The organism is Amycolatopsis xylanica, assembly GCF_900107045.1.
Taxonomy (GTDB): Bacteria; Actinomycetota; Actinomycetes; order Mycobacteriales; family Pseudonocardiaceae; genus Amycolatopsis; species Amycolatopsis xylanica.
The window spans coordinates 860,671-917,159 of record NZ_FNON01000001.1 but is presented as its reverse complement, the minus strand read 5'-3'; the positions used below and the strand labels follow the sequence as shown (position 1 = coordinate 917,159).

Below are 56,489 nucleotides of genomic sequence, written 5' to 3'. Positions count from 1 at the left end.
GCGTTTCGTCGGTGCGCCTGAGCTTGTCGTCGTGGTAGCGCGGACCGGGCGGCTGCGGCTGGTGCTTCATGCAGCTCAGCTCGGTCACGACCCCGTTGGCGGTCTCGTCGTCGAAGCGCGGGCCGGGGTCGGGGGCTGTCGCCGTGCACGCGACGGCGCCGAAGAGCAAGGTGACCAGTACGGCGCGGGCAGGTACGGACATGGTCTTCACGGCCTTTCCAGTCGGGCTCATCCGGCATCTCGCAATCTCGCCAGCGTGGTCCGCGCGGCGTGCGCCTCGACGGCGGAGAAGTTCGGGTTGATCCGCAGCGCCTCGGCGAGCGCGGTGACGGCTTCGGGCTTGCGGCCGAGCCCGGCGAGGATCATGCCGCGGTGATAGAGGAACGTGGCGTTGCGCCAGCCGGTGCGCGCGGCCTGGTCGGTGTAGGGCAGGGCTTCGGTGTCGCGGCCGTTGAGGTGCAACGCCCAGGCCACCGCGTCCGCGACGAACACGGGGTGCCGCCGGGCCCACTCCGCTTCGGCGAGTTCGAGCGCCTGCGCGGCGTTGCCCCGGTCGACGGCGACCAGTGACGCCTCGAGGTCGATGTTCGCGCCGGAGTCCGCGTCGACCTTCTGCTGCTGCTCGATGATCGTGTACTGGCGGCCTGCCCCTTCCAGGTCACCGGTCGACGTAAGCAATAAGGCGTAGGCCTGCAGGTTCCCGAGGTTCGGCTGCCGGAAGACGAGCGCCTGGAAGCCCGTGAGCGCTTCCTGGGTGCGGCCGCGGGCCGCCGCGACCATCGCCTTGCCCTGCAGCAGCGACGCCGCGTCCGGGACCGCACGCAGGCCAGCGTCGTAGTGGCGCTCGGCTGTGTCGACGTCTCCGTTGTCGAACGCGAGCTCGCCGAGCAGGTGGCGGCAGAACACGATGTCGCCGGGGTCGATCGCGTCCGCCAACGCCCGGTCGAGCGCGTTACGGGCGTCGTCGACGCGGCCGTGCAGCTCGAACTCGTAGGCGGCGCGGGTGAACGACGAGACGCCCGGTTTGAGGTCCAGCATGCGCTGCAGCGCGGTGGTGGCCGCCTCGGTGTCACCGAGCTGGGTGTAGGCGTCGGTGAGCACGCCGTACACCTCCGCGTTGTCCGGGAGCACGGCCTTCGCCTTCTCACCCCAGTCGCGGGCGGCGGCGAAGTCGTGCCGGGCGTTGGCGAGCGCGCCCAGGCCCGCCAATGCCTTTCCGTTGCCGTCGGCCTGCTGGGCCAGGGACTTGCGCAGCGCCGCTTCGGCTTTCGGGTAGTAGGTGGGATCCGAGTGGGCTCGGGCCGCTTCGACGTAGGCGGCGCCGAGTTCGGCCCAGGTCCGCGGATCCTGGTCGCGGCGGGCCAGCTTGTCCCGCGCCGTGGTGATCGCGCGGTCGAGCGCGTTCGTCACGACGGCCGGGCCGGGTGGATCGGACGGGACGGACACGACGATCGTGACCGCGAGCAGTGCGGCGCCGAGAACGACCAGGACCGCGCGCGGTCCGAGGCGCCGGATGCCGCTTCGTGAGGCTGACATCGGACAGGCCTTCCGGGAAGGGTGGCCGCCGCGCGACGGCGGCGGCCACCGGGGACGGGCTACTTGGACGAGTTGACGGCGACGTTGTTCGGCAGCGCGACGTACGGGAACACCGCGCCGAACGGGACGTTGTTCCGGTCGACCTGGTCACCCGCGGCGAGCGCGGGCACGATGCCGCTGACCGCGGCGCCTTCCAGTACCTGCACGCTGATGTCGAGCGCGTCGTCGGCCAGCCTGCGCCCGTTGGGGAACCCCTGGCGGTCGCCGCCGAGCAACCCGAGCCGGTTGGGCTGGGCGGCGGGCGGGATCGACGTGTTCAGCCGCAGCTGCTCCGACGGCGCGAACTTCGCGGGGTCGACGTCGGCGTTGTTGAGCTGCGAGTTGAGATCCAGGTTGCCGAGCATGGTGCCGAACTTCGTGGTGATCCCGTACAGGAAGATCTCCACCAGGTCGTTGCGCGGCGTCGTGGGCGCGGGGATGCCGTAGATCCGCTGGACGAGCGTGGGCACCTCCGGGAAGTTGACCCTGTTCACCAGCGCGGGCACCGTCCGGTCCTGCTCCGGCAGCAGCGAGTTGAACTTGTCCTTCAGCCCCGCGGGCACCACGACCTCGTTCACCAGCGGGTTGCCCAGGCGTGAGACCTGGACCTCGGAGCCGGTCGACTGCTGCGTGCCTGGCGACCGCAGCGTGATCGAATAGCGCTCGGTGTCGCTCCAGATCCCGATGTTCGGGTTCCGCACCGGGTTGTTCCCGAGCGTCAGCGTGCTCTTGGGCACCTGCAACGCGATGGTGTTCACGTTGTAGCCCGCCACCGTGTCCTGCCCGACTTCGGACAGATTGCCGCCATAGAGCCGGTCGAACACCCGCAGGTCCAGGAAGAACGGGTCGTCGGCCTGCCCGGCGAAGCTCTGCCCGCCGCCGGGGATCGCGGTGATCGCCTGGTTGCGCAGCACCCCGTAGTTCGGCATCGAGGCGGGCCCGACGTTCGACGGCGCGACCTTGGCGCCGCTCGCCAGCGTCGTCACCTTCCCGTTCGGCCGGTCGAACAAGGTCAGCGTGTACGTCTGGCGGAACAGCAGATCCGGGTCGTCCAGCGAGGTCACCGGATCGTCGTTGTAGAGGAACGTGTCGTTCCCCCGCCGGTCGTCGGTGCGGAAGTCCCACCGGTAGGTGAGGTCCGCCTTCGCGTCACCGTTGTTGTCGATGTTGAGGTCGTAATGGGCGTCGGTGGCCCACGGGTAGAAGTTCGGTCCCCCTTGGGGTTCTTCGAACGGGTACCAGTTCGCGATCAGGGTCACGGTGTCGGGCTTGTCCGGGCTGACGAACGCGTACACATCGGTGTTGTCGACCGGCGGATCACCGGCGATCAACGGGGCTTCCCGGTGACTCGACGCGAGCACCGGCCCGGCCGGGCCTGCGACCAGCCCGGCCAGCACCGTGCTCCCGACCGCGAGGACGATCGCGGCGCGCCGCCGCCTGACGGCGCCGCGGCGAGCGGAATAGCGTGGTGACATTTCCTTTCCTTTCCACGAAGAACACCACCCGCGAAGCGCGGGGCCACCGAGAATGCAGACGGTCACCAGTGGCGGAGTTGTGGAAATGTTGTGGTGCGCTACGGCCTGTCGAAGACCGGGCGAGGTCCGTGGTGCACGACGAGCAAGGCGGGCGCGGCCTTGTCGACCGCGGTAAGAGCCCGGTGCTGGGTAGCCGGGTCGAGCGCGCCGAAGGTCTCGTCCAGGACGACGATGTCGGCGTCCTGCAACAGGGTCCTGGCGAGGAAGACCAGGCTGCGTTCCCCGTGGGAAAGCTGCCACCCCGTCTCGCCGACGATCTGCTGAAGGCCGGACGGCATCCGGTCCAGCAGCGGCCCGAGTCCCAGGTCCTCGCAGACGGCTCGCGCGTCCTCCAGATCTTGGGGCTTCGCGGGCCAGCCGCGCCCGAGCAGCACGTTGAACGCCAGTGTGCCGAGCAGCAGGTGGTTCTCGTGGAATTGCGGCGCGAGCACGACGCGTCGCCGCCATCGCTGTTCGCCGACCTCGTCCACCGAACGGCCTCGCACCAGCAGGGTTCCTTGCCGTGGCCTGCGCGATCCGGCCAGCACCGCGACAAGAGTCGACTTCCCACTCCCCGATGGACCGTCCAGCAGCAGCCGATCACCGGGCTCGATGCGCAGGTCCACCTCGGCCAGCACGGGATGTCCCGGATAGCCGAAAGCCACCGAGTCGGCCGACAGCAACGGCATCCCGGGCACCGGATCGGCCCCGGAGGCCACCGGGTCGCCGGTTTTGTTGCGGAGCAACGGTTTCAGTGTCGACCACGCTGCCGACGCGTCGGCGATGTTCCCCAATCCCGAGGTGAGGGTGCGCAACGCCGCGGCGGCGAGCAGGACTCCTCCCGCACCGGCGGCCAGGTCACCGGCCGACGTCCACAAGCCGAGCACGCCGACGAGGACCCAGCCCCGGGTGCAGACGGCGGACAGCACCACCATGCGCCGATCCGTCTTCTGGGCGCGGGCCTCGTACTCACCCAGCGCCGTCTCCTCGCCGGTGTGCCAGTCCGAGTGCGGCTGCTGGGCGAGCCGTGTCCGGTGGCCGAGCATCTTGGCGACGAGGTCGTCCGTCAGCTCCAGCCTGGTGGCGGTCCAGCGGTCGCGTGCCCGCACATACCGGTGCGCCACCACGAGTGTGGCCAACACCCAGATCACCAGCGCCGCCGTCGTGACCACCGAGGTCGTGCTCAACGCGACGGCGGCGATCGCCAGTTCCACGCCCGCGACGAGACCGAGCAGGCCACCGCCGATCGCCAAGGTCTCGACGGCCTCGACCTCCAGTACTCGGCCGAGCAACCGGCCCGCACCCTGGTCACAGAGTTCGTCGGGATCCAGGCCGAGTGTGCCTCGCACCAGCCGCCGGCGCAGCGAGCCGCCCAGCCGCAACGCGATCGACGACTGCAGCCGGACGGCCAGCAGGTGACCGAGCGCAGAGCCGGCGAGCAAACCGAGCCAAGCGGCGAAATCCGCTCCGTCGACGCCGCCCGCGAAGGCGGCGCGGCCAAGGACGACCCACGAAAGTACAAAAAGGACGTACGCGGCCGTGTGCGCACCCAGGAACAGCGCGAGCCGGATGCTCATCGCACGCACCCGTTTTCGACTCGGATCCGGCGCCAGCGCTCGAGAATCCCGCCCGCTTCGGCTTGCTTCTCGAGCAACCGCCGAAAGACCGGGCTCTCGGCCACCAAGTCCGGCGGGCCATCTTCGACGATCCGGCCTTGGTCCATCACCAGCACCCTGGAGAAGCGGAGCGCTTCGTGCGCGTCGTGGGTCACCATCAGCAGCGTCGCGCCCGGCCACCACGAGTCGAGACGTCCGAGCAGCCGCTCTCGCCGTGCCTGGTCGACACCGCGGAACGGCTCGTCGAGCAGCGCCAGCCGCACGTTCGACCGCAAGAGGGCCCGGCCGAGCCGCACACGCTGTCCTTCGCCGCCGGACAGCAGCCCACCGGCGTCTCCCAATCGGGTCGCCCGCAGCGTCGTCAGCTCGGCATCGACCAGTGCACGGGTGTCGTCCCGCGTGGTGTTGCCGTAGCGGAGGTTGTCGGCCAGCGAACCGTTCCAGAGCCGCACAGCCGGGTCCACCCACGCGGTGTGCTGCCGGAGTGCGACGGGATCCAGCGGCGCGCCGTCGACGAATGCCGTGCCGGACGCCGGCACATGCCAGCCGAGCAGCAGGCCGATGAGGCTTGACTTTCCCGAGCCCGACGCACCGACAACGGCGATGCGTTCGCCTGCCGCCACCTCGAGGTCGACCCCGTCGACCACGGTGTGGCCGCCCGCTCTCACGCGAACCTGGCGCAGGGCGATCGACACTCCGCCTGCAGCCGTGGCCGCCGCGGTCGGAGCCTGTTCTCGGGGCGCGGCAAGGGGTTCGAGCAGGCGAAGCGCGACGTTGCGATGCCATGGCCATTGCCGGGTCAGCCGCCCCAGCCGGGCGCCGAGCGTCGGCAAGGACACCGCCCAGAAGACCAGCAGCAGGAAGGTGGCGGGCTCGTGCCCGCGCACCTCCCACACCAGCCACGCCGCAGCGGCGACCCCGCAGATCCGCTGCGCCGCCTCGCCGAAGACGACGGCGCGGGCAAGCGCGCGCCCGCTGGCCGTCCAGTCCAGCAGCCGCCGGTCGTGTTCGGCCGTGACCACGGCCTCGGCGGTGTGGGCGCGTAGCGGGACGAGGCCGAGCATGCCATCGAGGAAGAAGCGGGCCAGCGCGCCGGAATGACTGCGCTGGCGCAGATCCCGCTCCGCGAGCACCGGATGGGCCGCGAGCGCGGCCGCGATGGCGATCATCGCCGCCAGCGCGGCGGGCAGTGCGGCGCCGGGATCGATCCACGCGACCGCCACCACGACGGCGGCGATCTCGGTGAGGGTGCGAACCACTTCGGCGCCGAGCGCGGGCAGGTCGCGCAGCTGGTGCAGTCGATGAGCCCGCTCCGCGAGATCGGAAGTCGGCCTGCTCCGCAGATATCGGTCCGGCAGCAGGGGCAGCCTGGCGAGCAGTGTCCGCCTGAGCCCGAGGTCGAGCCCCCGCCCGAGCCGCGCGGCTCCCGACGCCAGCGCCGTTTCGAGGACGAGCAATCCGGCCGCCAGGCCGAGCAGCGGCCCGAAGCCGCCGTTGATCACTTCACGGAACAGGGCCGCTTCGAAGGTCACGCCGATCGCGGCCGCCACCGCCGCCACCGCGAGAACTCCCCACGGAACGGGCCGCACCATCGAGACGAGCGGCCGAGCGGGCGGCTCGGCGAGCGCCGCCCGCAGTTCGGCGGGCAGCGTTTCGACGTCGACCGCCCCGGCTCCGTGCACGCGAACCAGCACCGCGCCCCGCACCACCGCGCCGTCCGGCAGCCGATGCGAGTGGACGTAGACATCGCCCGAGAACCGATCGGCGCGCACCCAGCGACGGCCCACGGCCGGATCCATGATCTGCAGCAGCCGTCCATGCCGCCGCCACACCACGACGAAGTGCAGCGTGCCACCCGGCTGCTGGACGACCACGAGCGCGGGCAGGCGCAGAACCACCCGCTCCGGCGCCACCATCACCTGGGTGACCTCGAGGCCCAGCAGCCGGGCGGTGTCCTCGATGGTGTTGATCGAGGTACCGTCCACATCGGTCTGACAGGCTTCCCGAAGCCGCCCATAGCTCGCCGAGATCCCGAACCCGGCGAGCAGGCACGTCAGCGCCGCGGGGCCACAGTCCATTCCGGACGTCTGCACCACCTCGGGGACCAGGAACCGCCTGGTCACAACGTGGCCACCGTCCGGCGCACGGCCAGCACACGCGGATGATCGTCCGGCAACCGCCCGGTCATGAGCCTTTCGGCCTGAAGCAGCAGCTCACGCCCCTCTCGCTCCCGCCCGCTGTCGAGCAGGAGGACGGCGAGGTTGTGCAGCGTGACCGCCACGTCGGGATGGTCCTCACCCAGCGCCGCGATCTTGCCCGCGAGCGCGGCGCGGTAGCTCGCCTCCGCCTCGGCGACCTTGCCTTGGCGTGCCCGCAGGTGCGCGAGATTGCCCCTGACGACGGCGATCTCGTACTCGGCCTCGAAGACCTCCAGCGCGGCGAGGTAGGCCCGCTCGGCGTCCTCCAGCCGACCGGCGCTCAGGTACAGCGACCCCAGCGCCCCCAGGTCGGCCGCCACCTCAGGATGGTCTTCGGGCCGGACCCGCCTCCGCAGCGCGAGTCCATTCTCGGCCCAGGGAATGCCCCGCTCGGGCCTGCCACGCTCGTGTTCGAGCCCGCCGAGGTTGTGCAGGACGGCGGCGACCCCCAGCGGATTGCCTTCGTGACATTCGAGCGCCAGCAGATAGTGGGCCTCGGCTTCCTCGAAGTCACCACTGAACTTACCGACGATTCCCAGTGCATTGTGGACACTCGCGGTCTCGCGGCCGTCGACCGCTTCAGCCTCCGCAATGGACAGTGCGAGCTTCAGCCGCGTGCGGGCGCCGGCCAGGTCACCCAAGATCCGGTCGAGATTGGCGAGCGCGGCCTGTGACCGCACCCGCAGGATTCCCACCTCACGAACCCCGCTGCGCGGAAATCCGTCCAATGTGGTCACGGCGACGGCGGCGACCTCCCTGGCCGCGGCGAAGCGTCCCGCGCGTTCGTGAACGGAGGCAAGCGTCAGCTGGGCGTTCGCGATGTCGGGGTGCTTGGGGCCGCTCTCGGCGGTCAGGAGCTCGACCGCTCGCGTGGCCTCGGTGAACGCTGCGTCCAGATCACCGGCGTTCAGCGCCGCCCGGGCCGCGGACAGGGTGGTCACGCCGTCCATCAGCGCGCGAAGATGCCTTCGGAGTGGTTGGATTTCTCCTCATCGCCGCCAGCCTTGACATCCGTGCGGACGATCAGCTCCTCGGCGTGGTTGTGCTCGTCGCTGTCCGCTCCGGCTTTGACGTCAGTCCGGACAACGAGTTCCTCGGCATGATTGTGCGTGTCGCTGTCCGATCCAACCTTGACGTCGGTCCGAACGACGAGGTCCTCAGCATGATTGTGCCCGTCCGTGTCGGCTCCGGCCTTGATCTCGCTCCGGATGACCAAGTCCTCGGCATGGTTGGCCTTCTCCTCGTCCCCGCTGCCGCCTGCCTTGACGTCGGTGCGCACGACAACCTCGTTCGCCTGCATGTCCTTCTCCTCATGATCAGCCTGATGCGGCGAAGGATATGTGCAAGCCCGTCCCGGTTGACCGGGAATTTTGTCCCGGGCCGGCTGGGACAAAATCCCAGCCGGGTCAGGCCTTCTCGCGGAGCGTAAGCGACCGCGTGGGACCTGTTACGGAGCGCGGGGTCGTCAGCAGTCGTGATACCGGACGAAGGTGGCTTTCCTTACGGCACTTGTCGGTCCGATATAGGTGTCGGTCTTCGGGTGGGTGCACACGTAGAAGTCCCGCGACTGCTTGGTGTCGACTTTCACCAGGATCTTGTAGATGGAGCAGTTACCGTAATAAACGGTCGGCAACCCTTTGGGGTAGTCCACGTGATTGCCGCAGATATGGGAACCCTGGTCGGCCATGGCCTGAGGAGCGGCGATGGCAGCAGTCGTGAGGGCCAGTACCGCGCAGGCGGCGAGCCTGCCGAGTTTGAAGTTCATCGTCGCCTCGATCGAGTCATCGGAGCGAATGCTGACACTCCGGCGGTTCCGGGTTCGCTGAAGGCGTCATGCAATCACAGCCCCCCAACTCGTCGCTATTGGCGGAAAAGCCACCGCGGCAGGGTCGTGAGTGATACGGCCGGTTCTAACCGGTCTGAACACTCACGACCCCGACGTGTCAGATCCGCGCGGCGTTGGGCCGGACGTCGTGGGGAGCGGGCACGTGCTCAGGTGACGTTGAGGTGATAGTTGATGGTGCGGCTACGGCCGTCGTTGACGTCGCGGAACTTCTTCAGCGACCGGTGGCTCGTGTCGCTCAAGGTGACGTAGGTGTTCTCCTTCCCTCGCCACCATGTGACCAGCTCCGCCCACACCCTCCTGTTGACCTGCGACACGGCGAAGCTGGTGCCCGCTCCTCCCGCGGAGGTGCCCCAGGTGCCGATGTCGTTGCACCCGGTGGCGCCGTCGGGCGTGGTGGCCCAGGCGGTGAGCTGGGCGGTGATGTTGTTCTTCTCGGTCTGCAGTGCCTGCTGATCGGCCTGGCTCAGCTGCGAGACCGGTGCGGCGACCGGGTTGTACTTGGCCTTGTACCTGGCGCGGATCTCGAGGCGGAAAGCCGCGGCCTGGACCCACTTCGCCAGCCGCGCGTCGGGAACGATCCGGGCGGAGCGGTCCGTCCAGATGTTCATGTACATCTCGTTTTTCGTCGGGTTCTCCTGGCGGAGCTGGTCCACCTGCGCCTCCACGGCCGCTTTGTACGCGGTGTCCGCGTCGTCCACGTAGCGCTGGGCCGCGTCGAGCAGGTAGTCGTACTCGGACTCCAGCTCCCGTCTCAGCTGGCGGCGCTTCTGTGCGCTGGGGTTCTTGTCGAACCGGCCCTCCAACGCGGCCACCCGGCCGAACCTGGTGTTCAGGTCCGTGGCGTGCGCGTCGGCGCTGCACGCCTTCTGGCAGTCCTCATCGGTGAAGCCGTTGCCCTTCAGCAAGGCTTCCAGCGAAACTCGCTCGTTGTCCGGGAGCCGTCCTGGCTTGACCGTGGCGTTGTGGTCGTTCAGCGGCATGGTTCCTCGATTCACAGTCGGCGAAACCACCAGTCAACTGAGCCGGGCCCCTTCTTGAACACTGCTCAATGGGGGAACTTCAGCGCGTCTTCGAGCGGTGCCGGTACAGCAGCCACACGAAGTAGGGCGCGCCGATGATCGCGGTCATCAGCCCGGCCGGGAGCTGGCCTGGTGCGAGGACCGTGCGGCCCGCGGTGTCGGCCACGCAGACCAGGAGCGCGCCCAGCAAGGCGGCCGTGGGAAGCAGGCGGGAGTGGCGGCCGCCCACGATCGCGCGGGCCGCGTGCGGGGCCACGAGGCCGACGAACGTGAGGACCCCGATGCCGGCGACCGCCGCGCCGGTCAGCAGGACCGCGCACGACAGCAGCAGCAAGCGTGAGCGGGCGACGGGCACGCCCAGCACCCGCGGTGTCTCGTCGTCCAGCGCGAGCAGGTCGAGCTCGGTCCGCATGCGGATCAGCACCGGTGCCACCAGCAGCAGGGCCAGCGCCATCGGGACCAGGTGGGTGAACGTGCGCCCGTAGGTCGAGCCGCCCAGCCAGGTCAACGCCTTGGTCTCGTTCCACGGGTCGGACAGGGTGATCAGCAGTGTGACCAGCGCCTGCGACGCCGCGTGCACGCCGAAGCCGATCAGCACCAGGCGTTCGCTGGTGAAGCCGCCTCGCGCGGCGGCGGCGAAGACGACCGCCATCGCCAGCGCGGCGCCCAGGCCGGCGGAACCGGTCAGTGCCCAGAACCCGACGCCGGACACGCCCGTGATCACCGCGACCGCGCCGAGACCGGCGCCGCCGACGACGCCGATCATCCCCGGTTCGGCCAATGGGTTGCGGGCGACCGCTTGGACGAGCGCGCCGCCCAGTGCCAGTGCCGCGCCCGCCAGCAGGGCGGCGGCCACGCGCGGGACGCGGGTGTCCAGCACGCCGCTGACGATCGGGCCCGCCTGGCCGGTGCTCCAGTTGACGATGTCGCCCAGCAGCAGCTTCATGTCGCCGAGCAGGACCGCTCCCAGCGCGACGCCGATCACCGCGAGCGTCAGCACAGTGAGGACCGCCCGGTACCGGAAAACGCTCACCCCGCTACGCACGCCGGCCGCGGGTGGTTCGGCGGTCGCGGCGGTGATCCGGGCGGTGCGGGCGAGCAGCACGAGGAAGACGGCGCCGAGGAGCGTCGTCACGACTCCTGTCGGCACCTCGAGTGCGTGTTGCGAGCCGATGATCGTGCGGAGGAGCACGTCGGCGCCCAGCAGGAGCGCCGCGCCCAGTGCCGCGGAGAACGGGATCAGCGCCGCGTGCCGGTGCAGACCGGGGACCACGGACGTGAGCAGCCTGGCCAGTGCCGGCGCGGCGAGGCCGACGAAGCCGATCGGGCCCGCCAATGTCACCGCCGCCGCGGCCAGCAGCACCGCCAGCGCGATCGCGGTGAAGCGGACCCGTCCAATGTGGACACCCAGCGTCCTGGCGTGGTCTTCGCCGAGATGGATCAGGTCGAGCCGCCGGGCGAGCACGAGCAACGCGGCCACCGCCACGCCGACGAGCGGGCCGAGTGTGCGGATGCCGCCGAGCCCGTTCTGCTCCAGCGATCCCTCTCCCCAGGCGAACAGGCCGCGGGTTTCCTGGGAGTACAGCAGCAAAAGGACCTGGGTCACCGAGATCAACGCCAGCGCGATGGCTGTGCCCGCCAGCACCAGCCGCACGATCCCGGTGCCGCTGGTGCCGGCCAGCCCGAGCACGACCGCGGCCGCGGCCAGCCCGCCCGCGAACGCGACCCCGGTCGCGCCGAGCAGCGGCAGCGAGACGCCGAACGCCGCGACGGCGGTGACCGCCAGGTGCGCGCCCGCGTTGACGGCCAGCGTGTCCGGTGACGCCAACACGTTGCGGGACACCGTTTGCAGCACGGCGCCGGCCACACCGAGCGCGGCGCCGACGATCAGCGCCGCAAGGAGCCGGGGCAGCCGGGACTCGACGACCACCGCCGCCGAGCCGCCGGTACCCCGGCCGAAAACGAGCCGCAGCACGTCCAGCGCGTCGAGGTTCGCGGTGCCCTGCGTCAGGTGCACGGCCGATCCCAGCAGGAGCAGGACGGCGAGGCCGGTCCCCAGCAGCGCCAGCCGCCCGTGCCGCCGAACGGCGAGTGGCCGGGGCCTGGTCAGGGTGTCCACGCCGGTGCTAGCCCTTGAGCGCGGCGACGGCCGCGTCGACGAACTGCTCCATGGACTTCGGGCCGCCGAACATCCACAGCGAGTCCGGGAAGCGGTGGACCTTGCCGCTCTTGACGAACGGGAGGTTCCGCCAGATCGCGTTGCCAGCCAGCTCCTTCTGGTACGGGTCACCGTCGGCGTTGTTGGCGATGTACCAGAACCGCACGTCCGGCAGCTGGGTCAGGCCTTCGACGTCCGCCTTCGCGAGCCCGTAGATCGCGTCGCCGTCCATCGTCCACGCGGTCTCGAGGCCGAGCTTCGCGAACACCGCGGACACCAGCGCGCCCTTGGCGTAGGGCCTGATGCTGACCGAGCCGGAAGTGACGTAGGCGTCGGAGAACGCGACCTTCTGACCGGCGGCGCCGAGCTTCTCCACTTCGGCCTTGCCCGCGGCGAGCTTCTGCTCGAACCCGGCCTTCAGCTGTGCGGCCTTGGCCTCGGTGCCGGTGGCCTTCGCGATCATGTCCAGGCCCGCGTACATGCCGTTGATCGGCTCTTTCGCGTTGCCGCCGTTGACGACGAGCACCGGCACCTTGGCCTCGATCTGCTCGAGCGCGCCCTCGGTCACGCTGTCGGTGACGACCACGAGGTCCAGCCCCAGCGAGCCGAGCGTGTCGAGGCTCGGCTCGCCGCGGGTGCCGATGTCCTTCGGGGTGCTGTCGAGCTTCTCGGCGCTCACCCACTGGCCGTAGCCCTTGATGTCGGAGACACCGACCGGCATGACGCCGAGCGAAACGAGGTGCTCGACGCCGTTCCATTCGGTCGCCGCGACGCGCTTGGCAGGCCGGGGCAGTTTCACTTCCTTGCCCCGCGAGTCGACGACCGTGATCGGGCCGCCGTCGCTCCCGGCCGGGGCGCTGCTCGTGGGCTCCACGGTGCTGCCGCAGGCCGCCACGAAGAACGTGGCGGCCGCGGACAGGCCGAGGATCAGCCGGGGAATCCGCATGTCTCTCCTAGGTTTTCCGATGACGGCGTACCGGGTCAGGCCGACGCGGCACGCGCTCCCGTGTCGTTGAAGCGGCCGACCGCGCGGGTGTGGATCCGCCCGTCGGCCGGATCGAGCGTGACGTCCACGCGGATGCCGTAGGCGCGGCTGAGGCTCGCGGCCGTCAGCACTTCGGCGGGCACGCCCTCCCCGGTGATCCGGCCGTCTTCCAGCAGGATCACCCGGTCGGCGACCGCCGCCGCCTGGTCGAGGTCGTGCAGCACCACCCCGACCCCGACGCCGTGCCGGTCGGCGAGGTCGCGGATGACGTCGAGGATCTCCACCTGGTAGCGCAGGTCGAGGAAGGTCGTGGGTTCGTCGAGCAGCAGCAGCGCGGTGTCCTGGGCCAGGCAGGCGGCCAGCCACACACGCTGCGCCTGCCCGCCGGAGAGAGCCTGCACCGGCCGGTCGGCGAGCGCGGACAGGCCGGTCAGCTCCATCGCGCGCTCGACCGCGGCGGGACCTTCGGGGTCACGTCCGCCCCAGCGGGAGCGATGCGGATGCCTGCCGAACTCGACCAGCTCGCGCACCGAGACACCGCCCGGCGCCGTCCGCTGCTGGGACAGCAGGGTGATCCGCTTGGCGATGTCCTTTCCGGACAGTGCGCGCAGATCCGCGCCGTCGGCGAAGGAGACCGAGCCCGCGACGGGCGGGTGCAGCCGCGCGAGCGCGCGCAGCAGCGTCGACTTCCCGCTGCCGTTGGGGCCGATCAGCGCGGTCACCGTGCCGGCGTGCAGGGAGAGGGACGCGGCACGCACGACGACATCGCGCCCGTAGGCGACGTCGACTTCACGGGCATGGACGCCGGGATCGGCATGGTGCGGGACGACGGACACGCGAGGACGATAAAGCTAGCCTTACCTAACTACAAGTGGAGGTGGCGATCGGCACACCGCGACCGCGGCTATCCGGTCTTCCTTCGCCATGAGGGTGTTCCGTCGAGCCGCGTGGGTTCGCCGCCGGTGACCCGTGCGGGCGAGCCGACCGCGAGCAGCAGCTGCGGGAGCCCGCCGACGCCGAGTGACGCGGACAGCGCGCCACGGGCGGCGGGCAGCTCGAACACCTCGGTCACCACGGAGCAGATCAACCGGTGCTTGGTGGCGGCCAGCACCAGGTTCTGGGCCAGCCACCCCGCGCGCACCAGGTCCTGCCGCTGCTCGGTCCCGGTGATGAGCAGCATGGAGGTCCAGCTCAGCCCGGCGAACTCCTCGTGCTGGAAGTGATGCCGCAGCTTCCAGCCGATGCGCGGCAGCTCGGGCTCCTGGTCCGGCTCCAGCCCGACGACACCGACACCCCGCGCCACCGCCGGCATCTCGTCGAGCAGGTGCGTCACGAGATCGGCGGCCGCGGGCGGTTGACCCGGCAGCGCGCGGCCGAACACCGCCCGGTGCCTGGCGAAGTCGGGGGCGCCGAGCCGGGTACGCCTGGACGCGGTCACGCGCGCGACCCGGTCCGGCTCGGGCACGCTGCCCGCGAGCTCGGTCTCCGGCAGCCAGGCGAGCACCCGGATCGCGGCTTCGACATTGGCCAATACCGCGCCACACGTGAGCAGTCGTTCACGCCCGACACGGTCCTTCGATCCGGCTAGACGCTCGAAGAGGTCGATGCGGTCTTCGTGCGGCTCGGTCGTCCACTCGTGGTTCGGCCAGGTGCGCCGGGTCTCGCGGGCGGCACGCACGATCAAGCTGCGCTCGTCGTGGGACCAGGCGTGCGCGGCCATCACCACTCCCCCGCCCTCGTCACCGCGGCGATGCCCCGCCGGGGTGTCGCGGTACCGGGATAGCCGTATCCCAGGCGCAGCACGGTTTGCGGGTACTGCCTGCCGCCGAGCAGTGCGCGCAGCTCCGCCCGGATCGACGGGATTTCCATGGGCTGGGAAAGGAAAGACGAACTCAGCCCGGCGTCGGTTGCCGTGAGCAGCACGCGCTGCATGGCCTCACCTGCCCGCAGCTGCGCACGCGGACCATCGGTACGGCTCAGCAGCACCGCCACCACCGGGTCCCGCTCATAGGCGCGCAGGGCCGAGGAGGCGAGAAAATGCCGCACGGGCAGCAATCCACCCGCGGCGCGCGGGCCTCCCGCGGTGGCGGGCACACCGTCCAGCCGATCCGGACCGGCCGACGTCCACGCACGCTTTTCGCTCTGGAAAGCCGGATCCCCTGCCTGCGTCTCGTCGGCGCGCCGGACCAGCGAGGCGACCTTGCCGACCTTGCCGATCTCGTCGAGCAGCACCAGCTTGCCGCCTTCGGCGCTCGCGGCGGCGGTGAGCAGGTTACGGATTTCGCGCGGCACGGCCTGCTCGGCGAACGGGCGGCGATTGGTGAACCGGCGCGGGATCGCCGCGGCCATCCGCAGGTCGCTTTCCCGGGGACGGCGGCGCAGCCCCAGTTCGACATGGGCGAGCAGGGCGGGCTTCGTCCGGTCCGGCAGCACCTCGATCTCGCAGGCCCGGCCCGCGGCGGCGATCGCGAGCCGGAGGTTGAGCAACGCGGCCCCACACGCCAGCCTGGCTTCGCGCCCGTCCGCGTCGCACACCTTCAGCACCCGCGCCGTGTCGAGGAAAAGGTCGACGCCGTTCGGGCCGAGTTCGAAGATCCACGGTTGCGTGTTGTGCGGTGAAGGCGCCCGGACGGCCGCCTCGACGGCGGCGGTGAGAACGGTGGCTTCGGTGCGGATCATCGCGGAACACTCCTCGCCGGCGGGTGACGTATCCAGCGTGCGCCGGAAGAACCGGGCACAGCAGTAGCGCTGGTCCCGCGTGCGTAGGGTCTTTCGCCCTACGAGCGGTGGGCAGGAAGGTCACCCGGTGCGGCCGGTCACCACTCCTGTTTCCCAGGCCCAGACCGCGATCTCCGTACGGTTGCGCGCCGTGATCTTGCGCTGGATCGACGCGAGGTGGGTCTTGACGGTCGACAGGGAGATCGTCAGTTCGACGGCGATCTCGGCGTTCGTCCTGCCCCGCGCGACGGCCATCGCGACCTCGAGTTCGCGGCGGCTCAGTTCCGGGTCGGCGCGGCGGGTACGGCTCCGGAGCGGGGACGCGGTGAAGTGGGCCAGCAGCCGGGTGGTGATCGACGGTGAGACCAGCGCTTCGCCGTTCGCGGCCGCGTGCACCGCCTCGACCAGCAGCCCGGGACCAGCGTCCTTGAGCAGGAAACCGCAGGCACCCGAGCAGAGGGCCTCGTGCACCAGCTCGTCGAGGTCGAAGGTGGTGACCACCAGGACGCGCAACGGGTCTTCGACGTCAGGGCCCGCCAGCGTCCGGGTGGCGGTGAGGCCGTCGATCACCGGCATCCGGATGTCCATCAGCGTGACGTCGGGGCGCAGCCGCTGGGCCAGCGTCACGGCCTGCTCGCCGTTCTCCGCCTCCGCGACGACCTCCACGCCGGCCTCACGCTCGAGGATCAGCCGGAAGCCCGTGCGCACCATCGCCTGGTCGTCGGCCAGCAGGACTCGTAGCGTCACCAGGCCGCCCCTCGTGCCGCGGGCAGTGGCAGTTCGGCGAGGACGCGCCAGCAGCGTTCGCCGTCCTCCCCTGCCGTCAGCCTGCCGTCGAGCGCCGCGATCCGTTCGCCCATCCCGATCAGGCCGTACCCGCCGGGCGATCGGCGCACGCGGCCGGGCCGGAGCCCGTCGTTGCGCACCTCGATCCTGAGGTGGCGCCGATCTTCCGTGGCCTCGACGCTGACGGTGACCTCCCGGGCATCCGGCGCGTGCTTGCGGACGTTGGTCAGCGACTCGAGTACCACGCGGTGCGCGGTGGACACCGTCTCCGGCGTCACGGTGAGGTCCGCCAGGCCGGGCTCGAGCCGGACGCGGACGCTGTCGTCTCCGACCGCGTCCGTGACCGTCCGGACCAGGTCGCTCGCGGGCATCGGCGACCCGTGCCCGGGACTGCGCAACATCATGACCAGCCGCCGCACCGCGCCGAGCGCCTCGGCGCCCGCGTGCTCGATCTCCTTGATCAGCTCGCGCTCGGGGCCATCGGCGAGGATCACGCCCGCGGCCTGGGTGCGCACCACGACGCCGGTGATGTGGTGGGCGACCAGGTCGTGGAGTTCACGGGCCAGCTCGAGCCGCTCCCGGTCGCGGGCGGCGGCCAGCGCGGCTTCGCGCCGGGACTCACCGTCGCGCAGGATGAGCCCGACCATGACGCTGCCGCCCCACTGCAGTGCCCACAGCACCGCGATGGTCAGCGTGGTGGAGGAGCTGCCGTAACGCAGCACCGGGGCAAAGGCCATCGCCAGCCCGCCGAGCACCGCGAGGATGCCCGCGGGCACCGGCCGCAGCCGGTGGCACGCCGCCCCGACCAGCAGCATCAACGCGACGATCTCGGGATCGCCGTCGATCGCGGCGGCGGGCCGCACGAAGAAACCCACCACACTGCAGACCACGGACAGCGCGATCCCGGCGCTGGTCAGCGCCGCCATCCGCGCCGGGAAGCGGCGTCGCAGTAAGGCGAGCCCGCCGATCACGACGCCGGCCAGGAAATAGGCCAGCTCGCCCGCCGTCACCGACCCGCCGAGGATCATGCGCCGGATCACCTGGTCCAGGTTCAGCCCGGCCAGCACGATGATTTCGGCGATCACCAGGGCTCTGGCCGGTCGCGGGGCGGCACTCGGGAGCACGTCGGCGGTTGTCCTTCCGGTCTGGTGCGGTAGTGGATCAATCATCGACGACCGGCGCCGGGACCGCTGGCTCAGTTGCCCCGGCGCCCTCGTGCTCAGCTCGGTTCGGCCGCGCAGGCGAGATCGCGCTCCAGGAATCGGCCCGTGGTCAGGAACGCCGTCGCCGCGGCGTTGGCGCACTTGTTGCCGACATACGGGTAGACGCCGTGCCCGCCCGCGTCGACGGTGACCATCCGCGCCCGGTCACCGAACGCCTGCCGCAGCCGGGCGGCGCCGGCGAGCGGGGTCGCCGGGTCGCGCCGGTTCTGCAGCATCAGGATGTTCGACGGTCCCCGGTCACCGATGCGCACCGGCGGCTCGGCCGTGACCTCCCAGAACGCGCAGGGCTGGACGTTGGCGCCTGCCGCGCCGAACATCGGGTGCCGGAGCCGGTCGAGCGCCACCGCGGCCTGGTAGCTGCCCACCGACTTAGGCCACCTGGCGTCGGCGCAGATCATGGCGTAGCGACCGGAGATCAGGCTGTCCACATCGCCCGGAGTTCCGGGGCCGAGCGGCGGTAACGGCTGATCGGTGTCGACCGCCCGCCAGATCTTGGCCACCAGCGGCATCCCCGCGTCGTTGTAGAGGAACCCGAAGGTGAGCATGCGGAAGGCCGCGCCGTCGATCTCCCGCACGGGCTTCTTGTCCAGCCGCCCGGCGAGGTCGAAGTACTTCGCCGTGACCTGCTCAGGCGTGGCGCCCAGGTGATACGTGCCGTCGTTGGCGGCGGCGAACTTCGCGAAGTCGGGGAACCGGTCCTCGAAGCCCTGCGCGAAATACCGGTCGTTCGCGTAGTCCCAGCCGCCCGGGTGCACGTTGCTGTCGAGCACGATCCGGTCGCCGCGCTGCGGGAACAACGTCGCGTAGACCGCGCCGAGGTAGGTGCCCCACGAATAGCCCGCGAAGGAGATCTTCTCCTCGCCGAGCGCGGCGCGGATCCGGTCCATGTCCCGCGCGGTGTTGGCCGCGTTGACGTGCGGCAGCAGCCAGGAGGTCTTCGATGCGGCGCATTGCCGTGCGATGGCCTTCGACTGCTCGGCCCGCTTCGCCACGTCGGCGGCGTCGCGTGCGTAGGGCGGGACGTTGCCGACCGCCTGCTGCTCCGGCGTGAGATCGCACGTCATCGGCGTGCTGTGCCCGAGGCCGCGCGGATCGAAGCCGATCACGTCGTAGCCGTCCAGCACACTTTGCGGCAGCTTCGCGGCGGCCAGGTCCGCCGGGAACTTCAGCCCGGGCGACGGCCCGCCGGGGTTGGTCAGCAGCACGCCGCGGCGCTGCCCGGGCGCCTTGCTGGCCAGCCGCGAGATCGCCACATCGATCCGCTTGCCCTCTGGCGCCCGGTAATCCAGCGGGACCTGGATCGTCGAACACTCCAGCCCCGGCGCGGCGGCGTCGGCCGGGCACGGTCCCCACCGCACTCCGCCCGCCGACGCCGCCGCCGGAACCCCCGCGAGCGCACCCGCCCCGAGCACCACCACCGCGAGCGCGATGGCCGGAACCTTCCCCATCCGAAACCCCTCCTCCGAGCGCCTGCGCGCCACAACCGTTGCCTGCCAACCGAAATCGTCCACAGACTGTGCGTGAATCCCCATTCTCTTGCTCGGCGGGCACGAGCACATCAAGCGCGCGAACGGTTCCGGGGCGCCCTCGTATCGGTCAAAAGGACTAGGTACGATTCCGGTCCGCTCTGTGCCGTTGGGAGATTTCCTTGTCCACAGCCAAGTTCCGCCTGCCAGGACTGTCCAGGGCCGATGCGCTCGAGCTGGGCGAGTTCGTCGACCGCGAGTCGGTCTCGTTCGATCACGAGCCGGTTCCCGACGGCAGCTTCGGCGATCTCGGCCTGGTGACCGGCGTCGTGGCCGTCGTCGCGCTCAAGGGCCTCATCGGCTATCTGGTGTACCGGCACCGCGGCAAATCGTTCGAGCAGGTCATCGAGATCCAGCATCCCGACGGGCGAATCGAGCGCAGGACCGTGAAGTGGCGGGACACCTCGAGTGAGCCCGTCGACGCCGCGCTGGCCAAGGAACTCGGCTCCGCCACCGGCATTCCATGGGAGCGGCTGATCGGAGACCCGCGATGAGCGAGCATTTCGCGTCGGCGCTGAGCGGGCGCAGCTTCATCAACCCGGTCACCAACGAGACCGTCATCTCGTCGTTCCAGGTCGGCAAGCATCTGGAAGGCCTGATACAGCGCCACATCCCGCCGGACTGCCTGCCCGCCTTCCTGCACGAGGCGACGCATCACTGGTGCTTCATGCACACCACGGGCCTGGCGCTGAGCCTGCTGCACCAGCGCGCACTGTCCGACGCCGCGGCCTACCGCGGCGAACGCCGCTTCGACGAGGATCTCGCGCGCAGGCTGACGGGCGCCATGATGCGGTACGAGGCCTTCATCGCGTTGCAGCGCCCGCTCGCCGAAGGGCTGGCGTTGTTCGCGGAGTTCGACCTGTCGTCGCATGGCACGTTGCCGAAGCTCTGCCCGGTGCTGTCCAGGGTCGCCGACTACTTCGGCCCCGGTGCCGTCGCCGCCTTCGAGCCGGAGGAGCGCCGCGACACGGTGACCCGCAACCTGCTCGACCTCATCCTCGGCACGACACGCAGGCGCCCGGACGTGGTGGCGCGCCGGACCGACGTGCTCGTGCGGCCCGCCGCTCCCGAGGACGGCGGTTACCTGCCCGGTTACTTGCTCGTCAAAGCCCTCTGGAGCGCCGGCATGGGCGTCGACCCCCGCCTCGGGGATCCGGAGCTGTTCTTCGCCTACTTCATCGCGTACTTCCACACCGATCTCGGGACGATCGCCCACCTGCTCGACGAGGACGACGATCTGCGCTCCGTCGACCGGCTGATCGAGTACTTCGTCGCCCGCGTCGTCCGCTTCGGCCACGCGGATCATCGGGCACACCTCGACGAATTCCTGGCGGAGAACAAGACCCACGAGAGTTTCGAAGACTGGGCGCGTCACGGCAACGTGCGCTGGGAGGTCGACGAAGCCACCGCCGAACTCGGCGTGCGACGCCTGGTGTCGTTGCATGACGAAACCCTGGAGAACGCCACGGAGGAAGACCTCGTCCGCAACGTGGCGCTGATGTTCCAGCGTGGCGTGCTGTCCTTGGGCAGGCACCCGGTCACCATCACCGCCACCGACACGAACCGGTTCGCCGTCACCAGCGGCGAAACCGTGGTCATGACCGGCACCGGCACGTTCGACCTCCCCACCGGGGCCGCGGCGGACGGCCAGGCCGAGATCTCGCTCGACGCCTACAGCGGCTGCGCCGCGATCGCGCTGTCGACCGCGGGCGGCCAGCCCGCCTATTGGTTCTCCGACGACGCGAGCCAGGAGTGGCAGAACTCCTTTCTCAACACCCGAGAGGCCCTGTCCCAGGCGGAAGGCGAAAGCCAGGAGTTCCTGGTCTTGCTGCGAGACGTGGCCAAACAGGCCTCAGGAGTCCTGTATCCCCTGGAGATCGCCCGCGACCGCGCCACCGAGGCCACCACGGTGTTCACCCATCTGGCGGTCGCCGTGCTCACCGCGGCGATGGACCACCGCGTCCCCGACCTCGACGCGGTCGCCACGGCCGTCGACCTGCTCGGGCCCAGCGGCCTCGCCGGTGTCTTCGACCGCATCCGCCACATCCGCGCGCTCGCCTGGGGCGGACTGGTCATGTCCACCGGAGCGCTGCCCGACGTCGACACCGCGCGCAAACTGTTCGAAGAGGACCGCGACATCCACGGTGTGTCCGACGACTTCGACCGGACAATGGACTTGATCCGCCGCACCGGCACCGAGAAACTCGGCAACCCGCTCTACACCGTCCGAGACGGCAGGCCCCTGTTCATCCTGTAGGCCACTCCAGGTCAAGCAGCGTTCTGGTGTCACGAAAGGAGAATCCGGCCGCGGCGATGGCCTCCAGCCTGCCGTCCAGCACGGCGTGATCGGCCTGTCCGGCCAGCAGCCCACGTATCCGTGCCGATCGCTCGCCCGCCTCGACGCCTTCCCCGATCGCGGACGCCCCTCCCCTGATCACCCGGGTCAGCCCGTCCTTCAGCTCGCTCTCACCCCCACGCGGGCTCACGATGGTGCCGACGCATCCGCTTTTCACACCATCAGCCGGATCGGTCACCAGCGTTATCCCAAGATCGGAAAGGTCCCCACGCTGCCCATTCGCCGTCATATGCGCGAAAGAAGTCCAGTGTTCCGCCATCTCCTCGAACAGGACATCCCCACCATCCCGCCGCACAGCGGCCAGCGTCGAGTCGAAAGCGTTGCCACAGCACGCAAGCAGTAACGACATCGAGGACGTCATCCTGGCCTGGTAGACGACGAGCGCGGGCGCTCCCGGAAACAGCCGCCATTCGAGCTCATTGAACCCTCCTGGCCGCTCGCGCACGCGGACCGGCCCGGCGAACCGTTCGGCGGCGGGCGGACCGGAGACACGATCAGCGAACAGACGCATGGGACACAGTTTCTCACGGCCTGAAGCCGTGCATACGACTAGTGGCGCGGCCAGGATCGGTGTCCCGATCAAGAAACCGCGCCTCGTTTTGGGTCTGTTGGGGTCGGATCTCAAGACATCCCGTATGGACATTTCCGCTCCGGGGTCGGGTGGTGTTTGGGGTCGCCGCGGAAATATCCATACGGACCGAGGGCACGGTGGTCGGATTTCGTTGTGGCTCACCGGAAATCCCGCCCGGTACTCGCTGCGCACCTGAGTGCCGGGTCGGCCAGCCCGGCGTTTCCAGTGTCATATGACTCTCGACGCTGGCTGGTAGTGCGGGATGCATGATCAGCACCGAAAGTCCTGACATCGCAGCACCACCGGAGTGGTGGCGCTGCGACAAAGACACGCTACTGCTCGCGAATGTCGCCCGCGAACGAGAGAAACGGCGCCTGGAAGCGGAGCAGGGGCAACGCCGCGCCGGGTTGCCTCGATGACGTGTGTGCCGTCGTCGAGCGCGGCGGCCGCGGCGGCGCCGTGGCTCAGTGAGCAGAACGTGCACTCGTTGCCGCGCAGGAGGGTCTCGGCGAGGAGGCCGAGTGGCCCGGCGGTCCCGGGGCGGAACTCGAACAGGCCGCGGATGCCGGGGGCGGGGGACTTGATGTCGATGTGGGGAATTTGGGCACATCAGTACCACGGGACACTTGAGCCGCTCCGGGATTGCGGCGCCCGGGCTAACTGGGGGCGTCCGTTCGCTGGATGCATGGGGACGGCTTCTTGCTCTGGGTTGTGGGTCTGCCGGGGGCGGATCTAAAGACATCCCGTATGGACATTTCCGCTCCGGGGTCGGGTGGTGTTTCGGGTCGCCGCGGAAATATCCATACGGACCGGGGCACGGTGGCCAGTTTTCGTTGTGGCTCACCGGAAACCCCGGCCGGTACTTGCTGCGCGCCTGAGTGTGGGGTCGACCAGCTCGGCGTGACTAGTGGCATATGACTCTGAACACGCGTAGCATGGAAAACATGATCAGCACCGAAAGTCCTGACACCGCAGCACCACCCGAGTGGTGGCGCTGCGACAAAGACACGCTGCTGCTCGCCTACGTCGCCCGCGAACGAGAGAAACGACGCCTGGAGGCCGAGCAAGGACAAATCCTCGCCGAGATCGAATCCCGCGGGGTGAAGGAGGTGACCGGCTACGCGACCTTGCCGGGGATGCTGGTGGACTGGGTCCAGATCAAGCACTCCGAGGCCAAAGCCCGCGTGGATCGCGCTCGCGCGCTGAACCCGCGCCAGGATGGTGGCACGCGGATCCCGGCGCTGGCACCACATGCCGCCGCGGCGGCGTTGAATGGTGATCTGGGGTCGGCGCAGCTGGATCCGATCATCGCCGCCCTCGGCGCACTCCCACCCACAGTCTCAGCCGAAGACCGAGAGACTGGCGAGCAGATCCTGGTCAACCTGGCCCGCACCGCCGGACCACGCCAGATCACCCACGCCGCCAAGAACCTGCGCGACCGCCTCGACCCGGACGGACGGGAGCCGAAAGACCCCGACCCAGCCGAGCCGCGTCATGAACTCGGGTTCGTGACCCACCGCGACGGCACCCACGGCATAAAGATCAAAACCGACGCCGACACCATCGCCCGACTCAAAGCCACCCTCGACCCACTCGCCAAACCCCGCCCCGCCACCGAAGAAGAAGGCCGCGACACCCGCTCGCAATGGGAGCGGTTGGGGGACGCGTTCGCCACCTTTGTCCGTATCGGTATGGGCAACCCCGACATCCCGACTCAGGCCGGAGACAGCGTGCACGTCGTGGTCACCCTCGGCCTCGACGAACTCAAAACCGGAATCGGACGCGCCTGCTTGGACTTGGTCGGGGATATCAGCGCCAGCGACGCACGCCTGCTCGCCTGTGACTGCAAGGTCATCCCGGTGACTCTGGGCTCTCATGGCGAGCCGTTGGATGTGGGCAGGGCGCAGCGCCTCGCCACACCGGCGCAACGGCGGGCGTTGGCGATCCGCGACGGCGGGTGCGCCTTCCCCGGCTGCGACGCGCCGCCTCAGCAATGTACAGCGCACCACATCGTTTTCTGGGCACACCACGGGGAAACCCGGATCGATAATCTCGTGCTGCTCTGCGGCAAGCATCACCGGCTGATCCACAACAGCGACTGGGACGTGCGCATCGCCAGCGACGGGTATCCCGAGTTCATTCCACCGGCGTTCATCGACCCCGCACGCACACCCCGCCGCAACAACCTCCACACCACCAAAACCTGACTCGACTGATCAGTTGTGCGGGCTTTCCGCCCACCCAGCGGCCGAAATCCCACATATCAACCACCCTGAGCCGCCCCCTCAGAAAACCTCGGCTTAAGCATCAGGCCGCCGACCACCTACCCGATCACCCTTCCTGCCGCCATCGCGCACCACGACCAAAGCAGCCCGACCCGAAGCCCGGGCGGGCAGCAAGTACCGGCCGGAGCTTCTGGTGAGCCGAAGCGGCGTTGTACCACCGTGCCCTCGGTCCGTATGGATATTTCCGCAGCGAGCACAAACACCACCCGACCCCACGAGCGGAAATGTTCATACGGGACCGCCCTAGAGCCGACCCCAACAGACCCCAAACGTCGGGCAAGCGCAGAAAGGCACGCACCCCACTCAGAAGGAAGCCAGGCGCTGGCGCCCTACCCGCGAAAATCCGCCAAGGCGCGAGTCCGAGATTCCTGACTTTCCAGACCTGGCTAGCGTCTGTTCAAGCTCTCACCGATCATCACCAGCAGCTTCAGCAGGCAACCACGCGCTTGACCGGGCGAAGTGCTGCCATCGGACGAGCTCTTGGCGACGACCGCGTCGTTCCCACGACCCACGATGGCCACGAAGTCGGCGTTCGGCGTGCCCTCTACCTGAGCGGTGAACAGGAATTGGGCGTCGAGCCCGTGGGCCACCGGAACCGTTTCCTCAGAGATCCGGTACCGACCCATCCAGTCCACGTCGTAGTAGCCACACTCCAGCGCCTGCTTGGCTTCGGCCACCGCCTGCGCGCCCGTCGCGCCCTCGTATGAGGTCAATCTCAGCGAAAATCCACGAAAGTTGCCGGGCGGCGTGTTCCATGCGACGCCGACCGAGCGGGCCATCCGGTCGTCCGAAGGCTGACGGCTGCCGCACGCGTCGACCAGCCTGAACTTGTGGTTCTCCGACGCCATGAACGGAAGCGGGGCACCGGCCTGGTACAGCTTCGGGTCGATCGTCTTCAGCTCGGCTTCCGACGGCAGCTTCCGGAGGAACTGCTCGACACTCGTCATCGGCTGAGCGATGCCGCTGGGCGGCACCTCCGCGGCGATCGGCGCCGCGGTGCCACCCAGCCTTTCCTTGCAGCCACCGGCCAGCAGGGCACAGGCCACCACGAAAACCGCCGCGATTCGCACGGTCACCCCCCAAGTACAAAACCCCTCGATACCCCTTCCTTCGCGACCATGACAGTCCGCGTTACCCCCTCGGCCTACTTCGGTGTTCGGCCGGCCGCAGCGGGGTGCGGTCCTCGAACATCCCGGACAAGCCACAAAACGCGAATTCGCGCAACGGGATCGCCGGTTTCAAAAGCGGTTGATCGAGCCGACGAGTGCATGAAACCGTGGTCACCGCAACCGGTGAGCGACAGGAGCCACAGTTGACCGTCGAACCAGTCCCGGCCATCGATCTCGCCTTGGCGCGGCGGCTGGTCGATACCCAGTTTCCGCGGTGGGCCGAGTTGCCGCTGCTGCCCTACTCCCCCGCCGGCTCGGATCATGTGATCTACCGGCTGGGCGGCGAACTGTCCGTCCGGCTTCCTCGCCACGCCGGCGCGATCAAGCAGGCGAGAAAGGAAGCCGAGTGGCTGGCCCGGCTTGCCCCGCGGCTGCCTCTTTCCATACCCGTACTGGTCGAGGTGGGAGAACCGGACCTCGGCTATCCCTGGCCGTGGGCGGTGTCGCGCTGGCTCGACGGCGAGGTGGCGACCGTCGACGCCCTCTCCGGCTCACACGAGGCCGCCCGCGCGCTGGCCGGGTTCCTGACCGCACTCCACCGGTTCGACGCCGAACCTCCCGGGGATCTCAGTGGCGAGCCGCTGGCCGAACGGGACACGGCGACGCGATCCGCCATCGCGAAGGTCGGCGACGCGTTCGACGCCGCGGCGATGACCGAGCTGTGGGACGCGGCCCTCGCCGCTCCCGCATGGGACCGGGCACCCGCCTGGTTCCACGGCGACTTCCACACCGGCAACCTGCTCACGACCGGCGGCAGGCTCAGCGCCGTCATCGACTTCGGCGAACTCGGCGCCGGCGACCCGGCCCGCGACCTGATCATCGCCTTCACCCTCATGTCGGCCGAGACGCGAGCCACCTTCCGCGCCGCGCTCGATGTGGACGATCCCACGTGGACTCGCGGTCGCGGCTGGGCCTTGGCCACCGGGCTGAACGCCCATACCTGTTACGCGGCCGTCAATCCCCGCGTCGCCGCGCAGACCACCCGTCAGATCAACCACGCACTCGCCGGTTGACCAACGCTGCCGAGCTACGCCTGACCAAGCCGGGTGCGGATCAAGGTGTCGAGCCGTCGCCATGCCGGTGACGACGCGTTGACGGCGCCTTGGATCAGGGCCGGGATCGCCGAGTCGGTCTCGACGCCGGGCAGCTCCCCGGTCCCGTACCGCTCACGAGTCGCGTCGACGATGCGGCCGGCGAGTTCCTCGAGCCGGGGGTCATGACTGTCGAAGTCATGCGCGCGGTCGTAGTCGAGGAACAGCCCGCGTGACTTCGGGTCGGCCATGATCTCGGCTTGGTCCCGGAACAGCGCGACGGCGACCTCTGGGTGCGTGGTGAACACGAGAATCCACAGATCGCGCTGCAGCGCCACCCACCGTTCGCTGAACCCTAAGCGCGTCAACTCCTCGAGATAGCTCGTGACCTCGGCGGGTATCGCCAGCAACCGCCCCTCGGCCAGCTGCCGGAGACGTTTCTGCGTCGCCCGCATGCCGCGGATGCGGGCGGACAGCCCGGCGTCGATCTCCTCGATCGCTCGCTGGAACTCGTCGTCCCCTGCGGACCGGAGGTCGCGGATGCGGGCCAGCGGGACGCCCGCCTCGGCCAGCGTCCGGATCTTGATCAGCTCGATGGCGGCACCCGCCCCGTACCGGCGGTAGCCGGAGGCGTCGCGGTCGGGTTCAGGCAGCAGCCCCTTGTCGTGGTAGACCCTGATCGTCTTGGTCGACACTCCGACATACCCGGCGAGCTGGCCGATGGTGAGCACACTTGACCTTACCCCTGGGGCAAGGTCGCAGCATGTCGTCATGGTGACCCGAGAAACCCTGCGCGCCCTGGCCGACGAGGGCAACGAGACCGCGTTGGACCGGCTGGCCGACCTTGCCGACGCCCACGGCGAGGTCGGCGAGCTGAGTGAATTGCTGGACGAAGGCTGCATGCACGCCGGACGGCTGCTCACCCGCCGCGCCGTCGCCGCGGGCGGCCTGCTGGAACTGCAACGGATATCCGACGCGGGCTACGACGAGGCGGGGACAGAGCTGGAGCGGCTACTGGCGAGATAAGTCTTACGAACCCGGATCCGGCCTGTTTGGCTCGCACCGCCCGGGGTAACCCACCGGAGCGGATCCGGCGGGCAGGAGGAGTGCGGTGTCCTCGTTGACCGTGCTGTTCGGGATCGCCGGGCTGCTCGCGCTGGCCGCCGCCGTCGTGCCGAAGCTGGTCGCGGAACGCCCCTTCTCGGTCCCGCTCGTGATGCTCGTCGCCGGGATCGGGCTCGGCCTGCTCCCGCTGCCCTCGCCCTACGGCGACAGCTGGAGTGATCCGGCGGCTCATCTGTCCGGCGTCGAGCTGTTCACCCAGCTGGGCATCCTCGTCGCGCTGGCGGGTGCTGGGCTGAGCGTCGACCGCCCGTTCGGGCTGAAACGCTGGGACTCGACGTGGCGGCTGCTGGGGCTGACCATGCCGCTGTCGATCGTCGCGATCGCCGCGCTCGGATATTGGTGGCTCGCGCTGACGCCGGGGGCGGCGCTGCTGCTGGGCGCCGTGCTGGCGCCGACCGACCCGGTGCTCGCGGGCGACGTCGGCGTCCCGGCGCCGGACGTCGAGCCCGAATTGGCCCGTGACAACGAAATCCGGTTCACCTTGACCAGCGAGGCCGGGCTCAACGACGGCCTGACCATGCCGTTCGTCCTGCTCGCGCTGGCGCTCGCCGGCGGGTCCGGAATGGACTTCGCGGACGTGCTCGTCGATTTGGTGCTGCCGGTGGCGACCGGCGTTGTGATCGGACTGGCAGGCGGCCGGGCACTCGGCTGGGCCATGTTCCGCACGCCTTCGGATCGGCTGCGGCTGGCCGAGTACGCCGACGGGCTGGTGCTGCTCGCGCTCGCCTTCCTGCCCTACGCGGTGGCGGAACTGTGCCACGGCAACGGTTTCGTCGCCGTGTTCGTGGCGGCGATCGTGGTGCGGGCCCAGGAGCGTTCACACGACTACCACGGGGTGCTGCACGCGTTCGGCCACCAGCTGGAGCGGCTGTTCGTCCCGCTCGCGCTGCTCGGGCTCGGTCTCGCGCTCGGCGACGGCCTGCTTCGCGGGCTCCGCCCGGTCGAGGTGGTCATCGCCGTCGTCGCGGTGCTGGTGGTGCGCCCCGTTTTGGGGTGGCTCTCCCTGATCGGCTCGTCGGCGGGCGGGCGGGCCTCGGCCGCCATCGCGTTCTTCGGGGTCCGCGGCATCGGCACGCTGTACTACCTGGCCTACGCGCTGAGCAGGGCCGACGTCGACGGGCAGGACGCGCTGTGGCGGATCGGCGCGCTCGCGGTCGCGATCTCCGTACTGGTGCACGGCATTCTCGCCGAACCGGCGATACTCCGGATCGAACGCGCGGGCGGGCACACCCCGCGCGAGGTTTAGCAGCGGCGGCGAGGCGGTACCCGCCTCGCATGCGCGAAACCGCCGCGAAGGTACTGACCGTCAATGCCGGTTCGTCGTCGATGCGGGCACACGTCGTCGCCGACGGGGCCGTGGTGGACTTCTTCGAATCGGAGAAGCCGCCCGATGCCGAGGAGACGCTCGGCGGGCTGCGCACCCTGATCAGCCGGGTGTCCACTGTGGACGCCGTCGCGCACCGGATCGTGCACGGCGGACCGGACATCACCCGGCCGACGCGCGTCGACACGCGAGTGCGCGCGCTGCTGGACAACGCCGCCTCGCTGGCGCCGCTGCATATGCCGCAGGCATTGGCGCTGCTGGACTTCGTGAGTGAACGGCTGCCCGCCGTGCCCCAGGTCGTCTGCCCGGACACGGCGTTCCACCGAGACCTCCCGGAGCGGGCTCGCGCCTACGCGCTGCCGGAAAGCTGGCGAGCGCGCTGGGGACTGCGCCGCTACGGCTTCCACGGCATTTCGTACGGCTGGGCGCTGGGCCGGGCTTGCGAGCTCCTGGATCGTCCCGCGCGAGAGCTCAACCTGCTCATCGCGCATCTGTCCGGCGGCTCGTCGGCGTGCGCGGTGAGCCGGGGCCGCAGCGTGGACACCACGATGGGCTTCACGCCGTTGGAAGGCCTGATGATGTCCAAGCGGTCCGGCTCAGTCGACCCCGGCCTGCTGCTGTGGTTGCTGCGCGAGCACAAGCTCACCCTCGAGGAGCTCGAAACCGGGCTCCAGCGTGAGTCCGGGCTGCTCGGCCTGTCCGGCACCTCCGGTGACACCCGCGACCTCGTCCGCGCGGCACACCAGGGCGACGTCCGCGCGAGCTTCGCACTGGCCACCTTCCAGCATCGCGCCGCGCGGGAGATCGCCGCCGTCGCCGCGAGCCTGCCGTCGGTGGACGCGCTGGTGTTCACCGGCGACATCGGCTGGGATCAGCCAGAAGTCACCGAGGCCATCGCGACCGGGCTGGGCGTGCTCGGCATCCGCGGCGGCCTCGACTCGCGCCGTGACGCCGACGCCGTGATCAGCGAGCCGGGCGCCGCCGTGCCGGTGCTGGCCATCCGCTCACGCGAAGAGCTGCAGCTCGCCTCTCTCGCGGAGTTTGACCTTGGCCGCGCCGGGAATACCCGACCATGGACAGTCGCGAGGGCATGACCTGGGTGCACTACAAGCTCCACGCGGAGTTCGTCGTCGAGCCTCGCTTCCGGCGTGCGCTGAGCTGGCTGCGCGGCGGGCTTGAACTCGGCGAGGACGGCCTGCTGGTCGAGTTCGGGCCGTGGCGGGTCAGCACCCCGCTCGCCAATGTCGCGGGCGCCGAGGTCACCGGCCCGTTCTCGGCGTGGAAGGCGATCGGTCCGCGCCTGTCGCTCGCCGACGGGGGACTCACCTTCGGCACGAACACCCACGCGGGCGTCTGCGTCACCTTCCACGAACCCGTGCGCGGCATTGTCCCCGCTGGCCTGATCAAACATCCTTCGCTGACGGCCACGGTCGCCGAACCCGAACTGGTCGCGCGGGCACTGCGGCGCATCGCCACCGCCCGGAACACCTAGATCAGGCGTTCACCGTCTCCGGAGCGAGCACGTACGTCGCGTAGGCCGCCCTGATCACCGGTTGTGCGACGTTGCGCACCCGCACCCCACCCGGCGTCACACCCTGTTCGCAGCCATAGTGCGCGTGGCCGTGGATCGCCAGGTCGGCCTGCTTCTCGTCGATCGGCTCGCACAGCAGGTACGAACCGAGGAACGGGTAGATCTCCGGCGGCTCGCCGTGCAGCGTGCCGTTGATGGGCGCGTAGTGCGTGAGCGCGACCGTGAAATCGGTGTCCAAGCTCATCAGCGCCTCGCGGAGGCGGCCGGCGGTCTCCATGGTGTGTTCGACGAAGGCCTTCATCTCGCGTTCGCCGAACCGGCTGGCGCACTTGCCAGCGAAGCCGCCGCCGAACCCCTTGGCGCCCGCGACGCCGAGCGTGCGGCCGCCGATCTGCAGCGTGGTCGCGGTGCCTTCGAGCACGGTGATGCCGGTTTCCTCCAGCATCGCGGCGATCGGGTCCGCCGCGTCGCTGTGGTGATCGTGGTTGCCCAGCACGGCGACGATCGGCACCGCCAGCCCGGCGAACTCGTCCGCGACGACCCGTGCCTCGTCCAGGCTGCCGTGCCGGGTGAGGTCGCCAGCCAGCAGCAGCACGTCGGCGTGGCTCGCCAGGTTCTCGAGCGCGGGGCGAAGCTGCCCTCGGGCGTCTTCACCGAGGTGGATGTCGCCGACGGCCGCGATCCGGATCATCGGAGGTCCTCGTGGTGCGTGGGCTCGCGGGAGTCGGACACCCGCACGTCGTTGTGCACCAGCTCGGTGCTCACGTAGTCGCGGACGACCGCGTCGAGCTCGGCCTTGCGGTTCTCGCACGCCACCTCACCGCTGAGGTGCACGTGGTCGCCGCGCACGGTGACCCGGACACCCAGCTCGGCCGTCCTCGGGTCCTCGGCGATGGCCTTGGTCAGATGCGCCACCAGGTATTGCGGTGTCTCCGGCATGGGCGTCTCCCTCCGTTCGATGATCCCGAGCGCTTCCAGCAGGCCCAAGAACGCGGCGGCGTACGGCGACTCGGCGGTCTCTTCGGTGACGCGGCGCCAGTCGACCTGCTCGCGCAGATCCCTGGCGACCCGCAGCAGCGGCGTGAAATCACAGCGGTGCGCCTCGAGCACGAGCACCTTGTCGATCAGCAGATCGGTGCCGCTGAGCACCGGCGCGGCGGTCGGCCCGATCCGCATCAGCGAGGCCCGGTCGAGCAGCTCGTCGGTGACCGGGCGGTAGTTGGGCCGGAAGATCAGATCGACCAGCCGGTCCCCGTCGTACACTTTGGACAGCCAGTCCTCCGGCGGCTCGACCGCCCGCAGGCCGGCCGCCACCAGCGCCTTCACCGCAACCGGCAGGTCCTCTTCCTTGAGGAACAGGTCGACATCGTGGTCCGACGGCGGGCCGCCGCGCGCGTAGACCGCGCATCCGCCACCCACCGCGAACCTGACACCTGTCTGGTTCATGGTGGTGACCACCCGGGTCAGCGTCTCGAGCAGCTCCTGCTCGGTCATGAGCCGGACCGCTCACTCAGTTCTTCGACGGCCATTTTCAGGCGATTCCCGTTCGGCGCCTGCTTAAAACGCGGCTATGCGTCTCGCGTCACTGGAAACGCCCCACGTTCGCCCGGGCCCAGTCCGCGAAGGTGCGGGGCGGACGGCCGGTCACGTCCTCGACGGTCGGGAACACCGTGGCCTCGTCGAGCTTTCCGCCGGAGTAGAAGGCGAAGAACGCGTCGACGAACTGCTCGGGCATCTGGGTGAGCATCTCCGCGCGGGCCTCGTCGTCGGGCTGCGCCTCGTAGCGGATCTCGCGCCCGAGCACCTCGCCGAGGATGCGGACCCGGTCTCCCGGGCGCAGGGCCTCCGGGCCGGTCACCGGGTACACGCGGCCCTCGTGGCCTTGCGAGACCAGCGCCCGCGCGGCCACCGCCGCGATGTCGGCCGGGTCGATGACGGCGGACGGGACATCCGGCCACGGCGCCCGCACCACCCCGGCCTTGACCTGTGGCGACCACTGGAACGCGTTCGTCATGAACATGCGCGGGCGGACCATCGTCCACGCGAGCCCGGACGCCCGCAGCGCGTCCTCGGTGTCGATCATGTACCGGGCGACGGCGTTGGTGCGGTCGCCGGTCTCGGCCGAGCCGCCGGACATCAGCACGACGCGCCGCACCCCGGCCTTCTCCGCCTCGGCGAATATCTCCGGCGCGTACCCGCTGAGCAGGAACAACGCCTCCGCGCCCGCCAACGCCGGCGCCAGCGACGCGGGGTCGGTCAGGTCACCCGCGACGGCCTCGGCGCCCGCTGGGACCGCCGCCTTCGCCGGGTCCCTGGTCAGAGCCCGCACCCGCGCTCCTGCCTCGAGCACGTGGCGAACCACTTCACGTCCGACGTTCCCGGTCGCCCCTGCCACAACGATCATGGTCACTCCCCAGTGATGTCAGGGCTCCCACCCTAACGGGGTCGTGAGTGTTTAGGCCGGTTAGAACCGGCCGGAACACTCACGACCTCAGAGGCCGCCGTGCGCGCTTTCACGGGGCTCGCTTGGGGCAGTTTCGCCGCGAGCTGCCTGCCGCGAGTGATCATCGGCATCTCGACCCAGCGGTACAGCACGCAGGCGATGCCGAGCGCGACCGCGGCGGTGGCGATGGCTTTGCCCCAGCCGGGCGGTGCGATGACCCCGGTCACCGCGGCCGCCATCACCTGGCTCAGGTACAGCCCATAGGACCGGTCGCCGATGTACTTCAGCGGGCGGCAGGCGAGCAGCCGCTGCACCGGGCCGGGTGCGACCACCGCGACCAGCAGGAGCGAGGACACGAGCGCGTAGATCGGGGTGAACCAGGGGATCCCGCCGACCAGCGGCACCAAGTCGCCGACGAACAGCTGGAACACACAGAACCCCAACGCGACGGGCACCGCGACGACCGGCCGCATGAGCGGGCGCACCAGCGCGAAACCCTTCGGGTGATGCATCAGCAGCGCGAGCAGGCAGCCGATGACCAGCGAAACGTAGTGCGCCGCGAGCTTCCCCATGCCCTCGCCGTTCGTCAGCGGCAGCACCACGAAGACGACCGCCGCCACGCTGAGCACGCAGATTCCCGTGCGCAGCCACAGTTTCCGGCTTTTCGCCAACGCCGTGAGCACCAGCAGCGCGGGCCAGACGAAGTAGAACTTCTCCTCCACACCCAAGGTCCACGACATACCCAGCGGCGTGTTGTAGTCGACGAGTTCGTTGCCGAACACCAGATACAGCGGCATCGCGTCGCCCAGCCTGCTGCTCCAGTACTGCCCGCCGATCACCACGAACACCGCCGTCAGCGCGAGCACCGTGTAATACACCGGCATGATCCGGAACACCCGGCGCACCCAGAACGCACGCAGCGAAACCCGCCCGGACCGGTCCTCCTCGCGCAGGCTCAGCGTGGTGATCAGGAAACCCGAGAGCACGAAGAACAAGTGCACGGCGATCCAGCCCTGCAACGGCCCCAGCGCGGGCCCGCCGTAGTGGAAGAACACCACGGCGACCGCGGCGAGCGCGCGCACGCCGGTCAGCCCGTGGAAATGGCGGGTGGCGAGGTACTCGGCGTAACTCATCGGCATGCCGGACAGCCTCGGCCGCGCCGCTGAAGCGAACCTTAAGCTCGCTGAAGACGTCTTCAGGATCCCTCCACGGAAACACACGGCCGCCGTCCACTAAGGACATCGCGACTCGGGTAACACCGTCAGGATCGGCGAGGCTCTACTGCGTTCGGACGTCGCGACGAGTCCAAGCTAGATCAACTTCCGCGACGGTCACCAGGAACTTTCGCCAGCAGCTTTCAGGCAGTTTCCGGGTGATTTCCGCCGGTGTCCGCGCTCAACCGGCTGCCGAGTTCGTCGAGGCTGGTTGCCAGGTCCTTGGTCACCACCGTGCGTGGCAGCCGGGAAGCGAGTGCGGCGCCGAAGCCCGCCATGCGGATGGTCTGCTCGATCACCGCGTCCGTGTCGGCGGGCCAGTGCGACAGCGGCTGGGCGATGAGCAGCGAAGCGCAGCCGTGGACGGCGGACCACAGGCTCGCCGTCAACACCCGGGGATCGCCTTGGAAGACGCCGTCGTCGACGCAGGCGGCCACGTTGTCGACGAAATGCTCCATGCAGGCGGAGACGGCCGCGGCGGCCTCGGGCCCGGTGGCGGGCCGGGTGATCAGCGTCCGGTACTGCACCGGGTGCTCGAGGGCGAAGTCGATGTAGACCCGCGCGGCCCGGCGCAGCGTGGTGAACGGGTCCCGTCCCTCTTGGACGACCGCGCACAGGCGCTGGCTCAGCTCGGTCCACACACGCAGGCAGACCGCCTCGACCAGCGCCTCCTTGTCGGCGAAATGCCGGTAAACCGACGGCGGGGTGACGCCTGCCGCCTCGGCGACCGCGCGCACGGTCACCGCGTCCTCGCTGCCGGTGGCGATGAGCAGCTCCTCGGCCGCGCGCAGCAGCTCATCCCCCAGCAGGGCGCCGTAGCCGCGCCGGGCCCGCACTCGCTTGGTCACCACGTTCGTAAGTTGACACCGTTACCGTAACCATGTCAACGTAACGTCGTTAACCTACCAACAGTAAGAACAGGTGCGCTCGTGACCAACGCCCAGATCCGCCTCGCCGCCCACCCCACCGGCCTGCCCCAGCCCTCCGACTGGGACTACAGCGAGCAGCCCGCACCCGAGCCCGGCCCCGGCGAATTCCTCGTCCAGGTCGAGCACCTCTCCCTCGACCCCGCGATGCGCGGCTGGATCTCCGGCGTCCGCACCTACGTCGAGCCGGTCAAGCTCGGCGAGGTCATGCGCGCCGGCGGAATCGGCCGGATCGTCGACTCCCGGCACCCGGACTTCGCGGTCGGCGACACCGTGTCCGGCCCGTTCGGCGTCCAGCGCTACGCACTCGGCCGCGAGGACACCGTCACCAGGATCGACACCTCGCTGGCGCCCGCACCCACCCACCTGGCCGCGCTCGGCATCGCGGGCATGACCGCCTACTTCGGGCTGTTCGACGTCGGCCGCCTCGAACCCGGCCAGACGGTCGTGATCTCCGGCGCGGCGGGCGCCGTCGGCAATGTCGCGGGCCAGATCGCCCGCATCAACGGCTGCCGCGTCATCGGCATCGCGGGCGGACCGGAGAAGTGCGCCCACCTCGTCGACGACCTCGGCTTCGACGCCGCCATCGACTACAAGGCCGGCGACATCCGCGCCCAGCTGCGCACTCACGCCCCCGGCGGCGTCGACATCTACCTCGACAACGTCGGCGGCACCATCCTCGACGACGTCCTCACCTGCCTGGCCCCCGGCGCCCGCGTCGTCATCAGCGGCGCCATCTCCCAGTACAACGCCACCCAGAAAACGCCCGGCCCGGCCAACTACCTGCAGCTGCTCTTCAAGCGCGCGTCCATGACCGGGTTCGTCATCTTCGACTACGCCCACCGCTACCCCGAAGCACAGGCGAAACTCGCCGAATGGGTCAGCACCGGCCAGCTCATCTCCACCGAGCACATCGTCGAAGGCGACATCAAAGACTTCCCCGAAACCCTGCTCACCCTCTTCAGCGGGGGCAACACCGGAAAGCTCATCCTCGCCCTGCCCTAGGCAGTACCGCGTTCGCGGCGCCAAAACCGGTGGCGCGGGTGCGCGACAATGGTGGGCGTGTCCATCCGGCTGGCGTTCGGCGTGACGGCCGGGCCTGGGTCGAGCTGCTGGCTCCCCACGCCCGGCGGCCGGACCACGCCCAGGCAAGCCGACGCGCGGGCGGACGCGCCCGGTTCACCCGTCGCCGTCGGCCCGCCCGGCGCGGAACCCGAGGTGCTGCGGGACGCGGCGAGGCGGCTCGATCTGCTCGTGCGGAACGGAAGTGAGACCGCCGCGGGCGCGGGGGTCGATCTCGGTGGCGGGTTCACCTCGGCGCGGCTGGCGGGGGCGCAAGGGGATCGGCGGGACGCGGTGCTCGCCGCGCTGCAGTTCCTGGGCGCCGACGGGGCGGAGCGGCTGGGTGATCGGGCCGCGGTGCTGGTGGCGTTGTTCGGGCCCTCGGCGACCAAGCGAGTCGGGGCGGCCGCACACCGAGCGGTCGCCGAGCGTCGGTGGTCGGCGTTGCAGCTGGCCTCGGCGGCGTCGGACCTGCTCGGGCCCGAGCAGCTGGAGCGGGTGCTCGAACTCCGTGCGCCGGAAGGGATCGACCCGTTCCCGCATGGCGCGGCGTCCACTGTGGCCGATCATCTGGGCCGCGTGCTGGCGGGGTATCCACGGCCGCGGCGGCTGACGCTGATCCTGAGCCTGTGGGACGACGTGTGCGGGCGGCTGGTCGAGCGGGAGCGCACGGAACGGCGGGCCACGACGCAGACCCGGATCGAGCGGATCGACAAGCTCCGCGCGCGGCATCGTGCTCACTTCGACGAGGCGATCATGCGGCGGCTGGCGTGGTCGATCGACGGTGAGCCGACGCTGGTGACCGCCGCTCGCTGGCGGCCGCCCCAGTGGTGGACCGCGCAGGAGCTCGGCCGGTTGCTGGACGACGCCATCGCGGCCATCGCGCTGCTGCGGTTCGCCAAGACCCTGTCCGACGAAGGTCTCGCGGCCGCGGCGGAGAAGCATCGCGCCGAGCTGCTCGTGGCCGAAGCCTGCCTCACCGAGGAGGAGCGGTCCCAGGCCGCGCGCCGTCCTGAAGGCGGCTACAGCCACCCGGCTCGGCCAGGATGCTATGCGCACCAAGTGGTTCAGGTGTTGAGTCCACAACGGACGATCACCGCGAAGACCGAGACCTACGTGAAGACCCGCACCGCCATGGCCCGCAACTACGGCGTGGTCGTGCTGGACGCCGTGGGTGATCTGCTTTTCGAAGACGGCACGCCGCTGCACAACTGCTGGGACACCTGCAAGCCGTGGCATGCCGCCCACCTGCGGCAGTGGCGCGCCGCGGCGGGGTTCTCGCGGTCGCCGGACGGCTGGGAGCAGCCGCCGCTGGCCGACGCGCACGCCGACGGTCCGAAGGGGACGCTCGCGCAGCGGCTCGCCGCGGGCCAGGCCGATCCGGCCTCGGTGGAAACGCCGCATGATCTCCTCTGGCTCGCGGACCTCGCCGACGCGCTGGCGCCCTTCCACGGCGCCGAGCACGCCACCGTGCGCCACGAGCGGCCGGGCCCGGATCTGGACTACAAGACGCCCGCCACCCCGCGGACCGACTCGATACCGCTCATGGCCGCCGAGGTCGCGCAGCTGGTCCGGTTCGGAGCGGCGCCGCCACCTCGCTGCGGCGGCTGGGCCGAGCTGGCGGCCGGGGTCAGCGCGGACGCGGTGATCGCCGAGGCCAGCGTCGGCGACTTCACGCTCCCACCCGAAGTGTCCACTCTGGACAAGCAGGTCCTCGACGGCACCGAGCTGATCATCGAGCTGGGCCGCGAGCCGAGGCAGCTGGCCGAGTGGTCCGGCTACATGGGCAACTGCATCGGCGAGTCGTGGTACGCCGATCAGGCTCGCCGGGGCCAATGCGTGCTGATGGCCTTGCGCGATCCCGCCGACGGCCGCATCGTGGCCAACCTCGACATCCGGCGCCACACCGGCGGCTGGCACGTCCACGAGTTGCGGGCGCGGTTCAACGACGAGGTCGCCGCGGGGCTCGAAGAGCACGTCAAGCACTGGGTGGAGGGCATTCCCGCGCCCGTGCCGCCCGCGGCCGAGCCACTGGTGCCCGTGCCGCCGGTGCGCAGCGGCTCCGGTCGGCGTGCCGCGGCGAGTGAGCTCTCCCCCGAGCTCACCGGCGCGCTGGCCACGGCGGTGGCGCGGGAGCTGGCCTCGGCGCAGGCCACGGCCGCGCGGCACGCCTATGTCACGCTCGCTCGCGGGTTCGGGCGGCCTGGCCGTCCCGCCGACTTCGAGCCGGACGCGGCGGTGATCGCGGTGAAGCGGATCGGCCCGGCCGAACACGTCGAATTGCTTCGCGCGGCTCTCCAGGACGGCCTCGGCGTGCCGGCCCTGTGGCGGGCGACGCGCGTGCGTCCGCTGGCCACCGCGGTAGGCAAGCTCGATCCGGACCTGCGCACCTACGACCGGCTCGCGGCGCTCACCGACGGCTCCCCACTGCCGCGGACGCTGCGCGCGCTCGTGCGCCGTCCGGACATCGCACCGGCCCACGCACTGGACACGGTGGCGCGGACCGTCCGCTTGGCCATGGGGAAACTGCTCGGCGACGACACGCTTGCCCGCTCGGTCGCCCAGCGTCCCTCGGCCGAGCTGGTGTGCGCGCTGGCGATCGCGGCCACCTGCGCACCCGAGTCCACACTGGACACCGTGCCGGTCGCCGAGCCGAAAAAGGTCCTGCTGCGCGGCTTTCCCGCCAGCGATCTGTCCGACGAGCAAGGACCGTGGCAGCGCGCGCTGCCCGCGGCGGCCGAACTCGGCGCGCCCGTGGAGCTGTTCTGGGACCGCGTCGCCGAGCACGGCCTGCGCATCCCGGCGGCGCTGCTGGGCAAGGGCGGCTGGCCCGCGCTCTGGCGCCGCGCGCATCGCTGAAGCCCGGGAAAGGTTCCCGGTTTCGCCCAGGCGCGCTCCCTGGCCGCGGGGAAGGCCGGGCCCTAGCCTGCACGAATGGCTTTCGACGTCGTCGTGTTCGGCACCGGCTCACTCGCGCGCGCCGTGTGCCACTCGCTGGCCGCCCAGCTGACGGGCCCGGCGACCGCGCTGATCGTCGGGCGGTCGCGGGAGCGGGCCGCCGAGGTGGCGTTCATCGCCGGGGCACGGGCGGCGACCCGTGACCAGGACCTCCGGTTCGCCGCGGCCGATCTCGACCTCGAGAACACCGAGGCACTCGAAGGGCTCGTCCAAGACGCCCGGATCTGTGTGGTGTGCGCGTCCGAGCAATCGCCGTGGGAGCGAACCACCTCGCCCTCCGGGTGGACCGAGTTGATGGGCAGGGCCGGGTTCGGCGTCAGCCTCCCGTTCCAGGCTCACCTCGCCGCCGCCGTCGCGCGGGCCGTCGGCGCGCGCTCCCCCGGGACTCTGGTCGTCAACGCCTGCTTCCCCGACGCGGTCAACCCCGTGCTGGCCGCGCTGGGGCTGCCGATCTGGTGTGGCGTAGGCAATGTGGCCGTCGTGGCCACGGCCCTTCAACTCGACCTGGGTCTGCCGGACCAGACCGGCCTGCACGTGCTCGCGCACCACGCACAGCTCCACACCCCGCCGCCCGGCTGCCCTGAGGCGATGGCCTGGAGCGACGGCACGCCGGTGACCGACGTGAGCGGGCGTTTGGCGACACAGCGCTCGGTGCGGCGCGCCGAGCTGAACGAGATCACCGGGTTCGCGGCAGGCCGGTTGATCGACGCCGCGCTGCGGGGCACCGCGTTCGCCACCCATCTGCCGGGCCCGTCGGGACTGCCCGGCGGCTATCCCGTTCAGGTGCGGGGAAACGACATCGAACTGCGGCTGCCCGCCGGGCTGTCCGCGGCCGAGGCCGTCGCCTGGAACGAGCACGCCGCGCGGTTCGACGGCGCGTGGCTGTCCGAGGGCAGGATCGTCTTCTCCCCCACGGCCCGGGAAGCACTCCGCGAGCACCTGCCCGACGCACCGGACGGCTGGGAACTCGACGAGCTTCGCGAGCGGCTGCTCGCGGTCCGGCGGCGGCTTCGAGCCGTCACCGCGCGGGTGCCATGACACCCGCGAAGTACTCGTCCAGCTCGACGACGCGGTGGCCGTCGATGCCCTCGCGGGTCGCGGCGAGGTCCAGCCGCGCGGGCCGCCGGTCGTCCTGGAAGTAGACGGCGCGCAGCCCGCCGCCCGCCGTCATCTCGACCACCGGGTTGGCGGCCAGGAAGTCGCGGACCGCCGGGGTGTCGCGGCGGGCGTGCCACCACACGCGCAGGCTTCCGAGGTGATTGGGCGCCAGCTCGCCCATCGGCCCGACCTTGCGCTTCCACTGCAAGGTGCCCAGGCTCAGGAAGGGCTCGCACCCGCCGAAGTCGACCTGCCGCACGCCATTGGCACTGGCCCATTCCAGGATCAGGTGATCGCTGACGCGCATGGCGCCGTCCTCGTACAGCTCCGCGAGGCCGTCCAGCACACCGACCAGGCGGACGCTCAGGATCCCCGTGCCGGGTTCCCACCGGCACAGCATGCCGGCCACCCGTTCGCCGTCACGGGTCACGAAGGCCAGCATTCCCTTGCGGAACAGGCATTCCCTGGCGTAGTCGAGCGACTCGCTGCGGGCGCGCGCGCCGTGCCGGGACCGCATGGTGGGCACATGCATGCGGTGGTAGAACCAGTCGAGCGAGGCGGCGTCCCCGGCCACCTCGAGCGCCCACGCCCCGGTCCGCTGGAATGCGAGCGCGCAGCGACGCTCGGATTTCGACATCCGCCGTCGCCAGCCGTCGCCGCCGTCCTCGGTGCTCGCGAGGATGTGCAGCCGGAACGGCAACGTCAGCGCCGAGTCACGCGGAAGCCGCGCGATCTGGGCCGCGGAGCCCGCCACGGCGACCAGGTCCGCGTCGGGCAGGACGTCCCCTCGCAGCAGCGTTTCCCGATCGGCCCGGCCTTGAACTCGCGAGGTGGTCACGGCGCCGAGTGCCTCCCGGCGTTTCTCCAGCATCTGGTGGATCTTCACGATGCCGTGCGCCGGACCGGCGTAGGCGATGGTGGGCGCGTCCGGGCCCGCGTCCGAGGTCACGGCCGACCAGGGCAGCACCCGGTTCTCGAGCCAGGTCCTGGTGGCGATCACGCGGCTGTCCGTGCCCTGCGACCACAGATACTGTGCCCGAGAACGCCATCGCCGCGCGAAATCCGTGGTCCCCATCCCGTCTGTTCCCCTTTCGGTACCGCCTGTGCCAGGAGGATTTCCCGCCGCACCGGGTCGCGACCCCCTGTCGATCCGGGAAGCGTCTCGACCACGATGGGTGATCACGAAACCTCACAGAAGGGGCCACGATGCGGGTTCTGGTGGTGGACCACCATCCGGTGACCAGGGACGGTGTCGGCCTGTGCTTGACCAGCGCGGGGATCGCGCGGTCCATCGAGGGCGCGAGTGACGCCGACGAGGCGCTGCCCCTGCTGGAGGAGTTCCGGCCGGACGTGGTGTCGCTGGGGCAGCATCGCGCGCTCGGGTTCATCCGGCATGTGCGCGACCGGCATCCCGGCGTGCGGGTGCTGGTGCTGGCCCACGCGCCGCTCGCCGAGATCGTGCCCGCGATCCGGGCGGGCGCGCACGGCTACGTCAGCAAGGCCACCACCGGCGCCGCGCTGGCCGGCGCGGTGACCCAGGTGCTGCACGGACCGGTCGTGCCCGCCGAGCTGGCCGCGCTGATCGCGGGCGAGTTCGGGCAATCCGAGTACCGGCCGTGGCTCACCGCCAGGGAACGGGACGTGCTGAGCTGCTTGGCCAAGGCCTACGACAACCAGGAGATCGCCGCCGAACTCGGCATCGCGGTGCGCACGGTCAACCGGCACCTGGAGACGATCAGGGACAAGCTCGGCACCCGCCGCCGCTCGCACCTGATGCGGTTCGCCCGTACCGGCCATGCTAGCTGGCCTCCACTCGCCGGTTCAGCGCGCTGAGCACGTCCGGAACCGCCCATTCCTTGGCGTACAGCTGATCTCCGACGAACAACACGTCCAATTTGGACAGGTCGAAGGTGCGGTAGGCCTCGCCTGCCGACCTCGCGGTCGGCTGGCCCTTGACGTTCAGCGAGGTGTTCATCAGCACGCCGACGCCGGTCAGCCGCTCGAACTCGTCGAGGATCCGCCACAGGCGCGGATGGTCGGCCTCGTGCACCTCCTGGACCCGGGCCGTCCCGTCGTCGTGGATGACCGCGGGGATTTCGCCCGCGGTCGCCGGACGGGCGGGCACGGCGACGGTCATGTGCCGCATGTTCGTCCCGTCGGGGATTTCGAAGTACCGGCGGGCGCACTCCGACTTCACGGCAGGCGCCAGCGGCCGGAAGTCCTCGCGGAACTTCACCGCGGCGTTGACCCGGTCCCGCATCTCCCGGCGGCGCGGATCGGCCAGGATGCTGCGGTTGCCGAGCGCCCTCGGCCCGAATTCCAGCCTGCCCTGCGCCCACCCGACGATGTGCCCCGCGCTGAGCAGGCGCGCCGCGACGCTCTCCGCCTCCTGGACCTCGGCGGTGAAGTACGGCTGGTCGTCGGGGACGCGGTCGTCGTCGACGTCCGGGCCGAGGAAGGTGAGCGCCGGATAGCCAGCCGCCGCGCGGGCGAGGTCCACACCGGACAGTGCCGCGCCGACGGCGGTCCCCTCGTCTCCGGCCGCCGGTTGCACGTAGACCGCGTCGACCAGTCCTGACGCGGCCAGCCTGCCGATGGCCACGCAGTTGAGCGCGACCCCGCCCGCGAAGGCGATCTTGCGCAGCCCGGTCTTGCCCACCCAATGGCGCACGAGGTGTTCGAGCGCTTGCTCCAGCCTCCGCTGCGCGGCGGCGGCCAGGTCGATGTGCGTCTGGGTCAGCTCACCGTCCCGGCTCGGGCATCCTTGTGCGGCAAGCCATTCGCGCGACGCGGAGAAGGTCTCCTTGGCGCGGGAGTCCCGGTTCAGCCGCAGCAGCGGAACGTCGAACCTGCCCTCGGCGCCGAGCGTGATCGCCTCGGCCATGGCGCCGGAGAACCGCTCCGGGTCACCGGACGCGGCGAGCGCCATCACCTTGTACTCGTCGCTGTTCGGCCAGTATCCCAAGTGGAGGGTGAGCACCGCGTAGAACAGGCCGAGGCTGCCGCGGAAGTCCAGCGCGGCGAGCCGGGTCAGCTTGCCGTCGTGCCAGTGGTGGACGGTCACCGCGTGCAGCTCACCCATGCCGTCCAGCACGACCACGAGCGCCTCGTCGAAGCCGCTCGGCACCGCGGCGGTCAGCGCGTGCGCGTGATGATGGTTCACGGCGCGCACGTCGACGCGGCCCGACAGCTCAGGGAAATGCTTGTGCAGCAAGGTGGTTTGACACGCGGGCGCGTACACCGTGTCGAATCGCCGCTTGCTCACCTCGTCGCCCTGCGAGAACGCCTTCAAGGGGCCGTAGTCGAAGTTGTGCCGCACCTCGTCGACGTCGGTGATCGACAGGCCCGCGACGCCGAGACAGGACCGGATGGCGTCGGCCGGGAACCGATGATCGAACTTCTCGCCCGAAAACCGCTCCTGCTGAACGGCCGCGACCAGCCGGTCGTCGACGAAAAGCGCGGCCGCCGAGTCCAGGCCCTGGTACAGCCGCGCCTCACCGGCCGTCAGCCCGGGAAAATGGGCTTGCTTGAACTCGCGTGACCCGTCGAACCCGCTGTAGCCGAGCACCACACTCATGCCTTGTCCCCCGTTCTGCTGGCCGCCCCCGAGGCGGCGCTGACGCTGGCACGCGCCGCCGCGACGGCCTCCAGCACTGTTTCGCGGTCCTCGTTCGCGTAGGCCTGCAGCAGCAACGTCGCCGCGTCGAGCGAGCACCGCGCCGCCCACAGCAGCGGGTCGTCGAGCGGGCTCAATGCGTCCAGCTCGGCGCCCACCTGGGACAGCTGCCCCACGGCGACAGCGACCACATCGGCCTGCTTGTGCGCGATCGAGACCGTCACCGACACGATCCCCAGCCGCCGCGCGACGGCGAGCGCCGCGCCGGCCAGCTGGGTCACCGGCGCTCCGGACTCCTCGGCGTGCACCTCGATCTCCCTGGGCGCGACGCCGTCGAGAATGCCGGTGCCCAGCACCTTGAGCACCGCCTCCTTGGCGGCGAACCGGCCGGTCAGGAACTCCGCGGCCCTCGGCCCGCTCAGCGCTTCCGACTTGCTCAGCTCGGCCGCGCTGTAGACGTACCGGCGGAACCACGCCCGCCGCAGCAGCCGGTCCAGCTCGCCGACCCGCGCGAGGTCGACCCCCACCCGCATCGCCATCACGCCCCCTGTGCCAGGCGTCGCCGCACCCGCGCGCCGCGCTCGGCGTTGCGCCGCCGCACCGCCTCGTGGTCGGCCTTGGTCTGCGACCACCAGTAGCAGGTGCGGTGCTCGCCGACGGTGTAGCAGTGGTCGGGCGAGGTCGCCTGGGCGAGCGAGCGGACCTGGTCGCCGGTGAACATCATCTCGACGCCGGACATCACCTCGTGCAGCACGACCCGCAGGTTCAGCACGTCGTAGACGTAGTCGTACATGCTGAACGCGGCGAGCAGCCCGAGCCGCCGCTGATACCGCGGCACCAGCATGATCCCCATGTGGCAGGTCCGGCTGCGCCAGTCGATGTCGTACAGCGCGGTGAACCCGACCAGGTCGTCCTGCCCGGTGCTCACCCGGTACATCCGCCGTTCGTGCCACCGCTCGTCGAGCCACTCCCGGTGCATCGCGCGCAGGCGCGCGGCCGGGATCAGCGCGGCGTCGTGGGTGGTGTTGCGCTGCACCGTCCCGTCGGTGTAGAGCCGCACCCGGTCGTCGATGTCCTCGTGGCGCATCAGCCTGATCCGCAGTGACCTCATCCGGTGACTCCCCGCCAGACTCGTTGGTCGTGATAGGCGCCGCCGGTGTACCGCGCCCCGCGCAGCACGCCGAGCAGGCTCAGCCCGGCGCGTTCGAAATGCGCGGCCCGGTCGTCCCGGTTCGGTTCGAACCGCAGCACCGAGCGCAGCGCCAAATGGCTTCGGCACAGCCGAAGGACCGCGGCGATGGTGTCCGAATAGGACTGTTCGTCCGCGCCGGGCAGTGCGATGTCGATCTCACCTTGGTACGGATTCAGCGTGCTGACGGTGACCCCGAACAACCCGGCCGAACCCCGCACGGCGAACAGCCGGGTGCCGTCGCGGGTGAACCGGGCACGCAGCATCCCGATCGGCTCGGTCAGCGTGTCGCGGCCGAGGAAAGCCATCCCGGCGTCGGCCAGCTCGCCGAGACGGGCGGCCAGCTCGTTTCCTTCGCAGGGCGGGAACATGAGTTCAGTCAACGTCGAAGCACCGTCCCCAGATTGTGCCCGCCCGCGCGGCGCCGTCGTGCCAGACGTGCTCCGGCACCGTCACCTCGGCGGTGAAGCCTTGTGCGGCAACGATTTCCGCGGCCTCGGCATCGGTGTCCGGCAGCACGCCGAAGACCCGCCGCAGGCGCAGCCGGTCCCGGACCGCGGCGATCGCCCGGTCGAGCAGGCCCGCCGGATCGGTCAGCGCCGCGACGCTCAGCCGGGTCGTGCGGTGCACGTAGTCGATGTCGTCCAGCACGGCGACACCGGCGCCGGGCGCGATCAGCACGCGGCACCACTCGTCGGGGCGAGGCGGCCCGGGTGCGTAGAGCCCGGCGGGTCCGGCGCTCAGCAGCAGCCCGCCCCGCCACACCTGAGCGACCAGGTCGGCGTGCTCCTCGCGGTAGCCGGCGAGATCAAGCGTCATGGCACTCCTCGAACAGCTTGGCGTAGAAGCGAACGGCGCGCCTGCCGTCGACCAGCGTGACCATGCCGGGGATCGAGCCCTCCAGCGCGAAGCCGAGTTCCTCGGCCAGCTCGACCCCACGCCGGTCGGCCTCGCACACCTCGTGGGTGACCCGCCGGACCGGGCGACATGCCCGCAGCGCCCGCACCGCTTCGGTGATCGCGCCGGCGGCGTCGGCCACGGCACAGCGGCGGGTGAACCGGGCATGCAACGCGTAGTGCGCCGGGTAGCCCGCCTCGACCAGGGCGGCGAGCCAGATCAACCCGACCACCACGCCGTCCTGCTCGCACAGCAGCGCGTCCTCGGTCACCAGCGCACGCACTTCCTTGTCCGACAGCAGGTCCGGGATGTGCGTGCGGAAGTAGAAGTCCGGTTCGGTGAACAGGGCGTGGGCGCGCGACGGGTCGGCGCCCACCGCCTTGAGCGTGATCACGGCAGCCGCCTCCGCTCCAGCACCCGGGTCACCGGCAGCACGAGCGCGCAGCCCGCGACGTGCCCGAGTGCGATGAGCAGTGCCAGCTCGTGCGCGCGCACCGGGCCGGTCAGCAGCGCACCCGCCGCGAACACCGAGCCGACGAAGATCCCGTTGAGCAGCAACGCGCCGGTGGCATGGCCGGTCTGCTCCAGATAGGTCAGCACCGCCAGCGCGAGGCCGAGGCACAGGTACGACGGCCCGAGCACGCCGAGGTACTCCGCCGCGGCCGCGCCCACCGCGGGGTCGGCGGTCAGCGTCGCCGTCACGTCGGCGCGGAGCAGCACCACCGCGGCCACGATGACCAGGTAGGTCGGCAGCACCAGCCGCAGCAAGGCACGGACAGCGCCGGTCCTGGCCTCGTCGCCGTGGAGCGTGGCCGTGATCGCCGTCGCGGAGCCGATCGCGATCGCGGGCACGACCAGGTACGCCTGCAGCGTCTGCACCAGGCCGAAGCCGCTCACCTCGACCGCGGAGGCGTCGCGCAGCAGCCACAGATACCCCAGCGAGGTGGCCGACAGCAGCAGGAACGTCGCGCCGACCGGGAGCGCGACACTCCGCAGCGTCCGCAGCACGGGTCCCCAGTCGCCACGCGGTGTCGGAACGATCCCGGCGCGGCCGAGCACCCGTCTGCCGACCACGGCCATGACGATCGAGCCCGCCATGAACCCGACCGGCACGCTCAGCGCTCCCAGCCCCCAGACGGCCTGCACACCGAACACCGCGCCCGCGAACACCACCATCCTGACCACGCCCAGCACGGTCGAGGTGCGTGCCCGGCCCAGGCCGCGCAGTGTCGCGCTGACCAGCGTGGGGATCACGACCAGCGCCTCGGACGCCAGCATCGCCGTGGTGAACCATCGGACGTCGTCGTGGCTGCTCGGCGGCACGCCCAGCAGGTCCGCCAGCGATCCGCTCGCCGCCAAGGCGACGAGCGACAGCAGCAGGAAGCCACCGAAACCGAGCACGATCATCGCGGCCAGCGGGAAGCCCGCGGTCGCGGCGCGGCGCGTCCGCTGGGCGGCGGCGACGGTCACCAGCACGGCCGCCGTGAGGCCTTCGTCGAGCGCGAGGCTCAGGAAACCCACTGGGGCGTAGACGGATCTGAGGTAGAGCGCGTCGCCGCCGAGGTGGCCGAGGTAGGCCAGCACGGTCACCTGCAGCACGATCCCGGCCACGTTGAGCGCGACGAAGTTCGCCGCCATGGACGCGGCCTTCCCGGTCAGCGACCGGTCGGCGGTGACGGTGGCGCTCATCCGGCCGAGCCCCGTTCCCGCCGCAGCGCGCCCTGGAAGATCCGCAGGCGGTGGAGATCCGCTACGCCGTCCATGATGCCGAACCCGCGCACGTCGCGGTAAGTCTTCTCGAGCCACGGGTGGTCGAGCAGTGCGGTGGGTCCCAACAGGTCGACCGCGAGCAAGGTGGCCTCCTCGGCCAGCGACGCCGAGGTCAGCTTGGCCGCCGCGATCCGGTGGGTGTCCGGCCGTCCGGCGTCGAGCGCGGTGGCCGCCTCACGCACCCGCGTCCGCGCGAGCTGAACCCGCCCGGCGAGTTCGTCAAGCCTCGCTTTGTCCATTGTGGATGGATGCTTTCGCTGGGAAGCAAGGTGATCGGCGACCGCGTCCGCCACGCCGACCGCCATGGCCGCGATCAGCAGCCGGTTGCGTTCCAGTGCTTGCCGCGCGCCGAACAGCCCGCGCCTGCTCGGCTTGCGCCCGGCGCCGAGCACCGCGGTCACCCGCAGGCCGGTGAACTCCAGCTCGCCGAGCCGCACGCCGGACATGCCCGTGGTCGGCAGCATCCGCCCGGTGAACCCCGGCGCCGGGGTGTCGGCCAGCACCGCCTCGATGCCGAACGGTCCCGGCGAGCTGCGGCAGAACACCACGCCCAGCTGAGCACGCGCGCCGTTGCCGATGTACCGCTTGACGCCGTGCAGCGTGCCGTCGGCGCGCAGTGTCGTTTCCAGTTCGGCCGCCGCCGTGCCCTTGCCGTGTTCGGTGAGCGCGAAGAAGGTCCACGTCGGCGCCGCGAGGAGCCGCTCGAAGTACCGGCCGCGTTGCACTGCGTCGCCGAGCGCGTGCACGACCAGGCCGGACAGGCTCGGTCCGGGTGCCGCCAGCAGCACACCGGGATCGCCGTGCGACAGCCGGTCCGCGACCACGACCTGGGACAGGCATGAGCCGCCGGCGAACGCGTGCCCGTCGACGCGATAAGGCTCGGCGTACTCGGGCGGAATGGCCATGGCCTGTTGAAGCCGGACACCGGCCAGGCCGGTGAACCGCGTGATCGCGTCCGGGTCCCGGTCGAGCGCCAGTCCCGGCGCGCGCAGTTCGCCCGCGATCTCCACGCAATGCTTGTCCAGCAGCTCAATCATGCCCGGCCCCCAGGTAGAGCGTGCCCGCCAGCTCGGCGGTCAGCAGCGCGCCGCCGGGGCCGCCGGCCAGGAAACCGGCCGCGCCCAGCAGCCTCAGCAGATCCCGGCCGCCGCGGACCAGGCAATGGAACGTCCGCGCGCGGACATGGCGGTCCATGGCGGCGCCGCCCGCCATCCCCCGCACCTCGTCGACGAGGACCACGGCGTCCGCGATCGCGGCCTGCACCAGCTGCCGGCCCAGCAGTGTGCTGCCTTCGGCGGTGCGGGCGGCGAGGTCGTCGATCGTGTGCGCGACCACGTTGTCGAGCAGGTCCACGTGCGCGCCGAGCAGGCGGTGGCCGAACGAAGACGGCTCACCCCGATGCGCGGCGCGGGCGCTGATCCGGACGCAGGACACGCCCAGGCCATCGGTCACCGGGTGCGCGAACTCGTCCTTGCCGGTGCACTCCAGCACCGAGCCGTCCTTGGCCGCGATCCATCTGGTCGTGACACTCAGGCGCTCCGGCGAGGCGTAGGCGTAGCCGTGCGGTCCGACGACCACGGCACCGGGCGCGGCGAGTTCGTGTGCCGCGTCGAGCATCGTGGAGTAATCCAGCGTCATCCGGCCACCTCGACGGCGTGCGCCTTACCCGTGCGCGGGTCGACGTCCGCCAGCAGGATGCTTTCGTAACGCCCGTGCCAGCGGTCGTGGTTCTCGGCCAGCGCGAGCCACACGCTGGTGCAGTACGTACCGTCGGCACAGCGGTGGACGTCCGCCGACCGGTCCGTCTTCACCCACGGCCCGGCGACCACCAGCGTGCCCTCGCGCTCGTCGATCATCGCCGCGAGCCGCTCCGACGTGCCGGACCACGGCTTGCCGAAACCCCGTGCGCCGGGTTCGAGGACGATCGCCGCCGCGGTGTCGGTCAGCGGCGTGTCATGCACCATGGGGTCGTGATAGGGCAAGGTCGTCTGTTCCAGCACCAGCAGGACGGCGCGATCGCACTGCCCGGCTTGGTGGTACGCGTCGGCGATGCGCAGTGCCGTGTACGGCGCCTGCAGCCCCTGCTCGGAGATCGCCATGCTCTGGGCCCGCCCGCCGAGCAGGTGGTTCACGCGCGCGGCGACCGTCGTCATCGGGTGCAGATCCGGGACGGCGTAGGCGAGCAGGATGAGGTCCGGCTCGCCGAGACCGTCCACAACGGACTCCGCCAGTTCGGCATGGTCGATGTTGCGGCCCTCGGCAAGCAGCCGCGTGTCGACCGTCATGCCGGACTGCGCCAGGAGATCGTCGTAGTACGCGATCAGCTCGGCGTCGAAGGGCGACGGATTGCGGCCGGTCGCCCGCAGTCCGCGCGCACTCGCCAGCGCCAGTGCCACCGTGCTAGCCCCGGCTGAGTTCGCTGGGCCTGGCCAGCAGGTATTCGGCGAGCGAGCCCACGGTCGTGAAGTCCTCGGCCCGCAGTTCCTCGGGTTCCACCTCGATGCCGAGCGCGTCCTCGAGGGCCATCAGCAGTTCGAGCACCGAGGTCGAGTCCAGGTGCAGGTCGTCGAACAACCGGGTCGACTCGCTGATCTCGGGCAGCTCGCGCTGCAGGACCTCGGCGAGCGCGACCTTGACCGCCTCGACGGTCTCCTTCGATGTCATCGGCTTTCCTCCTAGCGTTGGATCAGCAGTTGCCGGTCGAGAATGTCTTCGGCGGTGTCCCGGCGGCGCACCAGATGCGCGACCCCGGCACGGACCAGGACCTCGGCGGGATAGCCGTGGCTGAGGAACTGCACGGGCGAGGCCGTCGGGCCGTACGCGCCCGACCGCTCCACGCCGAGCAGGTCCCCGACCTCGACGCCGGGCAGCTGGACACGCTTGCCCAGCACGTCGTTGGGGGTGCACAGCGGTCCGGTGACGGTGTACGTCGACATGGCGCTTTCGTCCACCGAGGACAGTGCGCGGATCGGGAAGTTGCGCTTGACGAAGCTGCCGATGCCGACGGCGGCCATGTGATGGTTCGTGCCGCCGTCCGCGACGGCGAACGTCTCACCGCGTGACCGTTTCACGTCCCGCACGCGCACGACATACGTCCCGGCGAGCGCGACGAGGTAGCGGCCCAGCTCCATGATCAACCGGGTTTCCGGGTGGGCGGCGGCGAACTCGGCGATCACCTCGTTCACGCCGGTGGCCATCGCCTCGACGTCCAGGTCGGCCTCGTTCTCGAAGTAGGCGACGCCGAGGCCGCCACCGACGTCGACGGTTTCCAGCTCGATCCCGCACCGGCGCCGCAGTTCGTCGGCCATCCGCAGGACGCCCGCGGTGTTGTGCACGATGTCGGCGTGGTTGAGGATGCGGGTGCCCAGGTAGGCGTGCACCCCGCGGATCCGGATCCCGGGCAGCCCGGCGGCCACCGCCACCACCGCGGGGAAGTCCTCCTCGTCGATGCCGAACTGCCGGGGCTTTCCGCCCATCGACAGGCCGGATCCCTTGGTGCTGAAGGAAGGATTGACCCGCAGCAGCACGTCGACCGGCGCCCTGCCCGCCACGAGCCGGTCGAGCCGCCGCAGCTCCGTCTCGGACTCCACGACGATCGCGCGGATCCCGGCGTCGACGCAGGCACGCAGTTCCTCGTCGCTCTTGCCGGGGCCCAGGAAGATGGTGTGCTCGGCCTTGGCTCCGGCGGCCGCGGCCGTGCGCAGCTCGATGCCGGACGAGACCTCCGCGCCCGCGCCGAGGTCGACCAGCTCGGCGCAGACGCTCACGTTCGGGTTGGCCTTCAGCGAGTAGTACAGCTCCAGCGCGGGATGCAGCAGCTTCCGCAAGGTCGTGTAGGTCGAGGCGAGCACGTCGGCGTCGTACAGGTAGAACGGGGTGCCGAACTCGTCGGCGAGCTCCGCGATCGGCAGGCCTTGCACGTGTGTCATCGGGGGAACGCTCCTTCGGCGAGACCTTCGAGTGCTTTGCCCGCCGCCTGGGTGAGCGCGGTGACCGCCGCCCGGTCGGGGCCGAGCGCGAGGGTGAAGAGGCGGCCTTCGAACGGCGTCGCTCCCGCCATGGCGTTGACCGTGCCGAAGCAGGTGATCACCAGTTCGCCGTCCAGGGAAGCAGGCAGTGCCGCGTGGACGTCCTCGAACGCCAGCGGCGCGTTCAACCGCAGCACATGGCGGCCGGCCAGCGAGGCGGCGGCACCCCGGGTTTCCAGCACACCACCCTGATAGGTCGACATGTTGAACCGGGCGTTGATCTCCAGCACCGGATACACCACGCCGTCGGTGGTCACCAGCGCGTCCACGCCCGCGACACCCCAGAATCCGTCCGCGTGCAACGCGCGCCCGACGGCCGCCGCGGCGTGCTCGATCTCGGTGAGCTGCCTGGCGTCCAGCGCGGCGGGACTGATGTGTCCGATGTGGACGCCGCCGCTGGTGAGCGCCTCCTTGACGAAGTCGAGCCGGATCGCGCCTGCCGGGTCCACGGTCAGCTGGTAGTTGAGGTCGGCCCGTTTCGGCAACCAGCGCTCGACGACCACGTGCAGCCGGTCGTCGTCCTTGCGCTCCGCCTGCCGCCGCACCTGCCGCGCCAGGCGTTCGGCCTTGCGCGGATCGGTCACCACGACGAGGCCCTTGCCGGACACGCCGTAAGCGTCCTTGACCACGACCGGGGACTCGGGCGTGCACCGGGGACCCAGCTCGGCCATCAGCGTCACGAACTCCGACGCCGTTTCACAGCACCAGCCGGGAACCTCGCGCAGGCCGTTGGCCGCGACCAGGCGCCTGCTGTAGATCTTGCTGTTCACCCTGGTCACGACATCGAGTTCGGGCGCGGCCAGGCGCAGGCCGGTGACCTCGGCGAGCCGGGACTCCCACGCCGACACGCCCATCGGCGCCAGCCGGGCACCCGCCTTGGCCAGGTCGCCCAGCACCGCCAGCAGGCCCGGGGAGGCCAACGCGCGCGCCGCGGTCGGTTCGCCCTGGCTTCCGCCGTCGGCCAGCAGCACGGTCGGGAGGCCGAACCCGAGCGACCGCAGGTAGTCCACATAGGACGGATCGAGTGGGTGCTGGAGGATGAGGTAGTCGCCGGGACCGGCCAGCAGCGTGCCGAGTTCCTCCATCCTCGTCACCAAAGCCGCGGTCGTGGAGAAGGCCGGAGCGGGCAGGCCAGGGAACCCTGCCGACCAGTGCTGTTCGACCTCGAAGTTGCAGACGAACACCAGTGGCGTGCCCGGATCGCCGGTCAGGCCGCGCTTCAGCGCTTGGAGGTACCTGGTGCTCATGCCGCACTTCCGTGCCGCAGCACCATGGCCGCGTAGGTCGCGCCCAAGCCGACCGCGGTGAGCACGTAGTGCCTGCCGGGCTCCAGCCGTCCCTGGTCACGCAGGTGCGTGTAGTTGAGGAACGGATCGCTGCAGAAGCAGTGGCTGTATTCGGCGATGTTGTCGAGGAACACGTCGCCGGTGTCGATCCCGAGTTCCTCGATGACCCGCCGCCACGACGAAAGGTTGACGTTGTGCGGCACGATCAGCGCCACGTCGTCCAGCGTGAGCCCCGCCGGACGCAAGGCCGACAGGATGGTCTCAGCGAGCCGTGCCGGGTATTCCGCGCCGAACTCGGCCAGCCGGAGCGGATCGAGGCGAAGACCTTCGGCGTACTGGCCATCGGTGCGCGAGTGATAGCCCACCACCTGGTCCCCGGCTCCCGACAGGCTGACCAGGCAGGCGGCGGACGCATCGCCCATGATCGCGGTGTTCGGGATCAGCTGGGCCAGCGGCGTGAACGCCTTCTCGCCGGTGACGATCAGTGCGAGCGCGCCGGTCTCGGCATCGGCGGCCAGCAGCGCGCCGCAGGTCATGATCGCCGCGAGGCCGCTCGCGCAGTTCTGCTGGGTCAGCGCGAACGCCGTGGCGTCGGGCAAGCCCAGCCTCTCGGCGAGCAGGGCGGCGACATCCACGGAAGACGGCGCGACCTCCTGGATCGTGTGGGCGTAGACCAGGTAACGGATCCGGGCCGGGTCGTCCAGCGACGCGACGAGTTCCGCCGCGGGCGTCGCCACCAGATCCAGCACGCCGGTGTCCCCGGCGGTCCGGAGCCGGTCGAGGCCGTGCACCCGGCGGAACAGCTTGACCTTCGGCCGGGACAGCCCGAGCCGGCTCGCGGCCGTCTCGATGGCCACGGATTCCTCCGGCGTGTGGGAGGTGGCGGATTCGACCGTCAAGCGCGCGAGCACCACCCGTCCCCCTTCGCTTCCGGAATTCGTCTTCCTCAACGATAAGAACCGGCGATCGTCGTCACCATTACCACTTTTACCCAGAGCACTGGGTAAAGTTGCCCACTTGACAAAAAGTGCCGCGCCACCGCTACCGTGAAATGGTGGAACTGCCGATTTCCCGTGAATGCCCGTATGCCCCACCTCGCGCGTACGAAGAATTGCGGGCGGAAGGGCCGGTCACCCGCGTACGGCTTTTCGACGGACGGCTCGTGTGGGCGGTCACCGGTCACACCGCGGCGCGGCGGCTCTTGGCCGATCCCCGGCTGTCCGTCGATCCGGGCGCGGGCGAGCCGCCGAAGCTTTCCCGCGCGCAGGTGTTGGGACGGCCCGAGCGCCACCGCGCGATGCGGACGTTGCTGCGCACCGATCCCCCACTGCACACCGAGCAGCGCCGGGCGCTGCTGCCCAGTCTCACCGTCAAGCGGACCCAGACGCGGCGGGCCGCGCTCGAAGCGGCGGCGGACGCCAGGCTCGACGAGCTGGCCGCCATGCCGGACAACGCCGCCGAGCTGGTCGGCGCCTACATCCGGCCCGTGGTCACGGCAGGACTGGCCACGCTGCTGGGTGTTCCCGACGCGGACCGCGACCGGCTCGACGGCGCGCTGCGCCACCTCGATCCCGTGCCACCACTCGAAAAATTCCTGCTCTCGCTGATCGAGACCAAGCGAGCACACCCCGGCGACGGCCTGCTCGACGACCTGCTCGCCACGGAGTCGGTCACGACCGACGAGTTCGTCCACTATGGAACGGTGCTGATCTCGGCAGGCCAGGACATCACGGTCGCCACCATCGCGGTCGCCGTGCTCACCCTGCTCACCCACGACGCCGAACTCACCAGGCTGCGCACCGGGCAGGTGACCTGGCCGGACGCGATCGAAGAGCTGCTCCGGTTCCTGTCGCTGACCGCGGGCCTGGTGCGCGTCGCGACGGCCGACATCGAGGTGGCGGACGTCGTCATCAAGGCGGGCGAGGGCGTCGTGGTCCTCAATTCCGCGGCGAACCGCGACCCGGTGTTCCCCCGGCCGCACGAGCTGGACCTGCGGCGGCGGACGCGCAACCATCTCACGTTCGGCTTCGGCGTCCACCAGTGCATCGGGCAGCACCTGGCCAGGCTGGAGGTCGAAGTGGCGCTGCGCAGGCTGTTCGAGCGGTTTCCTTCGCTGCGCCTCGGCATCGAGGCCGATCAGGTGCCGGTGCGGCAAGGCCTGGTCTTCGCCGTCACCGCGCTGCCGGTGACCTGGTGACCCCGCTCGACGGCCGCGTCGCCATCGTGACCGGCGCGGCGGGCGCGATCGGCGCGGCGACCGCACGACGTCTCGCCCTCCATGGCGGCGCGGTCGTGCTGGCCGACCTCGACCACGAAGCGGCCCAGCGCGTGGCGGACACGATCACCGCCGATGGCGGCCGCGCGCTCGCCGTGGCCTGCGACGTCACGGATCCCGATCAGGTCTCGGCGGCCACGCGCACGGCGGCCGAGACATTCGGCGGCGTCCACGTCCTGGTCAACAACGCGGCCATCGCCAAGGACGCTCCCCTGTTCGCGATGTCGGCAGGCGACTGGGACGCGGTGTTCGCGGTCACGCTGCGCGGCGCCTTCCTGTTCTCCCGCGCGGTCCACAAGCACATGGCCAGGGCGCGCTGGGGCCGGATCCTCAACGTCTCCAGCCTTTCCGCGCGCGGCCACTACGGCCAGGCCAACTACGTCGCGGCCAAGGCGGGCCTGGAGGGACTCACCCGCGCGCTCGCCATCGACCTCGGCCCGTCCGGCATCACCGTGAACGCGGTCGCGCCCGGCTTCATCAGCACCCCGATGACCCAGGCGGCGGTCCGCGACTTCGCCGCCACGGAAGCGGCCATCGCCGCGTCGACCCCGGTCCGGCGCACCGGCCGTCCGGACGACGTGGCGGCGACGCTCGTCTTCCTCGCCGGGGACGACGCCGCGTTCATCACCGGCCAGACGATCCACGTCGACGGCGGCCTCTCACCCGCCACCCGCCCACCCGCCCTTTAGCTTGGCTCACCGAGTAGACAGCCGCGCATGAGTCCATCGTGGACAGACAGGATGCCGGGCGTCGCGGCGGTGTTGAACCGGACATAGCAGCCGGTCGCCACGCCGCCCACGCAGAACGGGCTGACCACCATCTTCGCGCGCACGGTCTCGGTGCGGCCGGACTCGTCCAGCAGCACGGCCATCGGCGGGCGGAGCGGCTCGACCAGCTCCTGGGCGATGTAGTCCTCGGTCTCCGTCGCCGTGGCGACCAGCTGCCGCCACTCCCGGTCGGTCGCGGTCGCCCCGAAGTACACGTCGTCGGAGTAGAGGCCGGCGGCGAGCTTGAGCACGAACAGCTCGGGCCGGTTCAGCAGCAGCCGGGGCAGGTCGTGCGCCTGGCCCCGCCAGGTCACCTGGCGGTCACCCGTCACCCGGCTCCACGGCACGAACCGCCGCACCAGGTCCCGGTCGTCGCCGGTCATCCACGGGAGGCCTTCCGACAG

General features: G+C 70.5%; 55 protein-coding genes (2 of these 55 only partly in view). 14 read left to right on the top strand and 41 right to left on the bottom strand.

What is annotated here, in order from left to right:
- From BLV57_RS03985 to BLV57_RS03905, 17 genes are all read right to left on the bottom strand, one after another.
- Positions 1-232, bottom strand: partial view of a hypothetical protein gene (locus BLV57_RS03985; protein ID WP_245757141.1) — the 5' portion only. It extends 149 nt beyond the left edge of the window; 232 of the gene's 381 nt are visible here — the first part of the coding sequence; it begins with the start codon at positions 230-232; its stop codon lies beyond the left edge, outside the window.
- Positions 229-1,536 (bottom strand): tetratricopeptide repeat protein, encoded by a 1,308-nt coding sequence (locus BLV57_RS03980; RefSeq protein WP_091286663.1) that lies wholly within the window; start codon positions 1,534-1,536, stop codon positions 229-231. Before BLV57_RS03980 ends, BLV57_RS03985 begins: the two co-directional genes overlap by 4 nt.
- Positions 1,537-1,595: 59 nt before the next feature.
- The gene (locus BLV57_RS03975; RefSeq protein WP_091286660.1) at positions 1,596-3,050 is read right to left on the bottom strand and encodes a DUF4331 domain-containing protein; all 1,455 of its coding nucleotides are present in this window, start codon (positions 3,048-3,050) and stop codon (positions 1,596-1,598) included.
- 98 nt (positions 3,051-3,148) lie between these two features.
- Positions 3,149-4,666: an ABC transporter ATP-binding protein gene (locus BLV57_RS03970; protein WP_091286657.1), complete on the bottom strand. Its 1,518-nt coding sequence runs from the start codon at positions 4,664-4,666 to the stop codon at positions 3,149-3,151.
- A complete protein-coding gene (locus BLV57_RS03965) occupies positions 4,663-6,828 on the bottom strand; it encodes an ATP-binding cassette domain-containing protein (protein ID WP_091286654.1) in 2,166 nt (721 codons plus the stop codon). The genes BLV57_RS03970 and BLV57_RS03965 overlap by 4 nt, the downstream gene beginning before the upstream one ends.
- A complete protein-coding gene (locus tag BLV57_RS03960; RefSeq protein ID WP_091286651.1) occupies positions 6,825-7,853 on the bottom strand; it encodes a tetratricopeptide repeat protein in 1,029 nt (342 codons plus the stop codon). The genes BLV57_RS03965 and BLV57_RS03960 overlap by 4 nt, the downstream gene beginning before the upstream one ends.
- Positions 7,853-8,203, bottom strand: coding sequence for a hypothetical protein (locus BLV57_RS03955; RefSeq protein WP_091286648.1), 351 nt, complete (start codon positions 8,201-8,203; stop codon positions 7,853-7,855). Before BLV57_RS03955 ends, BLV57_RS03960 begins: the two co-directional genes overlap by 1 nt.
- Before the next feature lie 165 nt (positions 8,204-8,368).
- Positions 8,369-8,668, bottom strand: coding sequence for a hypothetical protein (locus BLV57_RS03950; protein ID WP_091286646.1), 300 nt, complete (start codon positions 8,666-8,668; stop codon positions 8,369-8,371).
- A gap of 227 nt (positions 8,669-8,895) precedes the next feature.
- On the bottom strand, positions 8,896-9,729 hold the full coding sequence (locus BLV57_RS03945) for a hypothetical protein (protein WP_091286643.1): 834 nt from the start codon (positions 9,727-9,729) through the stop codon (positions 8,896-8,898).
- Positions 9,730-9,808: 79 nt separating this feature from the next.
- Positions 9,809-11,887, bottom strand: a complete 2,079-nt coding sequence (locus BLV57_RS03940; protein WP_342741157.1) for an iron ABC transporter permease — start codon at positions 11,885-11,887, stop codon at positions 9,809-9,811.
- A gap of 7 nt (positions 11,888-11,894) precedes the next feature.
- Positions 11,895-12,872 carry an ABC transporter substrate-binding protein gene (locus BLV57_RS43600; protein ID WP_091286640.1) on the bottom strand — a complete coding sequence of 326 codons (978 nt, stop codon included), beginning with the start codon at positions 12,870-12,872 and terminating at the stop codon, positions 11,895-11,897.
- A 35-nt stretch (positions 12,873-12,907) separates the two neighbouring features.
- Complete coding sequence (locus BLV57_RS03930; RefSeq protein WP_091286637.1) at positions 12,908-13,747, bottom strand: ABC transporter ATP-binding protein; 840 nt, start codon at positions 13,745-13,747, stop codon at positions 12,908-12,910.
- Positions 13,748-13,815: 68 nt separating this feature from the next.
- A complete protein-coding gene (locus BLV57_RS03925) occupies positions 13,816-14,631 on the bottom strand; it encodes a hypothetical protein (protein ID WP_143046975.1) in 816 nt (271 codons plus the stop codon).
- On the bottom strand, positions 14,631-15,590 hold the full coding sequence (locus BLV57_RS03920; RefSeq protein WP_091286631.1) for an Acg family FMN-binding oxidoreductase: 960 nt from the start codon (positions 15,588-15,590) through the stop codon (positions 14,631-14,633). Before BLV57_RS03920 ends, BLV57_RS03925 begins: the two co-directional genes overlap by 1 nt.
- A gap of 120 nt (positions 15,591-15,710) precedes the next feature.
- Positions 15,711-16,376, bottom strand: coding sequence for a response regulator (locus BLV57_RS03915; protein WP_091286629.1), 666 nt, complete (start codon positions 16,374-16,376; stop codon positions 15,711-15,713).
- Positions 16,373-17,500, bottom strand: a complete 1,128-nt coding sequence (locus BLV57_RS03910) for a sensor histidine kinase (protein ID WP_245757140.1) — start codon at positions 17,498-17,500, stop codon at positions 16,373-16,375. The genes BLV57_RS03915 and BLV57_RS03910 overlap by 4 nt, the downstream gene beginning before the upstream one ends.
- A gap of 134 nt (positions 17,501-17,634) precedes the next feature.
- The gene (locus BLV57_RS03905) at positions 17,635-19,086 is read right to left on the bottom strand and encodes an alpha/beta hydrolase (protein ID WP_091286624.1); all 1,452 of its coding nucleotides are present in this window, start codon (positions 19,084-19,086) and stop codon (positions 17,635-17,637) included.
- Positions 19,087-19,286: 200 nt separating this feature from the next.
- Between BLV57_RS03905 and BLV57_RS03900 the strand changes: the two genes are divergently transcribed.
- Both BLV57_RS03900 and BLV57_RS03895 read left to right on the top strand, forming a co-directional pair.
- Positions 19,287-19,658: a hypothetical protein gene (locus BLV57_RS03900; RefSeq protein WP_091286621.1), complete on the top strand. Its 372-nt coding sequence runs from the start codon at positions 19,287-19,289 to the stop codon at positions 19,656-19,658.
- Positions 19,655-21,421: a hypothetical protein gene (locus BLV57_RS03895; RefSeq protein WP_091286618.1), complete on the top strand. Its 1,767-nt coding sequence runs from the start codon at positions 19,655-19,657 to the stop codon at positions 21,419-21,421. Before BLV57_RS03900 ends, BLV57_RS03895 begins: the two co-directional genes overlap by 4 nt.
- Here the strand turns inward: BLV57_RS03895 and BLV57_RS03890 are convergent.
- On the bottom strand, positions 21,411-22,031 hold the full coding sequence (locus BLV57_RS03890; RefSeq protein ID WP_091286617.1) for a hypothetical protein: 621 nt from the start codon (positions 22,029-22,031) through the stop codon (positions 21,411-21,413). The genes BLV57_RS03895 and BLV57_RS03890 overlap by 11 nt on opposite strands.
- A gap of 1,004 nt (positions 22,032-23,035) precedes the next feature.
- Here BLV57_RS03890 and BLV57_RS03885 point away from each other — a divergent pair.
- Positions 23,036-24,298, top strand: coding sequence for an HNH endonuclease signature motif containing protein (locus BLV57_RS03885; RefSeq protein ID WP_091286614.1), 1,263 nt, complete (start codon positions 23,036-23,038; stop codon positions 24,296-24,298).
- 464 nt (positions 24,299-24,762) lie between these two features.
- On the opposite strand, the gene BLV57_RS03880 is transcribed toward BLV57_RS03885, so the two are convergent.
- A complete protein-coding gene (locus BLV57_RS03880; RefSeq protein WP_091286613.1) occupies positions 24,763-25,452 on the bottom strand; it encodes a hypothetical protein in 690 nt (229 codons plus the stop codon).
- 236 nt (positions 25,453-25,688) lie between these two features.
- Here BLV57_RS03880 and BLV57_RS03875 point away from each other — a divergent pair, with 236 nt between their 5' ends.
- Positions 25,689-26,558: an aminoglycoside phosphotransferase family protein gene (locus BLV57_RS03875; RefSeq protein ID WP_091286610.1), complete on the top strand. Its 870-nt coding sequence runs from the start codon at positions 25,689-25,691 to the stop codon at positions 26,556-26,558.
- 14 nt (positions 26,559-26,572) lie between these two features.
- Here BLV57_RS03875 and BLV57_RS03870 read toward each other — a convergent pair whose 3' ends face one another.
- Positions 26,573-27,307, bottom strand: a complete 735-nt coding sequence (locus tag BLV57_RS03870) for a MerR family transcriptional regulator (protein WP_091286609.1) — start codon at positions 27,305-27,307, stop codon at positions 26,573-26,575.
- 40 nt (positions 27,308-27,347) lie between these two features.
- Between BLV57_RS03870 and BLV57_RS03865 the strand changes: the two genes are divergently transcribed.
- From BLV57_RS03865 to BLV57_RS03850, 4 genes are all read left to right on the top strand, one after another.
- Positions 27,348-27,602, top strand: coding sequence for a hypothetical protein (locus BLV57_RS03865; RefSeq protein WP_091286607.1), 255 nt, complete (start codon positions 27,348-27,350; stop codon positions 27,600-27,602).
- An 85-nt stretch (positions 27,603-27,687) separates the two neighbouring features.
- Positions 27,688-28,947, top strand: coding sequence for a cation:proton antiporter domain-containing protein (locus BLV57_RS03860; protein WP_091286606.1), 1,260 nt, complete (start codon positions 27,688-27,690; stop codon positions 28,945-28,947).
- A gap of 29 nt (positions 28,948-28,976) precedes the next feature.
- The gene (locus BLV57_RS03855) at positions 28,977-30,119 is read left to right on the top strand and encodes an acetate/propionate family kinase (RefSeq protein WP_091286604.1); all 1,143 of its coding nucleotides are present in this window, start codon (positions 28,977-28,979) and stop codon (positions 30,117-30,119) included.
- Positions 30,098-30,517, top strand: a complete 420-nt coding sequence (locus tag BLV57_RS03850) for a hypothetical protein (RefSeq protein WP_091286601.1) — start codon at positions 30,098-30,100, stop codon at positions 30,515-30,517. Before BLV57_RS03855 ends, BLV57_RS03850 begins: the two co-directional genes overlap by 22 nt.
- 1 nt (position 30,518) lies before the next feature.
- Here BLV57_RS03850 and BLV57_RS03845 read toward each other — a convergent pair whose 3' ends face one another.
- The 5 genes from BLV57_RS03845 to BLV57_RS03825 all read right to left on the bottom strand — a co-directional run bounded on the left by BLV57_RS03845 (position 30,519) and on the right by BLV57_RS03825 (position 35,064).
- Positions 30,519-31,247 carry a metallophosphoesterase family protein gene (locus tag BLV57_RS03845; protein ID WP_176968486.1) on the bottom strand — a complete coding sequence of 243 codons (729 nt, stop codon included), beginning with the start codon at positions 31,245-31,247 and terminating at the stop codon, positions 30,519-30,521.
- Positions 31,244-32,050 carry a nucleotidyltransferase family protein gene (locus tag BLV57_RS03840; protein ID WP_091286599.1) on the bottom strand — a complete coding sequence of 269 codons (807 nt, stop codon included), beginning with the start codon at positions 32,048-32,050 and terminating at the stop codon, positions 31,244-31,246. The genes BLV57_RS03845 and BLV57_RS03840 overlap by 4 nt, the downstream gene beginning before the upstream one ends.
- Before the next feature lie 88 nt (positions 32,051-32,138).
- Positions 32,139-32,960 carry an NAD(P)H-binding protein gene (locus BLV57_RS03835; protein ID WP_091286597.1) on the bottom strand — a complete coding sequence of 274 codons (822 nt, stop codon included), beginning with the start codon at positions 32,958-32,960 and terminating at the stop codon, positions 32,139-32,141.
- A gap of 32 nt (positions 32,961-32,992) precedes the next feature.
- A complete protein-coding gene (locus BLV57_RS03830; protein ID WP_091286595.1) occupies positions 32,993-34,138 on the bottom strand; it encodes an acyltransferase family protein in 1,146 nt (381 codons plus the stop codon).
- 218 nt (positions 34,139-34,356) lie between these two features.
- Positions 34,357-35,064, bottom strand: a complete 708-nt coding sequence (locus BLV57_RS03825) for a TetR/AcrR family transcriptional regulator (RefSeq protein WP_245757139.1) — start codon at positions 35,062-35,064, stop codon at positions 34,357-34,359.
- A 78-nt stretch (positions 35,065-35,142) separates the two neighbouring features.
- On the opposite strand from BLV57_RS03825, the gene BLV57_RS03820 reads away from it, so the two are divergent.
- The 3 genes from BLV57_RS03820 to BLV57_RS03810 all read left to right on the top strand — a co-directional run bounded on the left by BLV57_RS03820 (position 35,143) and on the right by BLV57_RS03810 (position 40,197).
- Positions 35,143-36,144 (top strand): NADP-dependent oxidoreductase, encoded by a 1,002-nt coding sequence (locus tag BLV57_RS03820; RefSeq protein WP_218134583.1) that lies wholly within the window; start codon positions 35,143-35,145, stop codon positions 36,142-36,144.
- A 57-nt stretch (positions 36,145-36,201) separates the two neighbouring features.
- Complete coding sequence (locus BLV57_RS03815) at positions 36,202-39,060, top strand: hypothetical protein (protein ID WP_143046974.1); 2,859 nt, start codon at positions 36,202-36,204, stop codon at positions 39,058-39,060.
- Positions 39,061-39,135: 75 nt separating this feature from the next.
- The gene (locus tag BLV57_RS03810) at positions 39,136-40,197 is read left to right on the top strand and encodes a saccharopine dehydrogenase family protein (protein WP_091286588.1); all 1,062 of its coding nucleotides are present in this window, start codon (positions 39,136-39,138) and stop codon (positions 40,195-40,197) included.
- Here BLV57_RS03810 and BLV57_RS03805 read toward each other — a convergent pair.
- On the bottom strand, positions 40,178-41,257 hold the full coding sequence (locus BLV57_RS03805; protein ID WP_176968485.1) for a GNAT family N-acetyltransferase: 1,080 nt from the start codon (positions 41,255-41,257) through the stop codon (positions 40,178-40,180). The two genes, BLV57_RS03810 and BLV57_RS03805, sit on opposite strands and share 20 nt — an antisense overlap.
- Before the next feature lie 206 nt (positions 41,258-41,463).
- Between BLV57_RS03805 and BLV57_RS03800 the strand changes: the two genes are divergently transcribed.
- Positions 41,464-42,090 (top strand): response regulator transcription factor, encoded by a 627-nt coding sequence (locus BLV57_RS03800; RefSeq protein WP_091286584.1) that lies wholly within the window; start codon positions 41,464-41,466, stop codon positions 42,088-42,090.
- Here the strand turns inward: BLV57_RS03800 and BLV57_RS03795 are convergent.
- The 14 genes from BLV57_RS03795 to BLV57_RS03730 are packed head-to-tail and all read right to left on the bottom strand — an operon-like array spanning position 42,056 to position 53,957.
- Complete coding sequence (locus BLV57_RS03795; RefSeq protein ID WP_091286582.1) at positions 42,056-43,834, bottom strand: carbamoyltransferase family protein; 1,779 nt, start codon at positions 43,832-43,834, stop codon at positions 42,056-42,058. The two genes, BLV57_RS03800 and BLV57_RS03795, sit on opposite strands and share 35 nt — an antisense overlap.
- Positions 43,831-44,412 carry a holo-ACP synthase gene (gene acpS / locus BLV57_RS03790; RefSeq protein WP_245757138.1) on the bottom strand — a complete coding sequence of 194 codons (582 nt, stop codon included), beginning with the start codon at positions 44,410-44,412 and terminating at the stop codon, positions 43,831-43,833. The genes BLV57_RS03795 and acpS overlap by 4 nt, the downstream gene beginning before the upstream one ends.
- Positions 44,412-44,984 carry a GNAT family N-acetyltransferase gene (locus BLV57_RS03785; RefSeq protein ID WP_091286579.1) on the bottom strand — a complete coding sequence of 191 codons (573 nt, stop codon included), beginning with the start codon at positions 44,982-44,984 and terminating at the stop codon, positions 44,412-44,414. Before BLV57_RS03785 ends, acpS begins: the two co-directional genes overlap by 1 nt.
- Positions 44,981-45,445, bottom strand: a complete 465-nt coding sequence (locus tag BLV57_RS03780) for a hypothetical protein (RefSeq protein ID WP_143046973.1) — start codon at positions 45,443-45,445, stop codon at positions 44,981-44,983. Before BLV57_RS03780 ends, BLV57_RS03785 begins: the two co-directional genes overlap by 4 nt.
- On the bottom strand, positions 45,438-45,881 hold the full coding sequence (locus BLV57_RS03775) for a hypothetical protein (protein WP_091286575.1): 444 nt from the start codon (positions 45,879-45,881) through the stop codon (positions 45,438-45,440). Before BLV57_RS03775 ends, BLV57_RS03780 begins: the two co-directional genes overlap by 8 nt.
- Entirely contained in the window at positions 45,871-46,353 is a 483-nt protein-coding gene (locus tag BLV57_RS03770) for a hypothetical protein (RefSeq protein WP_091286573.1), read from the bottom strand. Before BLV57_RS03770 ends, BLV57_RS03775 begins: the two co-directional genes overlap by 11 nt.
- Entirely contained in the window at positions 46,350-47,648 is a 1,299-nt protein-coding gene (locus BLV57_RS03765) for a hypothetical protein (RefSeq protein WP_091286571.1), read from the bottom strand. Before BLV57_RS03765 ends, BLV57_RS03770 begins: the two co-directional genes overlap by 4 nt.
- Entirely contained in the window at positions 47,645-48,766 is a 1,122-nt protein-coding gene (locus BLV57_RS03760; RefSeq protein WP_091286568.1) for an acyl-CoA dehydrogenase family protein, read from the bottom strand. Before BLV57_RS03760 ends, BLV57_RS03765 begins: the two co-directional genes overlap by 4 nt.
- Positions 48,759-49,367: a hypothetical protein gene (locus tag BLV57_RS03755; protein ID WP_091286567.1), complete on the bottom strand. Its 609-nt coding sequence runs from the start codon at positions 49,365-49,367 to the stop codon at positions 48,759-48,761. The genes BLV57_RS03760 and BLV57_RS03755 overlap by 8 nt, the downstream gene beginning before the upstream one ends.
- Positions 49,364-50,125, bottom strand: a complete 762-nt coding sequence (locus BLV57_RS03750; RefSeq protein ID WP_091286564.1) for a hypothetical protein — start codon at positions 50,123-50,125, stop codon at positions 49,364-49,366. The genes BLV57_RS03755 and BLV57_RS03750 overlap by 4 nt, the downstream gene beginning before the upstream one ends.
- A gap of 4 nt (positions 50,126-50,129) precedes the next feature.
- Positions 50,130-50,393, bottom strand: a complete 264-nt coding sequence (locus BLV57_RS03745; RefSeq protein ID WP_091286562.1) for an acyl carrier protein — start codon at positions 50,391-50,393, stop codon at positions 50,130-50,132.
- A gap of 11 nt (positions 50,394-50,404) precedes the next feature.
- A complete protein-coding gene (gene lysA / locus BLV57_RS03740; RefSeq protein WP_091286559.1) occupies positions 50,405-51,658 on the bottom strand; it encodes a diaminopimelate decarboxylase in 1,254 nt (417 codons plus the stop codon).
- Complete coding sequence (locus BLV57_RS03735) at positions 51,655-53,004, bottom strand: preATP grasp domain-containing protein (RefSeq protein WP_091286558.1); 1,350 nt, start codon at positions 53,002-53,004, stop codon at positions 51,655-51,657. The genes lysA and BLV57_RS03735 overlap by 4 nt, the downstream gene beginning before the upstream one ends.
- Positions 53,001-53,957 carry a ketoacyl-ACP synthase III family protein gene (locus BLV57_RS03730; protein WP_218134582.1) on the bottom strand — a complete coding sequence of 319 codons (957 nt, stop codon included), beginning with the start codon at positions 53,955-53,957 and terminating at the stop codon, positions 53,001-53,003. The genes BLV57_RS03735 and BLV57_RS03730 overlap by 4 nt, the downstream gene beginning before the upstream one ends.
- Positions 53,958-54,097: 140 nt before the next feature.
- Here BLV57_RS03730 and BLV57_RS03725 point away from each other — a divergent pair, with 140 nt between their 5' ends.
- A complete protein-coding gene (locus BLV57_RS03725) occupies positions 54,098-55,240 on the top strand; it encodes a cytochrome P450 (RefSeq protein WP_176968484.1) in 1,143 nt (380 codons plus the stop codon).
- Positions 55,237-56,007 carry an SDR family NAD(P)-dependent oxidoreductase gene (locus BLV57_RS03720; protein ID WP_091286553.1) on the top strand — a complete coding sequence of 257 codons (771 nt, stop codon included), beginning with the start codon at positions 55,237-55,239 and terminating at the stop codon, positions 56,005-56,007. The genes BLV57_RS03725 and BLV57_RS03720 overlap by 4 nt, the downstream gene beginning before the upstream one ends.
- On the opposite strand, the gene BLV57_RS03715 is transcribed toward BLV57_RS03720, so the two are convergent.
- Positions 56,004-56,489, bottom strand: the final stretch of a protein-coding gene (locus BLV57_RS03715; protein WP_143046972.1) for a hypothetical protein. Its footprint extends 840 nt past the window's final position; 486 of the gene's 1,326 nt are visible here — the last part of the coding sequence; its start codon lies off the right edge, out of view; the stop codon is at positions 56,004-56,006. The two genes, BLV57_RS03720 and BLV57_RS03715, sit on opposite strands and share 4 nt — an antisense overlap.

What these genes read in the sequence shown, in the direction of transcription:
- BLV57_RS03980 (WP_091286663.1), bottom strand. Translation starts at nt 1,536, where the DNA reads ATGTCAGCCTCACGAAGCGGCATCCGGCGCCTCGGACCGCGCGCGGTC.
- BLV57_RS03975 (WP_091286660.1), bottom strand. Translation starts at nt 3,050, where the DNA reads ATGTCACCACGCTATTCCGCTCGCCGCGGCGCCGTCAGGCGGCGGCGC.
- BLV57_RS03970 (WP_091286657.1), bottom strand. Translation starts at nt 4,666, where the DNA reads ATGAGCATCCGGCTCGCGCTGTTCCTGGGTGCGCACACGGCCGCGTAC.
- BLV57_RS03960 (WP_091286651.1), bottom strand. Translation starts at nt 7,853, where the DNA reads ATGGACGGCGTGACCACCCTGTCCGCGGCCCGGGCGGCGCTGAACGCC.
- BLV57_RS03955 (WP_091286648.1), bottom strand. Translation starts at nt 8,203, where the DNA reads ATGCAGGCGAACGAGGTTGTCGTGCGCACCGACGTCAAGGCAGGCGGC.
- BLV57_RS03950 (WP_091286646.1), bottom strand. Translation starts at nt 8,668, where the DNA reads ATGAACTTCAAACTCGGCAGGCTCGCCGCCTGCGCGGTACTGGCCCTC.
- BLV57_RS03945 (WP_091286643.1), bottom strand. Translation starts at nt 9,729, where the DNA reads ATGCCGCTGAACGACCACAACGCCACGGTCAAGCCAGGACGGCTCCCG.
- BLV57_RS43600 (WP_091286640.1), bottom strand. Translation starts at nt 12,872, where the DNA reads ATGCGGATTCCCCGGCTGATCCTCGGCCTGTCCGCGGCCGCCACGTTC.
- BLV57_RS03925 (WP_143046975.1), bottom strand. Translation starts at nt 14,631, where the DNA reads ATGGCCGCGCACGCCTGGTCCCACGACGAGCGCAGCTTGATCGTGCGT.
- BLV57_RS03920 (WP_091286631.1), bottom strand. Translation starts at nt 15,590, where the DNA reads ATGATCCGCACCGAAGCCACCGTTCTCACCGCCGCCGTCGAGGCGGCC.
- BLV57_RS03905 (WP_091286624.1), bottom strand. Translation starts at nt 19,086, where the DNA reads ATGGGGAAGGTTCCGGCCATCGCGCTCGCGGTGGTGGTGCTCGGGGCG.
- BLV57_RS03895 (WP_091286618.1), top strand. Translation starts at nt 19,655, where the DNA reads ATGAGCGAGCATTTCGCGTCGGCGCTGAGCGGGCGCAGCTTCATCAAC.
- BLV57_RS03890 (WP_091286617.1), bottom strand. Translation starts at nt 22,031, where the DNA reads ATGCGTCTGTTCGCTGATCGTGTCTCCGGTCCGCCCGCCGCCGAACGG.
- BLV57_RS03885 (WP_091286614.1), top strand. Translation starts at nt 23,036, where the DNA reads ATGATCAGCACCGAAAGTCCTGACACCGCAGCACCACCCGAGTGGTGG.
- BLV57_RS03865 (WP_091286607.1), top strand. Translation starts at nt 27,348, where the DNA reads ATGGTGACCCGAGAAACCCTGCGCGCCCTGGCCGACGAGGGCAACGAG.
- BLV57_RS03855 (WP_091286604.1), top strand. Translation starts at nt 28,977, where the DNA reads ATGCGCGAAACCGCCGCGAAGGTACTGACCGTCAATGCCGGTTCGTCG.
- BLV57_RS03850 (WP_091286601.1), top strand. Translation starts at nt 30,098, where the DNA reads ATGGACAGTCGCGAGGGCATGACCTGGGTGCACTACAAGCTCCACGCG.
- BLV57_RS03845 (WP_176968486.1), bottom strand. Translation starts at nt 31,247, where the DNA reads ATGATCCGGATCGCGGCCGTCGGCGACATCCACCTCGGTGAAGACGCC.
- BLV57_RS03840 (WP_091286599.1), bottom strand. Translation starts at nt 32,050, where the DNA reads ATGACCGAGCAGGAGCTGCTCGAGACGCTGACCCGGGTGGTCACCACC.
- BLV57_RS03835 (WP_091286597.1), bottom strand. Translation starts at nt 32,960, where the DNA reads ATGATCGTTGTGGCAGGGGCGACCGGGAACGTCGGACGTGAAGTGGTT.
- BLV57_RS03830 (WP_091286595.1), bottom strand. Translation starts at nt 34,138, where the DNA reads ATGCCGATGAGTTACGCCGAGTACCTCGCCACCCGCCATTTCCACGGG.
- BLV57_RS03810 (WP_091286588.1), top strand. Translation starts at nt 39,136, where the DNA reads ATGGCTTTCGACGTCGTCGTGTTCGGCACCGGCTCACTCGCGCGCGCC.
- BLV57_RS03800 (WP_091286584.1), top strand. Translation starts at nt 41,464, where the DNA reads ATGCGGGTTCTGGTGGTGGACCACCATCCGGTGACCAGGGACGGTGTC.
- BLV57_RS03795 (WP_091286582.1), bottom strand. Translation starts at nt 43,834, where the DNA reads ATGAGTGTGGTGCTCGGCTACAGCGGGTTCGACGGGTCACGCGAGTTC.
- acpS (WP_245757138.1), bottom strand. Translation starts at nt 44,412, where the DNA reads ATGGCGATGCGGGTGGGGGTCGACCTCGCGCGGGTCGGCGAGCTGGAC.
- BLV57_RS03785 (WP_091286579.1), bottom strand. Translation starts at nt 44,984, where the DNA reads ATGAGGTCACTGCGGATCAGGCTGATGCGCCACGAGGACATCGACGAC.
- BLV57_RS03775 (WP_091286575.1), bottom strand. Translation starts at nt 45,881, where the DNA reads ATGACGCTTGATCTCGCCGGCTACCGCGAGGAGCACGCCGACCTGGTC.
- BLV57_RS03765 (WP_091286571.1), bottom strand. Translation starts at nt 47,648, where the DNA reads ATGAGCGCCACCGTCACCGCCGACCGGTCGCTGACCGGGAAGGCCGCG.
- BLV57_RS03760 (WP_091286568.1), bottom strand. Translation starts at nt 48,766, where the DNA reads ATGATTGAGCTGCTGGACAAGCATTGCGTGGAGATCGCGGGCGAACTG.
- BLV57_RS03755 (WP_091286567.1), bottom strand. Translation starts at nt 49,367, where the DNA reads ATGACGCTGGATTACTCCACGATGCTCGACGCGGCACACGAACTCGCC.
- BLV57_RS03745 (WP_091286562.1), bottom strand. Translation starts at nt 50,393, where the DNA reads ATGACATCGAAGGAGACCGTCGAGGCGGTCAAGGTCGCGCTCGCCGAG.
- lysA (WP_091286559.1), bottom strand. Translation starts at nt 51,658, where the DNA reads ATGACACACGTGCAAGGCCTGCCGATCGCGGAGCTCGCCGACGAGTTC.
- BLV57_RS03735 (WP_091286558.1), bottom strand. Translation starts at nt 53,004, where the DNA reads ATGAGCACCAGGTACCTCCAAGCGCTGAAGCGCGGCCTGACCGGCGAT.